Genomic DNA, 56,316 nt, shown 5'->3' with positions numbered 1-56,316 from the left:
CGGCGGTGGGTTCGCGCAGCAGCACTGGCTGATTCAGAAATTCCTGTAATGTTTTTCCCACTGAATACTTCCTTTAAAAAAGTGGCTGGTTTTAAAACCCATCACCCGTTGAGTTACGGGAGCCGCGGTTTTGACGTTTCGCGGGAACCTGCTGAACTTTCCCGGGGGATAAAACATCACCCGTTTGAGAACCTTCGCCGCAGGTGCGTAAACGACACCGGCCGAGGCAGATGTCCGGGGCGGACGCAAAAAGTTTTTGCCTGCAAAAAGTTTTGGTGGCCGTGCGTCAGCATTCACCCTGGACAGCCACGAGGACTGTGGCGGTCTCAGCACCCGGAGGAGGGACTCAAAGGGGTGTAAAAGGACCGGATGGAATGGGCAGGGACACGCCGCAATGACGGGAAGCCGCGCGCGGCGAAACGACATTGCCCCCTACATCACGACGGGGTATTTACGGCGTGATGCAGGGAGCGCAGGAAACGGCGCGACTGAGCGGCGCAGCCGGAACGGCTGCTGCAAGCGATGGGGGTTGCGTCATGGGATGGACACCCGCTGCCCCGCAGGGGCCGGGCAGAGACAGCTTTGCTGGCTCTGTGCGAAGCATGACAGCCCGCCCGGACGCCCACTGCAACAAAGGCAATGAGTTTGATTTACAGCATATCTTACTGAAAAAATTACTTTTTATTTGCCTCGGCCATTTCGGAATATTGTGGATCGCTGGCTTTCGGCAACTGCTGGCTAAGCTGGCGGTAATGGCGCAACCTTTCCAGAAAATATTCGCGAAGCTCTTCGGGCACCTCTCGTGCCACAATTTCCGGCACCACTGGCTGATTTAGCCGCTCTTTAAATGCCACACCTGACGCGGCCAGGTCTACGGCGATCCTGTCCTGATCCTCTTTTGAACGTACCGAAAGATTAAATTCGCTCATGTTTTTCCTCTCTTTCACGCGCCTGCAACGAGATCGTTGCTGACTTTTTCTGCCGGGGCGGTTTGTAACTGCGCCGCAGGCGCGGTAACAACCGCCGGCAGGCAAAGCCTGCCAGGGTTTTTCGCGCGGGCTAACAGGCGGATGATACCGCCTGCCAGGTTATCAGTTACCTTTTCCACCCTGCAAAATGAAATGACCGCCGATATACACCGCACGCTGGCAGGTCATGTAATAGCATATTTCGTCGATCACCTGCTCCGTTCTTAATTCCCGTTGACCATTTTCACGTCGACGGGCGTTAATAATATTTTTGTACTGACGCAGGATGTCACGGGTCTGTGGATCAAGTTTCATTTTTATTCTCCTTTGTGGCGGGGCCCTGCCCCGCCTCTGACATCAACCGTTGAACACGTAGCCATCCAGAAATACCAGACCATCCAGGAACAAATCCCGCGCCCAGGCTCCCATATCGAAATAGCAACGCAGCGATTCCGGAATGTCATTGAGAAGGCCGCACTCTTCTGCCATAGTCCAGGCGTAGTCCTCTTCGCTCTCAGCTTCTCCGCAATAAGCATCCTCGAAGGCGTCATAATCACACTCTCCGGAGTATTCCACCCAGGCAATAAATGCAGCATCCATACCGTCTTCTACTGCGCGCTTGTAGGCTTCAATGAAATTCCAGTCAACGGAAGATTCGGATGCAAATGCTGACGGGATCCCTTCCCAGTCCTGGAACATGAGTTCCGGGTCGGATTCATTGGCGTGCAGCTCGTTGCAGGCTTCCAGAAACTCTGCTTTATCATCAAAGTCGGTGAGGTCAAACCATTTACCGTAGAGGCTACCGCAGTTGTATTTGTGGTATGTACCTACATAAATCGCCGGGGTGGTAGTGTTCATAAAACTCCTCCAGTGTCTGTGTCGTCTGAGTTCCGGCTTACGCCGTGCCGACACGACAGCCCGACTTCGAGCGGAAGATGCAGGGGCGACACCGGAGGCCGCAGCGCAGATAAACAGCGATGACGGTCTGGACGGTTCTCCCGCGAATATTGAGCGGGAGAACGACGGGAAGAACGGCATCAGGCGTAAAAATCTGCGACCGGGCGAGGATGGCGGCGGAGCGAACCCTTGCATCTGAAGCGATCGGGCTAAAGTGAAGGCACGGCGTTAGCCGCAGACCGCACGGACGTTTTCACCTGCGTCCCCGTAACATCGTGGAGGGGGCGCCGGTAAAGCGGAGCGTGCGACATCCTTTTCGCAATAAGGCGGGGCGCATTGCCCCGCCCAAAATCAGGCGGCAATCCGGATGCCGGAGAAGGATTTCATCATCGCGTCAATCTCGGTTCGTGCGCTGCTGACCACATCCCGCAGCCAGTGTCTGTCAAACCAGTCGCGGGATGGGCTGTCAGGGTGACGAAGGGCATAAGGCACGTGGGTCTGCCCGACTGTACGGCCATTGCATTCCAGACGGATTTGCAGACGGCGAAAGGTTTCCTTCCCGTCGAGTACCGCTTTAAGACGCGCGTCGAGCGTCTCATTATCCCACTGCGCATCATCCTGCACCTGCTCCACTTCCGTTACTGTCAGGAGGAAATTACGGGTTCGGCGGGTAAATACCAGCGGTTCAGCGGCGGGGCGCAAGGCTTCCATCAGGCGGTATCCGGCGGATGCCACGCAGCTACAGACGTGGTTAATCTCGTCACGCAGGGCTTTCAGCAGACAGAGGATATGTTTCGTGGACATAGCCTCAGGGCAATTATCATATTCAAGCGAAATGGTTCCGGCATGAGCCTTACGATGCCCCAGCGAATTACGATAAAGGCGGACAATCAGTTCACTTCCTGCCAGTAATGACAGCAGCACCTTCATTGCCTGATCGGACATCAAACCACGCAGTGCAATCTCAGGTAACAGACGCTGCAACTGTAAAGCATCGAGCTGGCCATAGAACGCAACGCCTTCTCCTCTGGAGTAATTCAGGCTTGTATCGATATCCATGTTGGCTGGCCAGCCGCGGGCTACGAGCGTGTTTCGGGTATGACGGTGCATAAAGCGGTAAGCAATGGTCATGATATTCTCCTCTTCTGAATGCGGCGACGTCTTCGCCGTGCCGACACGACAGCCCGACATCGAGCGGAAAATGCAGGGGCGACACCGGAGGCCGCAGCGCAGATAAACAGCGATGACGGTCTGGACGGTTCTCCCGCGAATATTGAGCGGGAGAACGACGGGAAGAACGGCATGAAGCATTAAATCACTGCGACCGGGCGAGGATGGCGGCGGAGCGAACCCTTGCATTTGCAGCGTTCGGGCTAAAGTGAAGGCACGGCGCTCACATCCGCCGCGCCAGCGCGGCATAAAAAGCGGAGTTAACGACATCCTCTTTCGCTGTGAATTGTCACCGGTTGCCGGGGACGCTCCCCCGGCCGTTCTCAGGCTACCAGCGCGTCTTTCAGTGCGTAGACGTCATTCCTTGCTTCCTTTACGGAATCGGATTCAGGCCGCCCGGCCTCCCAGGCCATTCCGGCGCGATGCTCCAGCTCACACTCATAGTCGCGCAGGACGCGTGCAAGTAAAGCTGCGGGTACACTCACCTGACGGTTTGCCGCTTCCCGCTGATGGGTCAGGAGATCGCTGACAGTCAGATTATTTACCCCCTCCTGGCGGTATTGCGTCATTTTCATTTCACCAAGCGCCTTCATCACCGCCCGGATTTCAGCCTCGTCCGGTTCTGGCTGGGTTTCACGGCAGGCCACGCTAATCCCCTCTTCCGTCCAGACCAGCAGGACCAGGGGTTCGTCAGACGTGAACATGGTTTCAAGCTGTACACAAAGTTCTTTGCGGGTTCCGTACATTTTTTTATCTCTTTCGTAAGTGGTTACAGGCCGGGCATCAGCCCGGCAGGGTCAGTCAGCCCTGAAAGGTTTCGTCCAGCACCAGGGCTTCGCGGTAGGCTTCCAGAAGCAGGGTGTTGATCCGGCGCAGGGTCTGGGCGGCCATACGTTCAGCCAGCGTTGCCGCGTCGTGCCGGTGCTGAGATTCGAGGCGGTTCAGCAGCATCCGCACGTCACACATGGCATTGCTGAGCTCGGCCACGTCCGCGCGCAGGGATTCAAGGCCCGGGTAGTTCATGCCGCCTCCGGATAATCAGGGTAAAACGTACCGTCATTGGCCGCCGGCATCCTTCTCGCCCGTTCAACCTGTGCCAGACGGCGAACGCCGGCGGCGTGGTACTGCTCAAGCATCTCGATCCCGATATAGCGGCGGCTGGCTTCGGCGGCGGCCACGCAGGTGGAGCCGCTACCGGCGAACGGGTCAAGGACAATGGCCCCCGGACGCGTGAGCGATTCAATCAGTGGCCGCAGGCTCTGCACCGGCTTCTCCGTCGGATGGTGTCTGTTGCCCGTGTATTTCCAGGGGATCACGTCCGGGATGGGGCGGTCCGGGGTTTGCGGTCGCCCCTTCGCGAGCAGGTAAGCGTTCTCATGGGTGTAGCCCACGAACGTTGATTTGGAGGCATAACTCTTCGCAAAAACGATATGGCCAACAACGCGGAACCCGGCCGATTTCCACGCATTGAGAAACAGATCTGCGCGGTTCCATGCGTAAAAGCTCACCATCAGACTGTCGTTTTTGAGTACGCGGTACATTTCGTGGCACGCTGGCTGAAGCCATTCCGACGAATTGTCCCCGGCCAGAGTGCGACCGGTACGGTCCTTAAAGCCAACCAGATACGGGGGATCGGTAAGAATAAAATCAACGGCACGTGCCGGAAAACGGGACATCACCTGCACGCAGTCACCCAGGATATAACGGGACATAGACACACTCCTCTCTGATATGCGGCACCCTGTTGCGCCGTGCCGCCACAAAAACCCGGCTCTGAGCGGAGGGCGCAGGGGCGACGCCGCAAGCCGCAGCGCAAGCCTTTCACGGGCTGAATGCACCGTGAAAGGTGCGAACGGGTGAGGACGGAGACAACGTGAACCCTTGCGACCGCAGCGGCCGGGTTAGCGTGAAGGCACGGCGTTGAACACGCCGCCGGCTGGCGGCAGAAAGGCGGAGGGCACCGACATCCTTTGGTACTGATTCTGGTAGCTGAAGTAGCCTCCCGTGTATGACAGAATGACCATAAGTGCGTGTCAGTACACCACTTTGTAGGATCATAAGCCTGGTATGTTTTGGGACGCCTCCGGTCGGTGGCGTCCTTTTTTCCGTTAGCCCCCCTTTACGTGGTCGATAGCGAACTGCAATGTGTCCCAGTTAAAACCGATGCAGGCATCATGGCTGTGGTAACAGACACGCATGGCTTCAGCAATCTCCCCCTCTGTCAGGCTGTCATTGAGGGACATAAAGTCATCAGCCAGCCAGAACGTTCCCATACACAGCGCATCCTGCGGATACTGCTGTAGCCGTGCGATGTGATCTGCCACGGTTACTCCCTCGCGGCAGGCAGATAGCGACGGCAGCACACGATCGGCAATGTCATTCCAGTTCCACTCTTCGTCCTCCGGAACTGCCTCTTGAATAGTGCCGGTTTCCACACCCGGCATCAGGGAAAGCTGCTCCAGCACCTCCCCCAGGTAAAGTCGTTCTCCGCAGGCATCCTCACTCCACAGATAATGGTTGTTGATATACACGGCAAACTCGCCGTTGTTGAGTTCAATACAGGTCAGTCTGAACATGGCTGTGTCCTAAGCATCCGGCACCCAGTTGCACCGTGCCGACACGACAGCCCGACTTCGAGCGGAAGATGCAGGGGCGACACCGGAGGCCGCAGCGCAGATAAACAGCGATGACGTTCTGGACGGTTCTCCCGCGAATATTGAGCGGGAGAACGACGGGAAGAATGGCATCAGGCGTAAAAATCTGCGACCGGGCGAGGATGGCGGCGGAGCGAACCCTTGCATCTGAAGCGATCGGGCTAAAGTAAAGGCACGGCGGGGAACTTCTTTAGGCAACATAGAGTTAAAAAATGGGCAAAGCAAAAACTTGAAAGTACACTCAATAAAGTAATAATACTGTATATAAATACAGTTCGGAGGTGCCTATGTTTGAATTATTGCGTGTCGATTGCGAGCCGGAAATTATCCCAATCCCTCTTTATAGCGAGGGATGCCCGGCGGGGTTCCCGTCCCCGGCGCAGGACTATGTCGAAGCCGAACTTGACCTCAACGATTACTGTATATCCCGACCCAGTTCGACATATTTTGTGCGAGCTATTGGTAATTCCATGACTGATATTGGGCTACATTCTGGCGATCTGATGATTGTTGATAAAGCCGAAAATGCACACCACGGCGATATCGTTATAGCTGAGATTGAAGGTGAATTTACTGTTAAGAGATTATTGTTGAAACCGAGACCAGGGTTACAGGCAATGAATCCAGCCTACCCTACTCTATGGCCAGAACCTGAGCAGCTACAAATTTTCGGTGTCGTAACTGCCTTTGTACATAAAACCCGGGGACATGACTGATGTTCGCCCTGGCAGATGTGAACAGCTTCTATGCGAGTTGTGAGAAGGTCTTTCGTCCTGACTTACGTGATAAACCGGTGGTCGTTCTTAGCAATAATGATGGTTGTGTAATAGCCAGATCGAAGGAAGCGAAACAGCTTGGGATCAAAATGGGGATTCCCTGGTTCCAGCTGAAGACAATGCAGTTCCCGGAGAAAGTGCTTACGTTTTCCAGCAATTATGAGCTTTACGCGAGTCTGAGCAACCGGGTCATGGCACATCTGGAAGAACTGGCGCCCCGCGTAGAGCAGTACAGCATCGACGAGATGTTCCTGGACATTCGCGGCATCGATGGCTGTACCGACTTTGAAGATTTCGGCCGGCAGCTGCGCGAGCACGTCCTAAGAGGAACCGGACTGACAATTGGCGTTGGGATGGGGCCAACAAAAACTTTAGCAAAATCAGCGCAATGGGCTTCAAAAGAGTGGCCGCAATTTGGGGGCGTGCTGGCCCTGACTACTGACAATCTTCGTAGGACGGAGAAACTGCTCTCACTGCAGCCAGTAGAGGAAATCTGGGGGGTTGGTCGCCGCATAGGCAAAAAGCTGAATACATACGGCGTGACGACTGCGCTACAGCTGGCGCGCATGAATCCTGCCTTTGTACGCAAAAACTTTACCGTAGTGCTGGAGCGAACCGTACGCGAGCTGAACGGTGAGGCCTGTATATCTCTTGAAGATGTACCGCCCGCGAAGCAGCAGATTGTCTGCAGCCGATCATTCGGGGAGCGCATCACCACTTACGAAGCGTTGCGGCAGGCTATCTGCCAGTATGCCGAACGCGCGGCTGAAAAACTGCGGGGAGAGCATCAGTTCTGCCGGCACATATCGGTCTTTATCAAAACCTCCCCTTTCGCAGTCAACGAAGCGTATTACAGCAACGTGGCCAGTGAAAAACTTCTTGTGCCTACCCGTGACACCCGGGACATCATTAACGCCTCAGTAAAGGCCCTGGATCGTATCTGGATCGACGGGCATAGATATGCAAAGGCTGGCGTAATGCTGAATGACTTCACCCCTACGGGAGTAGCACAGTTAAATCTTTTCGATGACGTTAAGCCGCAGGAACGAAGCGAGGAGCTTATGAAAGCCCTGGATGGCATAAACCATTCAGGGCTCGGGAGGGTATGGTTTGCTGGCCGCGGAATTGCACCAGAATGGCAAATGAAAAGAGAGATGCTTTCTCCGGCATACACGACCAGGTGGTCCGATATCCCCAAAGCCTCAATTTGAGTATCAGAAGAGGCCTTTCATTTTGACCCGGGCCTCTTCCAGTCGACGCTGCTCATCATCTTCAGCAATTTCAGGCTTGATTGCAGAATCAAAATTTCCTGCGCCCAGTTCTGCAAGCACATCACGGATATTGGCCTGGGATGGCTTCCATCCCGTTGTCTGACTGATTAAACCTACCAGGCTATCCGCCGTGAAACTCTTATCCAACAACAGCGCAAGTAAGCCAGGAAGCCGCGGGTCGAGGTGGTGAAGTGCTAAGCCGGAAATAAGCGCTCTCCTATATAAATCTCCTCTATCGTTCCGTGGGACAGAATCAATAATGTCTAAAGACACATTGTCCGCCACCTGGTCCGGATGAAGATAAACAGTAAACTTCTTCCGTTCCTCGCTCACAGTCCTATTCCCCTTTAAATGCAGCGATGGCTTCTACGAGTGATGTTTGCGGTGAATCCATCATGACAACCTTCGAGCCCAGATGTTGCCATGCTGCTTTAACAGCATCCTCGATCAGTGGCGCACCGCCACCAACAATATAAACGCGGTTAACGTCCCTAAACCCAGCCAAGTCATCGACAACCTGGGCACCCAGTGTAGCGATCGCGCTATCGATGGTATCCAACACCAGTGCCGTCTTGCTTTCGTCGTTGATAACCTGCCGGACGAAGTCAGCGTTTGTACGCTGTTTGATAAGTTCATCGGCGACCATAGCACTCGTGTTGCTGGAAGCCATTTTTAACGCCGTGAGTGCAGCGTTCGTTACCAGCGATACGCCGATATCAGAATTTCCGTGTATCGCGCTGACAGAGTCGAACTGGCCAACGATAACGCCAACGTCGAGAGTTGTACCTCCGAGGTCAATCACCAGAGACTTTTCGAACTGCCCTACATTGTCTTTCACCAGACGTTCAAATACGGCAGGCAAGGATTCTGGCATGACTTCGACGTGCTCGATGGTAAACACCTCGCCTTTGTTCAACTTGACTGGACGCATCAGGTTGTCGATTTTCCTCTGAATATTCAGCTCATTCTTCTGACAATCCCTTGTGTAGAACTCACTGATAGGCAAAGTAACAGTCAGTGAGACAGGCTGAGGTTTCAGCCCGCTGTTCAGAAGTGCATGGTGAACCGCCAGAACGTTTACATCGGTATATTGATACTCAATATGAGTAGTAAGAATGGATTCATTGCTGACTTCGTCATAGGTGTATTTTTTACCTTCAAGCTCATAGTTGAAGGTCTGACGTACGCCCATACCTTCCACCTTCCAACCCTGACGAAAAGAGTTAGATGACAATGACTTATAAAGTTTCTTATTGTGGAGCCATGCAAGTTTTACAGTTGTAGAACCATCATCACAATACACTTTCATCCTGAACCCCTTAATACTCAAATTGAGAAAAATGATTGAACTTAAGTGCCTAAGCACTCAGATTGAGTATTAAATCATAAGTATGAAATATTAAAACACAAGTAATATTTATGATTTATTAAAAAATAAATCATATCTCACACTTCATACTTCATATTTTTGATTACAGTTGTTGACTATAACTACGTATGTGACAAAATAAATCATACTTCACACATCATATTTATGAGGCAGAAATGATTACTGTCGTAGGTGGAAACAAAGGCGGTTCAGGTAAAACTACAACGGCATCAAACTTAGCAATAGCTCTAGCCCATGAGGGCCAAGACGTATGCCTGTTAAATGGAGACTTACAACGGACGGCCGCTAAGCACCATGCTGAGCGTGAAGCATCGGGGATAGAGCCAACTTTCACGCTCATCGAAAAATTCGATAATCTGACACAAACCCTTCGAGCATTAGACGAAAAGTATGATCATGTAATCGTGGATGTGGCAGGCAGAAACTCAAGAGAGTTCATTACTAGTGGAGTAGTCGCACATCAGATCATTGCACCATTACAATGCTCACAGCCCGACCTTGATACATTGACGGAACTTGCTCAGCAGATTGAAGCTATGCGTGATCTCAACCCTGAACTGAAGGTCTATTGCTTACAAAGCATGGCCACAACAAACCCAGTGCTAAGAGGAAATGAGCGGAAGGAGTTTCTGGAATACCTTGAAGAGTTTCCAACTATTGAAACGCTGCAAACAGTAATCTGTTTCCGCAAGGTCTATCGAGATTGCATGAGCAATGGAACGGGTGTCGTAGAAACGAATAATGAAGCGGCTAAAGCAGAAATTATGCAGCTAATGAAAGAGGTATTCGCATAATGGTTAAAAAGCCGAGCCAGCAAGCGACAAGCAGAACAGGTGTCACAGCAGAACAAGCTGAAGCCCTCGCGCAGCGCCTTGCCGATAAACCCTACGGAGCACCAGAAAAACCGGAACCTGAAAAACAGTGCCGCACGACAATCTCATTAGGGGAGTCTATGTTAGTGAAGGTCGAAGATATAGCACTGCGGAACAAGCGTAACGGGAAAGATCCTAAAAACGTCAGTGCAATAGTCAGAGAAGCCCTTGAACTTTACTTTCAGAAAACTGGCGAGTAAGAACGATATTACATCATAAGTATGATGTGTGAAGTATGACTTAGGCCGCATTAGCGGCCTTTCCAATATCATGCAGGTCCTCATAGCTTACAGAGAAGTTAAATGGTTCCTTTAAGTAATGACACAGCTTCAGTCTCCGGCATCTGGAACTGCACGCGGTGACGCGCCGCCACATCCAGCGCAAACACTTTCGTGTACACCTCCGTCGAGCTGATGCTCTTATGCCCCATTAAACTCTGAAGCACCTTGAGAGGAATACCGGCATACAGCATGTGCATGGCATAGCTGTGGCGGAATGTGTGCGGTGTCACCGGCACGGAGAACGTCACCCCGTCAGCCGCTGCTGCTTCAACCGCTTCGCTGAGCCAGGTGCGGACCGTCCGGTCGGTAATTTCCCAGATGCGCGCCTTCTCGGTTCTGCCGCTTCGCTTGTTACGTCGTTCAAGAGGTATTTTCAGCGTGGCCACCATCATTTCCAGCTGGCTGACATAGCTCGCATCGGAAAGCGGTACCAGCCGGTGAGCCTGACTGCCGGCGGGTGCCCGGCCTGCCGTTCTGGCGGCTTTTTCAGTCCTTTGTTTGAGTGTGGCCAGCTGCACGAAAGGGTAGGGTGGCACCAGGGAAAAATCACTCCGGGTCAGCGCCAGCGCCTCGTTAATACGGGCGCCGGTGTTCCAGAGGGTGGCCAGCAGCATCTTGCGGTGCAGATCAGGCACATAGTGGAGCAGGGCGCTCACTTCCGGCGCCAGCAGATATTTCGGCAGTTCGTCCTGAACGAGGGCCATCTGGCGCAGGGCCAGTGCGGCAGGGTAGTCGATGGCCACCGGCAGCTGCGCGGCCGAAAATGAGACACCCTGGCCGGGTATTGCCGGCATCATTGCTTGTTGTCCCTGCCGGACAGGTATTGCTCTGTAAGTCGTGCCAGTGCTTTCTGCGCGTAATCTTCGCCCGGGAGCAGACTGATTTCACCCCGGCGTTCCATCCCGGCGCCGATGGCGCTCAGCGTCGTCATCACCGGCAGCAGCCGGCGCAGCTGCTGGGCATGTCCGCACGCTGTACGGATACGATCGGCAAACGCATCCTCATCGCGGGAATATGTCCCGGGCGCAGGACGTTCCCTGCCGTCCTTTTCAGACTGCAATTGCTGACACAGTTTCAGCAGGGAAATAATGTCATTGGCGGCTTCGTTTGCGCATGGTCCGTTCATATATCTTGGTATCACCCTAATTTCCTTACAAATCATAGTCAGGAACCTCACGAGCTTGTCGTGCTCTGGACTTTCGTTGTTTTCGCCACTCAGCCCATAAGACGTTCTGTACTGACCAGGGGCTGTTATTATCAAGGTGTGATGAAGGCATGGCATTAAGTCGCCTCAGTCGCCTGGCCAGTATCATGGCACGCAGACCCAGACGTGAATACTGATAACGGCGTTCTTTAAAGGTCATCTGCCAGTCGGGAGGATTATCATAGTCACTGACAATACTGATATAACGGCTGGCTTCTGGGATCAGCACTGACAGTTCACGAATACGGTAAAGAATCCTGCTGGGTAGTACCCGCCAGTCACCGTCAATATCCTCTGTTGAGAATGGCTCAGCGCTAATACCAGTACGTGTGTACCCTTTATCATCTTCAAACCCTTCATCATTAACCACCTCCGCGCATCCCTGGGCAAATCGTTCGAGGCGAAATACCAGCTGAGTGGAAATAAAATAAAGCTCAGATTCTCGCTTTGTCGCTGCTGCTTCCTTCTCCCGCTGGGTTATCAGCCGCTGCCCGTACCACACACCACCGAATGCAGCACCTGCAGATGAAACCGCCGTAATGATCTGCGGCCACAGGCTGGCGCTGTCCTTCACCACCTTCACGCCTTCGGTCGCGATAAACCAGTCAGCCATATTTGCTCCCTTACTGAAAAATCCCGCCGGTCATACTGACGCAGCGTCTTCACGGAACGGCTCAAAGGCCAGCAGGGCGTCAGCCCTGGAGGCCAGCTCGGTACAGTCCCCGCGCTGCGGGTCGATCTCTTCATCTATGGCCTCGTTATACCGCATGCGCAGCCGCCATCCCGTCACGGGAGGTGCGTTCTGTATGGCCAGCACCATCCCTTCCGGCGACAGCAGTTCGCGGAGGGTGTAGCAGGCGCCGATCCGGGTCGAGTCCCGCAGCCACATCACGGGGTACTCGCTGACCAGCTGGTCATACACGCATTCCGGCGTATGGAAGTAATTCCCGTCCGCCCTGCATAAATCACACATAATCCTTCCTTAACTGAGAATTCCGCCTGCAAGCCTTGTGAAGCCATCACCAGAACAGTAAACCATTCGTTTTAAAAATCTTATCGATGAGGCAGGCTTTCCACGGCGGACAGCTGTGTTCATACTGCGGCAGATGGTAATCACCGGTGAGCACCCAGAAATCAGGCTGGCCTGATTGTTCTGCCACCATTCTGCCGTTTCGTTTGAGAATTTTTGGAGATCGCCATTCCTGACGCCGGCGGGCTGTCTCGACTGGGCAGTCCTCATTAAGGCCAGAGTAAAGCCACAGCTCTTGATGGCCATATACATCCTCAAGCTCCCGGACCACATCGTAAAATGATCTAAATGTTGGTTTCCCCATACCTCGCCTCAAAAATAGTATCTGGTTCAATAGTCACTCAGAGTAATGATGACGCGAAGGATAATCACCTGTGCAGTCACTCACCTGAATATTCCCCTGCTTATTTTTCCTGTCGTGAATATCACCAGAATAATAATAAGCAGCCATATAACCACTCCATTAAATTACCGGATGGCCGTTCCGGTCAGATCCGATTTTCTGGCTATCCGCAACTTACCGGAAGTGTAACACGGTCAGAGAATAAGCGAAGCGCTCTTTTCGGCCCCTTCTTATCGGGTACAGGTGAGGGGAGATAACACAATATATAGAAGAAAAAGCAGCTGACGGAGTGGCATATCTTGTATTTTCGTGCCGCTGCGCGCCGGGGCGTTTCCGTAAGATCCGGAACAACCTTTTTTCGGATCTCAGGAGTGGAAGAGAACGATTATTGCAGAATAAGCACAAAAAACAGTGAATTGTTGTTATGAGTAGATTATTGCTATAAGTATCGCAATTTGAATTAATTATTAACAACAAAGCAATTTAACAGCGACCCCATCCGGGGTCACCTTAATTTTGCTCAGCGATGTTCAAACCGGGCCACCAGTGGACCAGTGATTTCCATCTCCATTTCCCAGAGCGTTGTCATCACGCCTTCAAGTGGATTGTCACTACTGCTGTAGAAGGTGTTAAAAAGGGTTCCATCCGGGTACCTGAACAGCCTGAGTTCACCGAAGGATTCCGCGCTGACCATAACCGAAAATTCCTGTTCGGAATTGAGGACAAGGTAAATAAGACAGTTATTGATCCTGAAGGGCAGAGTGCGGCTACCTCTGGCTGAAACATCAACCTGTATGCTAAACGCGTCATGCCTTTCCGGCTGATAAACCAGTTCCCTCAGTTCTTCGCTAAAGCGGGAACCATAGCTCACCAGTATGTAATACTGCTGATCGGCGGACCGTTGCGCGACTTTCATTAACAGTGTTTCGAGGTTTTTGACCTTCATCGTTAATTTAGCCTGTGATTGCCACAGTAAATTATGCAGTCTGTGGTAAATATTTGTCCTAACATCTGATACAGACGGAAAATCTCCGTAGAAATTACTATTAAGTTCTCTGGCAACATAATCTTTGGGAACACTCACAGGAATGTATCTCACCAGCCAGTTGCGATCGCATTCTGAATTTTGAGAAAAAGTGAAGTAGTTAAGCAGAGTATCTTCAGACAATACCCCAGGAAGTTCTTTTGTCAGACGAGTGTCGGTATTCCTGAGACGTTCAAGATCTACTTCGGCAGCAACGATATCTGCCACTTTGCTGCGACTGAAGACCTCAATGTATTTATCCAGAACGTCATTAAAGAAAACCACGTTCGTTGCATAATCCGCGTCTGAAATGATATAGCCTTCATAAGGGACTGAAGGATCACGTTTCAGCCGTTCAAGAACAGAAATTATTCTCACTTTACTGAAATAGGAAAACAACCCTCCCGCAAGGGCGTCATTAGCACGCTGCGTAACCTGCTCAGCAGGTCTGGCGAGCTTTATAGCCAGCAAGGAAAATGCTCCGTAGAGGCTCCCTAAATCCTCATGTACTCCTGTATACGTACGCCCCGGAATGTAAGGCCTTTCATTATATGAGTTCATAACCTCAATGGTTTCTGATAGCCCGCTGTACCAGTTTGTATTCGCATGAAGATTACAGTGCTCAATTCTCAGTATCATATCAATGATATCGACAGAACGTCTGAACGCAGGTGTCAGCGTATCATGAGTGTCTCTTTCTTCATATAATTCAGACGTAATGATATGGTTAACAAGATCAGCTAAATCTATCTTTTCTTGGGGTTCAAAATGCGCAATGAGATAACCTGCCATTAACAGGCGTAAATCAGACAAGGCATTTGCAAACATAATGGATAAGGCCGCATCTTTTTTATATGGACGCCCCCTGAGTAACATTGCCCACTGCGAGTCTGTTTCATCCAGAGACAGATAATCCGGAGTCAGGAAGAAACTGTGCCAGTGGTACTCTTCCTCCCAGTGCCGTGGAAACCGGCTCTGGTTAAACCAGAGACAGAGAACGTCGTGAGCATATCGTACGGAAGAAGCATTATCTGCAACCACTGACGGAATAAGCAGCCTGGCGGTGTTATGCAGATGATACATCAGGCGCCCAGTAGAATCTTCGCTCCCTGGTTTGCCAATGATCGAGCTCATACTCCAGCCCTCCCACAGGCCAATAAAATGGCGTACAAGTTCTTGATGAGTTTGCTCCTGGCTGGCCGAGAGGGTGACACCCTGTCCTGCTTTCCACTCGTTTAACACATGCCATACTCTGAAAAGCGAGAGTAAAAATTGTCTGAAATCGGTAAAATGAGTGCTCTGTGTTTTTCTGTACACATGCAATGGAATGGCCATCGATTCACGGAAATATTCGCCTGAATATTCCGTTGATTTTACGGATTCACGAAAAAACTTTCTCAATTCATAATGGAATGAATCGCTGAAAGTATGGCTAAAACCTGATTCTTTTACTTCATCCAGATAATTTTTATCAACCCCGTAGTTATAACTTCTTTTGATAGAGGTATAGGTATCTGTTAATCGTTCAATCCCTGTTCTGAAGACGCTAATATTTTTATCGTTAAGCGCATCGTAAGCCTCACCAAAGAAATCAAAAGTAATATCATCCAGATCCCTTTTGTTCTTAGGGCGCCCTGTTACAATACAACGGCTAAATAACCACCGCCACAATCCTGAAACAGGCTTGACATTTCTCGATGACAATAAAGTTAGTTCACCAGAACGAACACCAAAGGAGGGCAAAATGATAATTTCCGCATCCTGCCCATCTACCGCCTCTAGCCTTCTTAGCAGAAATAAAAGTGGCCTTATATAAATATCTATAACAACATCACCTTTACTGATATTAGATTTGACATGAAGCATGTCGTCTTTCTCTGAGATTGAGTAAGGCAGTATTTTAATATTACCGAGGTAATCCTCACCTATATTTACCCCCGGATATCGGAGCCAAGCAAGAATATATGCTTTTTGAATATAGTCATCCACTATCTGAGACAAAAAAAACTTATTCATTAGTCGATCGCGCTTGCTCTCATCCAGGACATTCAGACTCGAGACGAAGAACCAGATAGACAGAGTAATATTGAAAAGCATCCACACAAAAGCTGTTACGGCGAAAGAAGTATTAAGATATCCGTCACCTATAGATAACGTCATACCGCCCAACACGATAAATGCAGCCAGTAAAAGACCACTCAGGCCCGCAAACATATATCCGGAATGAAGTTGATACGCGGACTGAATATGGATCCTTGCTGATTTCTTTTGAAACAAAACACTTATAAGCCCCACAACCAGCGGAAAAACAATACCGATTATAGTCAACTGGCTACCCAGTAAATTAGACATCCAGTCTGAAAGCTTGGTAATGCCCTTAAAATGCTGCACAGCGAAAGGTTGCAATACAGGGCGAAAATATTCGACCACGCCAACAGCCCCGAAGGCTGCGGACCATAGAATTAGCATAGCCCGGACGTAATGGGTGGAGCAGGAAACAAGTATTCTCTCCACCGGGTTCCAGCGTAGTTTTTTGTAATCCCGGTTCGACTTCAGGCTCCGTCGGAGTTCAGCTCTCACCTGCCATGAGAGACTTTTTAGAAGTTTTCCAAACATAGATATTCTGCGTGTTCCATAAGAAATTTTATGAATAATAAGCGGTAGTGACCTTTTTTTCTCTGGAAAATGTCACCCGATGCCCTTCGTGCAAAGTTCGTCTCCCTGTTATCCGATTTAGCCAGAAACCGGATCTGCGCGGCGGGAAACACGCAAAGGATATGATAATTGAATCACTCACATAAAATCATACTAAGTGTGATATTTATCATTATTCATGAAATCACTTCTGATATGATATTAACTTAATATCAAATGAATCATACGTGATATGATTTTATCGCAATCTGTTACTCATTATTCCAGGAGCGCAGCATGTCCAGTACCGGGCCGACACTGAATCTCACCTATGACGAATTGCTTGACGAAATCAAAAGCATCCTTCGCGTGCTCAGCCGGCACAGCAGTTCTTCCCGGGATGACTCTTCCACCACGGCTGCCTTTGACAGGGGGAGTTGCAGCGGCGCCATTGCGCTCTGGTATTCACTGGCATTATCAATGAGGGCGCCGGGGCGCGACTGTGAGGAGGATCGCAGACAGCTTCGGCTTCTGGCCGGACTGATCCTCGAAAACCAGGAGCCGCCTGCCGATGGCCGCTGAGAAACACCGCCGCCCATCGCCGCTACAGCGGCGGGTGCTGATTGTGCTGGCCGCCCTCGGTGCGAAACGTCCGGGACCGGTGGCCACGCGGGATATTGAGCGGGTGCTGGAGCAGGGCGGGGACGCCCCGGTGTACGGGCCGAATCTCCGCGCCTCCTGCCGGCGCATGGAAGCTGCGGGCTGGCTGCGCACCCTGCGAGCCCCGAACCTGCAGCTGGCCGTCGAGCTGACGGACGCCGGCCGTGCGCTGGCCGCCCCGCTTCTCGCTGACGAACAGGCGCGCGTCCTGGCGGAGCAGCGCGCGACAACGGTCCGGGTTCTGCCCCTGATCCCGCCCGGCCAGGCAGACGAGGCTCACGACCGGCCGGTGGAGCTGGACGGCATCTGGCACCTGGCGTGCCGGGGCGACTACGTCATCCGCCTCGACGGGACCACCTGTCTCCAGCTGTGGAACACGGCCGGGCAGGTGACGCGTATGACGGGCGATCCCCTTCAGGTGGCGCAGTGGCTCCAGGCCTGCCACGGGGCGGGTATTGCGGTCCGGATGCAGATCAATGAGAGCACCACGCCGGAGGCGGGCACGCTGATCGGTACCGAGCCGGAAGACCTGACCGGCACCTGGTACCGCCAGCTGGACGTCGCGCTTCAGGCACAGGGGATCACCGGTCTGACTGAGGATATTCGCCTTGCCGTGGTGAGCCCTGAGGAAGCCCTCCGGTCGCTGCCGGCACCGGCGCGGCTGCTGCACGTTCTGCGCGAAAGCCCGGAGGCGTTCCCGCTCACGGCTGCCGGGTATGAAGAAGATTCCGGCGCCGCTCTGGACACCCTGCTGGCCAGGGCCGGATTCACGTCGGGACAGGCACAGGAGCTGCGGCTGCACCGCATCCGCTGGGCTCAGATGAGTCAGGAAGACGCTGACCGGCGCGAACTGAACAGCCTGCTGGATGAGCTGGAACGGCGACAGCTGTACTGCAACCGCGAACAACTGACGGAGATTGTGTTTTCGCCGGTCCGTAAACCCGGCGAGCGCTGGACTGACCGTCTGCAGTGGCTCCTGATGACGGACGGATTCGGGTTCCGGAGTCCGCTCTCCCGTGACGCAGGCTCCAGGGCGCTGACGATCCTGGCCGGTTACACGGGGCAGGAGGTGGCGGACCATCTGGCCACGGTTATCGTCTGGAACGATGACAGCGCGGGGATGCCGTCATGAGCACAGGCAACGTCAATCTCATCGTCACCTGCACGCGCCGCAAAACCATAACAGCCGGTCAAACCGTCTTTCCATATGAACACGACGCCGGAAATGCTTATGAAGTCTGGCTGGAAAGGCTGGCCAGGGCGCGGAACGACGGCGCTGCCATAACAGCAGGTGAACTGTATACGGGCCAGCACTGGAGCAGGGCTGCTGCGGCTGCAAAACGTACCGGCGCAGAGCTGTGGGTGATTTCAGCGGGTCTGGGGCTGCTGCACGTATCAGACCCGGTGGTCCCTTATGAGGCAACGTTCTCCTCGATGCCGTTTAGTCACAGCAGACTATGGGAAAGCCTGACAGCTTGCCCGCCTGCTGAACGACGGTATGCTTCCCTGAGGACGCTGATGCAGTCGAGGCCTGACGATCGGTTTGTGGTGGCCGCCTCTCCGGTGTACCTGCGTGCCGTCGATTCAGATCTGTATGCAGGAAGGGAGGCGCTCTGTACCCCGGAACAGCTTGTTGTGGTGACGTCAAAAGGTTACCAGGGAATCCTGAAGGGCAGCGTCATTTATATCAGTGCAGACATGATAAATGCGCTCAACACGAATATGACTGGCCTCAATATCAGCTATGCCACTCAGTTACTTGTTAACGACGTATGTAAATAAGCATCCAGGCAAGACGTAAGACAAACACTCACGACTTATTTTTGGTATACGTAGCTGAGAAACGATATCATAAGATATCAGGGAAATATTGCGTGCTCTGCTTCCCGATAGACTGACCACAATCTTAATAACCATAAATATGTAAATGTAAGGTGCCATTATAAAATGGATTTAGTTTTAGATAATCATACTAAAAGCTATGCAGTACAAAATTACCGGCAAGACATAGACGGTCTCCGCGCTGCCGCTGTCCTGCTTGTTATATTATTCCATGCAGGATTATCGTACTTCCCTTCGGGCTTTATTGGTGTTGATATATTTTTCACCATATCAGGATTCCTGATTACCGGAAAAGTCATCAGTGAAATTGAAAGAGGAACATTCTCACTAACTAATTTTATAAAAGGCAGATTATGGCGATTGCAGCCTGCACTGCTGGTGACAATTCTCGGCGCCATCATTGTAGCGACATACTGCTACATTCCTGACGATTACACCGCATTCGCAAAAAGTGCCAAATACACCACTCTTTTCTTATCAAACCAGTATTTTGATAAGCTTAGTGCAGCATACGCATCTCCTGACTCTGATTACTTCCTGCTTTTGCATACATGGTCTTTAGCAATTGAATGGCAGTGGTATTTTTTCTTTGCGCTTTTCGCGACCATTTTGACACTGCTTGTCAGTAAATTTAAAAGAAAATTTGCGTATAAACCGTTCCTTTATGGCTGGTTGTTACTTACCTTAACTGCAACAATAATTGTTATTCTTATCAGCCTGTACTCGTCCAGTCAGCATTACTACTCATTAAATATGCGCGCTTTTGAGTTTCTGATTGGTGGAAGCGTAGCTTTATTAAAGGACAGAATTCAGATAACCAACAGATGGATAACTAATCCTCTGGCAGTAGTAGCTATCGCTGTACTTATCTGTACTTCAGGTTTAAGCATACCAGTTGAGGCATATCCAAATAGCTGGACACTGCTTGTTTGCCTTGCCTCAGCAATATTACTGATAAACCAGAACACATTCGTAAATCGAACTTTACAATTAGCACCGATAAACTACACAGGTAAAATTTCTTATTCTCTGTACCTCTGGCACTGGCCCATATTTGCAGCGTTCAATTATCTTGAGATCACTCTGTCCGGCAAGACACTGTGCATTGCGCTGGTGATAACTGCAGGACTGGCAGTGCTTACCTATCACGGTATTGAAGAGCGCTTCCGCCGGGTTAAGCTGTCATTTGCAAAGAGTATGATCCTGCTTGTATTGCTCCCCCTTACGGTCTGCACGGGCCTTTACACATTAACCGTGAAAACGAATGGTTTGCCACAGCGCTTCAGCGATGAATACAATCACTCGTTACAGCTGTTGAATTCCGCTTCCGAGAATGCCGCATCGAGGGATGGCTGCCTTAGTGGAAGCCAGGACCTTACGGACTGTCAGTTCGGCGACCATGAAGGTTCGAAGAAAGCCTTTCTGATTGGCGATTCAAATGCTAACCATTTCTGGGGTTTTTATGATGTCTTGGCTAAGAATGCTGGCATAAAAATGTACTCCCTCACCACGTCTTCGTGCCTGGCATTACCGGGAATTTATCAGTATGACTGGTGGAAATATAAAGGCGTCAAATATGAAGAATGTCATGATAACGCTGAGAAATATTATGATAATATAAAATCAAATCACTATGACTATGTTATTTTAGGGCATGTGTGGTCAAATTATTTTTCTGCCCAGTTAATCACTAAAGATGAGGATGAGCGAAGTGAGGCACTCTCAGCCAGTCGATACGAAATGGCGTTACGTACAGCCATACGTACTATCATAGATTCTGGTTCAAAGCCAATAATCATGTTCACCATTGCGAACATGCCACGCAACTATCAAAACTGTATAAATCAGCATGTTATTCATCGACGCCCATTTGACATCAATGAATGTGATATGCAAAACCCGGCAAATACCAACGGGGAAAAAGTCACGCAACTGATGAGTAAAATGAAGGCTGAGTTCCCAACGCTGACCTTTATTGATCCTAAATCAATACAGTGCATTAGTGGTAAATGCATTACAAATATTGATGGCGTAACTGTCTATCGTGACGTGGGACATCTTACCGACTATGCTTCCTATAAATTCGGTCAGCTGTACCTAAATGAATTTGGTAATCCATTAAAGTGAATATGGTGTACTTATAATATCTGATGGTAACTTAAAGGGCACATTGTGCCCTTTTTAACGCACCAGTCCTTCTCTATAAGACACATCCACTATTCACGTCATCGAGATATACTTTGCCGTCTCAAAATGAGACACTCAATATATAAAAAAACCAGAGATATAGACATGTTTCGGACACTGTACATAATTAGTTTGCTCATCGTGACTTATCCGGTAAGTGCGGATATTAACGGCAGGATTGTTCGTGTGCTCGACGGGGATACCGTTGAGATTCTTGGTGAGGGGAACCAGCTGAAGCGTGTTCGTCTTGCCGGTATCGATGCGCCTGAAAAGAACCAACCCTTTGGCCAGCGTTCCAGACAGGAACTCTCATCGATGGTGACACAGCGCATCGTTACCGTCACTGGCGAGGATGAGGATCGTTACGGCCGGCTGCTTGGCACGGTGTGGCTTGGCGCGAAGGATGTGAATGCCGAACAGATCCGTAAGGGACTGGCCTGGGCATATCGGTATCACGGAAAACCTGTCCGGAGCGACTACGCAACACTGGAAGACGAAGCCCGTCGTCAGGCTACAGGTCTCTGGTCAGTCCCTGGACAGACAGAACCCTGGCGCTGGCGAAGCAAGCATCACGAGAGAGGTTCAATTAGCGACGCCCCCTGATTCCGCACGTTGCCGACCGCAGGGGAAACTGGATGCCAGGTGAATGCCTCAGCAGGCACCGCCCCCTGTTTGGCCGTCCTGCCCGCCTCGTCACCACTGAGACTTTCGCGTAGCCATTCGCGCGCGGCATCCGGCGTCAGCACCAGAGGACGACGATCGTGGATATCGATAAGCCCCTTGTCCGCTGCTGCCGTGACAATAACAAAGCCTTCCCCGTCATCCCTCAGACCAAACGGTCGTGCGCCAATGGCAGCCATGAATACGGGCTGACCGTCCCTGCGGTAAATGAAATACGGCTGTTTTTTGTTCCTCTGACGTACCCATTCATACCACCCGTCAGCAAACACAACGGCGCGGCAGCGTTCCCACAGCGGACGAAACATACGTCCCTCAGCTGCGGTTTCAACACGGGCATTAATCAGGGGCGCTTTGTGCCACCACTCTGGGGAATACCCCCACAGAACAGGTTCGAGCTGCAGCTGATCATTGCTTTCACTGAGCAACAGTACCCGGGTCCCCGGCGCCACGTTGTAGCGTCCGATAGGCTCCGGTACTGCAGAAAACCCGGCATCAACCTCACCGGCCAGATAAGCCAGGTATTCAGCGCGGGTCTGTGACTGAGAAAAACGTCCACACATAAGCGTTTCCTGCCGTTAAAGGGTAAGTATAGGAAAAATGGGAAGCATGGATTGTTTAACGGCAACGGCACAACGATCCGGACAGGGAAGGCAAAAGCAGGAAGGAACGGGACGTCTAAATAGTGTATTCTTTTTATCAGGTTAAAGGAGACGTGAATGACAGAGAACAACCAGGAACTTATCGCGGCAGGATTTACCAGTAAGGAAATAGCGAGAATCAAACGTCACCAGGCGACGGGGGACTCGCTGGAAAAGGTGCTGAAGGATCTGGCCGGCTATTTCCTGTCGGTAGCCTGGATCTCCGGCGGGATGGTCATCATCACCCTGCTCACCGCGATTTTTGGCAGCGCCAGCCATGTTATCTCCTGCGTGGTTGCCGTCGTCTTTCTGCTGATTGTGTTGCTTCTGGTGATGCCGGTCAGACTTGGCTATAAATCATGGAAGCTGATGAGATCACATATCAGCGACTCCGGTCATCACGGGTAAGGAGTTCCAGTACCACCTTTGCACTGACCCCCCATCCCAGAACCTTCATCGTCAGTTTGCCCGGAGACATGGTTTCCACCTTGCGGTAATAGTCTCCGGGAAGATAACGGAAAAGACGCCAGGCCTCAGCTTTCCCGGTCAGACCAAACACACCATAAACGCTGGCTGCAAGCGTGGTTGCATTAAAAATCCCCAGCCCGACATCGCGGCTGAAACCCATAAACTCCGCTACGGACATGGCGCCGTCCGCCAGGATCCCCTCTGAAGCAGGTTCATTCAGGAGCTGACGGGCTGCTTCCCGTGATACCGTATTAAGGGCATCACCGACCAGAACGGCACCGGCAAGCATTCCAGCTGGTGTCATGGTGGCGATCATAACACCGCCAAACACAGCCTGTACGCCGGCCAGAACGACCTTAATGCCGGATATGAAGTATCCGACAATTTTATTCTGCTCTGTTACGTACTGTATTTCAGCGTAGATCCGGGCATAACCGGTTTTCAGCATACGCGACTGTTCAAGTAGAAACTCATTTTCAGCCCTGAGGTTCTTCAGGCAGGAAATGCACTCTTCATCATTTCTTGCTCTCCTTGCCGCGTCAAACTGTTGCATGACAACCTGTCTGATTTCATCCACAAATTTCAGACGGGTCAGTGAATCACTGAGGTGCATGGCCGCGACGGTATTTGCGGTATTAACAAGCTTTCGGGCTTCCAGATTGATCATTGTATCAGCCCACTGGCGCCGGCTCTGACCGGGAAAAAGCGCGATATCCATTACATATTCCTTATCTGTCGTCAGGACGAGAAGTCATTAGCCTGCCTGCCTCAAATATTGCAGCTGCACGCCAGGACTTCACGTCTTCAGTTTTCTTACCGTCAACATACCAGTAGAGCCCGTCGGTACTTATTCGCTCAAAAAGAAAAGACATATCCCACACGTGTTCAGGGATTAACGTTCCTTCACCCGCCAGAATACCGGCCGTGATGGAGTGATTACCTCCCCGAACAAAACCAATGCGCCAGGGCAGCCAGAGTTCAACATAATGGTTAGTACGATCCTGCTGCCATACTCTTCCTTTTGCCGTACCAATCCGGGACACATTATCGATATAACGGGAAAGACTCCACGGCCAGGGAAGAACCATATCGGAGGCCAGAGAAAGCGGGTAATCTTCTGGATTAACTTCTCCCGCCTTCATACTGCTATAGTCCTGAACCTCTGTGATGGCATTAAAGAAAAATTCCCCGGGTGTCAAATCCGGACGGGCATCGGTTCCTTCTTCTGCCACCGCGAGCAGGAAATCACTCTGCAAAGGGCGGACCATAGCGCGAATTAAATCCGGCAAAGCCTGGACCGGCAGAGAAGACGCAACCGACAGCAGATGTTCAAAATTATTCTTAGCCGTGGTGAGCCTGCTGTACTTTCTGTTCCCTTTCCAGAACACAATTCTTCTCCCGGTATTCACTCAGCCAGCTATGCCAGTCGTCAGATCCGTACTCGATTTTGTCAATAATAGCCACTGCACTGGTATCAAATATCACGGTAGTTGTACCGTGAAGATAGCTGTCCGTAAATATACCTTCCCAGTCATAAACGCCCTGGATACCACAATTCAGGTAAAGGCGGATCATTTCATCTGAATCTACATGCCTGTCACCCACATAAAGCATACTCCCTTTGTAAGTGCTGTATTGAGGCTCGCGCAGGGCATGCCAGTCCCAGCCTTTACTGAGTTGGCTACTGATGCTGACTGGAAGTCCATCTCTCAGACGTGCCGCGATATCGGGCTGCTCTGCGAGCGGCAACCGGTGATTAGCGATAATCGCCCCGGTGTTCAGTTCACACCGGCAAACCAGTGGCAGTCCGGGATTTCTGTTTTTGAATAACGCATGATTGCTGGCTCCTTTAAAATTATCCGTAAACCAGCAGGCAGCGATGTTTCCGGACTCACCAGTTCCTTTGTATGCCACATCAAACTTATCAAAACGCTGTCTGGTTCCGTGAAAAAGCTGCATTGCCGGCACCTTCAGTCAGACCTTATTGAGTAGGAGGATCACATTGTTCTTAAATGTAGGAGCAGTATGCCGCCTGGCTACATGGAGGCGCCAGCGAATGTTAACTATTAAAATGAAGGCCAGTGGCGCCGTCGCCCGGCAAAGCCGGTAACGCAGCTACCAGATTCTGGTGTGAAAATGCCGAGCAGCGCGCAGGCATTCAATAAGGAGAGCATGAAAAACCTCGGGGCAGCCATCGAATGATGCCATCTACAGGGGTTAAAATAACCACCATCATTTCATAACAATACCTGCTGACTATGAAGATCTACGTCATCAAAATAGCAGTTCATGGAGTCAGTCCGATGGTCTGGCGTCGGCTGAGAATTGCTGCCGACACGTCACTGGCCGCGCTTCACTTCATTTTCCAGATAGTGCAGGGCTGGGGGGACGACCATCTCCATCAATTTCACATTTATGGCAAAGATTACGGTATCTCCTACGAAGGAGGCATCGGTTTTGTCGATAATCCGTTCCGGGTCGTGATTGATGATTTTGCTTTTGATGCTGGCGATCGCTTTACCTATGAATACAATTTCTTTGAGCACTGGCTTCATGACATTCGTGTTGAGGCCATTTATGAAAACTCTACGCTGAAAGCGCCGTTTTGTATAAGCGGCCATGGTATGCCCGGAGCCACAGCTGCGGATGAGTTCGATAAAACCCTGGCGTTTCTTGAAGCTATCGTTAATGCGGATGATGAAACAACGGTCGGCGAGATCCGCCCTTTTGCTGACGACCTGGATGCTGTCAGGTTCAACCGCCACAAAATCAACCGGCAACTGAGCAGGCTCGACCTTGCATCTCCGGTACTGGAGCCTGAAGTTATCTGGCTGGGCCGTCGTCGCTGACTGATGTCTATAAAGGTATACGTTTTCAGCATGCCTCTCAGATCCCCGAAAAAATGTCTATAAACCTCCCTAAATCAGTGTTTATGGATTATTCTTTAAATCTCTATGATGTTTAAAGACCTTCCGGAGGTTTTGCGTGCAATATGCCTACATCAGGGTAAGCTCGGCCGATCAGAATACGGCCCGTCAGGAAGAGGCATTGTCAAAGGCGGGTTTTCAGCCTGATAAAATTTGTGTTGAGCATGCCAGCGCGAAGGACACAAACCGCCCGGGGTTACAGGAACTCCTGGGGCAATTACGCCCTGGTGATACGCTTCTGGTTCATTCCATCGATCGCCTTTGCCGGAATATGTCGGATATGTGCGCTGTCACCACCCGGCTTCGTGACCAGGGCGTTACCCTTATTTTTCTGAAAGAGCAGCTGACGTTCAGCGCCGGCACAAACAATCCGATGCAGGAACTGCAGCTGCACATGATGTCGGCATTCAGCCAGTTTGAACGAGCCTTACTGAAGGAAAGGCAGGCCGACGGCATCGCCGCGAAAAAAGCACGGGGTGAAAAAACAGGGCGCCCCGGCGCCGATATCAAAAAGATCCAGGAAATTGACGCACTCAGAAGCAGAGGGGTCAGGCTCAGGATCGCCTGCGACCATGCGGGCCTTGGCGTTTCCACATATTATAAGCTTCGTCACCAGATGAACAACCAGTAGCCGGGAGATAGTCATCCACCACAGCAGGAGGCAATGATGCAACTGACGCTCCAGATAGTCATCACCGATGAATCAGGCTCCAGTCGAACGGAGGAACTGATGACAATCCAGAAATCAGGGGAGACCCGGAACGACATCGGATTATCGGTGTCAGAATCCAAGCTGTTGCTGAATACGGTCCAGCAGTCGGTGGTCCAGCTGCAGGCAGACGAATATACTCAACACCATATCCGGTGCCCTCACTGCCTTGCTGCGCGCAGAATCAAAGGCAAACAGAAAATACGGTACCGGACGCTGTTTGGCGTTATTCCGGTATCCGGGCTTCGGGTGTACCGGTGCCGTTGTGAAGAGAGTGATACAAAGACAGTCAGTTTGCTCAGCGACTGGGCCGGCGATTATTCTCACCCGGCACTGAAATATATTGAAACCCGCTGGGCCTCGATGATCTCCTATGAAATGACGACTCGTCTGCTGAAAGATATTCTGCCGGTGGGCCACAGCCTGAATGCCTCAACGGTGAGGAATCATTTATGCCAGGTGGCGCAGCGTCTTGACGCTGAGGCTGAAGCTCATTCAGGTTTTCTTTCCGGCTGCCCCCGCGACTGGGGGAACCTGCCCAGGCCAGGAAAACCGCTTGTGGTGGGTATAGATGGTGGTTATGTTCGCGATCGGGATGACAAAAAGCGTAATTTTGAAATTATTGCCGGGAAGTCTTTTTCCGTTGGTGCGCCTGCTGACACCCGCCGCTTCGGTTTTGTTCAGAAGGATGACTGTCATCCGGAACGCAGGCTCATGACCCACCTTTCAGCGCAGGGAATGCAGGCCAACCAGCAGATATTTTTTCTGTCCGACGGCGCGGATAATCTCAGGGACCTCCAGTTCGGTATGTACCCTGAGTCAACGCATGTGCTGGACTGGTTTCATATCACCATGAGGCTGAAGGTGCTCATGCAATATGCCCGGGGACTGCTGGTATCAGATCCAGAGGCGGGGAGTAAAGTTCTGGCACTGCTGGAAAGCATTAAACGATATCTCTGGCATGGCAATGTTGTCGCTGCGCTGGAACATATTGATAATTGCGTTATGTATTGCGATGACCCTGAACTCAGCTATCCTAGCCTGAAATCCCTGCAAAAACATCTGGATGAAATGTATACCTACATCCGGAATAATAAGATGATGATCCCAAACTACGGCGAAATGCGTCGGTACGGAGAGCCGGTATCAACCGCGTTTGTGGAATCCACGATCAATGAAGTGATCGCCAGACGAATGGCCAAAAAGCAGCAGATGCAGTGGAGCAGAAAAGGGGCTCATTATTTGTTACAGACCCGGACCGCCGTTTTGAATAACGAACTGCAGGATAAATTTGTCTGCTGGTATCCGGGTTTTCAAAGTGACGGGAAGGGACCAGCGATGGCAGCATAGCTCACGCTGCCCCAATATTTTTTATGCTCTCGGTCGTATGGAAGCTGGACCGCCTCGGTCGTGATCTTCGTCATCTCATTAATACAGTGCACGACCTGACCGCGAGGGGGACCGGTCTGAAAGTGCTGACCGGTCACGGGGCGACTATCGACACAACAACGGCCGCTGGCAAGCTTGTCTTCGGTATCTTTGCCGCACTGGCGGAGTTTGAGCGCGAACTGATTGCTGAAAGAACGACTGCAGGTCTGGCATCAGCAAGAGCCCGTGGGCGGAACGGCGGCCGACCTTATAAAATGACGCCAGTCAAACTGCGACTGGCAATGGCATCAATGGGACAATCAGAAACAAAGGTCAGTACGCTATGCCAGGAACTTGGGATAACCCGGCAAACTTTGTACAGGCATATTTCCCCTGTTGGTCAACTGCGGGCGGACGGGATCAAGCTGCTCAACCGTGGATAATTTGAACGGACGGAAAAATCTGGGGTTCCGGCGTAGTACCCCTATCACCTCCACATTTTTGCAACAGTGCCTTATAAATGGCAGCCTTATGTTTACTTGCCAAGATGGGCTACCATATGATGTTTTATACTGAGCAATATTAATATTATCTTTAATGGAAAAATTAAGCCCACTAAGTGACCCACTGCTATATGGCTCTATTGTGAAGACGCCTGAGGGTAAAAATTTATACATGGTTGTCCCTATGTCTATTATTGCAAGGTTGACAATATTATTCGTTTTATAAATTTGAGCGTTTAAAATCACACATCAAAGCAATTAGTCAGGATAAACAACAATACCCAGTGCTTCGAGAATCAGTTCTTGCTGCCAGGCTGCAATTTTGATACCTGATGTATCGACTTTGCGGGGATCTAAACCGTCGAGTTCGGCGTGGCATAAATTGGCACCCTGTAGGCTAAATTGCCCCCAGACATCTTCGGAAAAAACACCTCGACTTAAGTCTGACTCTTTCAGTGATGCACCCGCTAGGTTCGTTCCTATCCAGCGATTTTCAAACAACTCACATTTTTCTAAACAAACCCTCTCCATATTGGCATAGGAAAGATTACATCCAGAAATAAATGCTGAGCAAAAGTACATACGATTACTCACTTGATGGGCAAAGTTTGTTCGGGAAAAGTTGGCACCTTTTAAATCACACGCACGGAACTCTATACCGTAGCAATTGGCATTACTGAAGTTTGCCATCGCAAGTTGGCATTGTTGGAAACTTGCATCACGAAGATCTGCGACATCAAAGTGGCAGCCTTCGATATCACCCTGTTCAATGAACTTGCAGTTGACGAATGTCGTATCACGCAAGTTAGCACGTCGAAAGTCGCTGCGAATGAATGTGCAAGCGGTGAAGGTGAGATCACTTAAGTCTTTATGTGAAAAGTTGTGGTGCCGATATGTATGATTGTAGGTTTCCATGAGTACTCCTTGTTGAAAGGAGGGCTAGACTACCATTATACATATGCCAAGACATTAAAATAAAAGCCTGTTACATCAACACATTACAACCCCTCAATTTACCTGTTTTAAGTGGTCAAATTGGCGCGTAGAGCGCCTATCGCTCTTGCATTGGCACGCGGCCCTGTTGAAAAAAGTTATTCGCTTTAGATAGGGTTAGGAGAGCCGTGCTTCGCCGGTAAAAAATCGGACTATCCGACGCAGGGCGGACTCATCGGCGGAGAAGCAAACTTTGACTATATCTCCCTACACTTGGAAGAGGGCTAGACTGGCCCCATAGATCACCAGACACTTCGACTCTCTTAAAATAAGAGGTAGTCTTGGAACTATGTTTAATACCAGTCAGAACGATAAGATGGTTGAAGTGTTATCAGGACCTGAGCGGCGTCGGCGTCGTACACCGCAGGAAAAAATTGCCATTATTCAGCAGACTATGGAGCCCGGTATGACCGTGTCTCATGTCGCGCGCCTGCATGGCATCAATGCAAACCAGATATTCAAATGGCGCAAGCAATATTAAGACGGTTCACTGACGGCTGTTGCATCGGGCGAGGAAGTGGTGCCGGCCTCCGAACTCGCTGCCGCCAATAAGCAAATTCGCGAACTCCAGCGCCTTCTGGGCAAAAAGACGATGGAAGCCGAGATACTCAAAGAGGCCGTGGAGTTCGGCCGGGCAAAAAAATGGATTGCGCATGCGCCCTCGTTGCCTGGGAACGACGAATAAGCGACGTTTGCAGAAGTCTTGGCGTGTCGCGTGCGCAGTTGAGCATTCGGGTTCACCGGCCATCTGACTGACAGGATCGCAGACGGCAGCCCCGTTCTGACGATACCACCGTATTGTCCCGGATAAACATGGCGGTGGCTGACCTGCCGACGTATGGTTATCGCCGTGTGTGGGCGCTGCTGCGACGGGAGTCGGAGCGGGACGGCCTGCCTGTGGTTAATGCAAAGCGGGTGTATCGCATTATGAGAACGCATAATCTGCTTCTTGAACGTAAACCCGCTGATCCTTGCCGTAAGCGGGCCCATAAGGGGCGCGTAGCAGTAGCGGAAAGTAACCGGCGCTGGTGCTCAGATGGCTTTGAGTTCCGCTGTGATAATGGCGAAAAGCTGCGGGTGACCTTCGCGCAGGACTGCTGCGACAGGGAGATCATTGACTGGGCAGCGAGCACCGGAGGCTATGACAAAGAAACGGTGCAGGATGTCATGCTGGGTGCGGTGGAAAAACGCTTCGGAAGGCAGTTGCCAACAGTGCCGGCGTTCGCCCGGTTGCTGGGACTGGAGCCTTGTACGACAGCAGTGCGAAGCCCGGAAAGCAATGGCATAGCAGAAAGCTTCGTGATGACGATAAAACGGGACTACATCAGCATCATGCCGAAACCGGACAGCGAGGCAGCGGTGATGAATCTGGCGGTGGCGTTCAGTCATTACAACGAACATCATCCGCATAGTGCACTGGGATATCGCTCACCACGGGAATATATACGCAGGAAGTTATCGCAACCGTAAGAGAGCAAAAACGTCTGGATATATAGGGTCAAATCCACTGTAAATATATTACCAGTTCTTAATTACTGAATCTCCGATCCCTGCAATATGCTCGTTGAGTTCATTCATAGATGAATGAGTATTTGTAATATACAGGACTACTATACGAGATGGCTTGCCTCCGGGGCCCAACAGTGCAACGATGCCCCGAGATCCGTGATCACCTGCTCCTGTTTTATCCGCTATCATCCAGCCAGCTGGCAGTACAGAGCGGAACAGAGGCCCGCCGACTTTATCTTCCTGCATCCAGCTTATTAATTTTTTTCGAGATTTTTCTGTAAGTACACTTTCGTTTAACAATTTTTGTAGCGTTTGAGCCATCGCTGCCGGAGTGGTGGTATCACGCTCATCGCCAGGCTTCGCCTCATTAAGGCTGGGTTCGTGTCGATCAAGCCTTGTATAACTATCACCAGTGCTACGCAGAAAATGAGTTAATCCCTCCGGCCCGCCAATAGTTGATAGCAATAAATTTGCAGCAGTGTTATCACTGGTGGTAATGGCAGCATTGCATAACTCAGAAACCGTCATTCCATCTGCAATGTGCTGACTGGTTAGTGGAGAATAGTCGTCCAGGTCATGCTTATTATAGGTAATTCGGCGTTCAAGTTGTTCAAGCCCTTTATCAACACGTACTAATATTGCTCCACATAACAAAACTTTGAATGTGCTCATCATAGGAAAACGTTCTTCACGGCGATGACTACTCAGAACCTTCCCGGATAAAAAGTCTATTTCAGTAAAACCAACCCGACCTTTGATATGGTCTTCTGTGCTTTGTATTGTATCAGTAACATTGACTGGTGTAGATAATGCTGGAGTACACATTCCAGCCAGTAAAGAGATTATAATAAGGCGGATCTTTTTCATATTAATATCCTTTTTAAAATTAAGTTAAGTAATAATAGATAAATAATGAGTAAACAGGCTCTGTTCAGCCGGACTGTCGGTGTACCACCGGAGCACGTAAAGCATCCGGTGCAATCTTCAGCCGGGTAAGCACCGGACCGATAATCTGGCCGAAGACAGGCGCCGCCACTGAGCCACCAAAATGCTGTCCCGCTTTGGGATTGTTAATAACCACAACCAGTGCCACTTCAGGACGGCTCGCCGGCGCGACGCCTGCCGTATAGGTAATATGCCCCCCGTCATATTTTCCACCGGCACCTAACTTCTCTGCGGTTCCGGTTTTTATTGCCAGACGGTAGCCCGGTACAGCTGCCCTTACGCCACTTCCGCCGGGTAACACATCACTTTCCATCATTCTGATTACAGCATCGGCAAGCTTCGGGTCCGCCACCTGCTCACCGTACACCGGCGCGGATAACCGTGTAACGGATAACGGATGATAAACGCCACAGGCCCCGAGAGTGGCATAGGCTCTGGCTAACTGGAGCGGGGTTACCCGGAGGCCGTAGCCAAAAGCGAAGGTGGCGCGCTCAATATCAGCCCATCGATGGCGACTGAACGGAAAGTAACCAGTACTTTCACCGGGAAGGCCCAGCCCTGTCGGTTTTCCCAGCCCGAAGGATGAATACGTTTTTACCAGCGCATCCGAAGGCATCGCCAGGGCAATATGTGAAACTCCGGTATCACTGGATTTCTGAAGTATGCCGGTCGGCGTCAGCGCCGGCCAGTATCCCACGTCCCGGATAAGATGGCCGTCAACCCTGAACGGCCTTGTGTCAAGAAGCGTGCTGCTGCTGATAATATGGCGGCGCAGGCCTTCAAGAATGACGAAGGGTTTAACCGTTGAACCCGGCTCAAAGCTGTCATTAATCGCCACGTTACGCATTTCAGCGGAAGTGGCACCGGAAAAACGGTTGGGATTAAACGACGGATAGGATGCCATAGCCAGAATTTCGCCGGTGTTTACGCTGACAAGCACCGCAGCGCCTGACTGGGCGTGATGTTGCTCGACCCCCTCCCTTAACCGGCTGTAAACAATATACTGAAGCACACTGTCAATACTCAGCCTGATCGCCGGTGCAGTTTCCGGAGCGTCATACTGGATCACGCTGATGACGCCCCCCCTGGCGTTTTTGCGTATTTTTTTCACCCCGAAGTCCTTTCTCAGAACGGTGTTAAAGCTCTGCTCAATACCACTCAGCCCTCTATTTTCGGCACCGGTCACACCAATGAGCGAGGCTGATGCCTCACCCAGCGGATAGTAGCGATTTTCATTGTATTTCTGACTTATGCCCGGCAGATGCAGCTGTGACACGGCCCTGGACAATGACAGGGGCGACTTTTTCTTCAGAAACAGGAATTCCTTGTCCGAATTATCTTGAATAGTTCTGCGAAGTTCCTCAGGCGTGATATCCAGCAAGTCGGCCAGAAAAGCCCATCTGGCTTCCGCGAAGTCCGGATGAGCGGCAGCGATGCGTTTTGGATCAGCAATGATGTCACGTGCCGGCACGCTCATGGCGAGAACAACGCCGTAACGATCGGTCAGGGTTCCGCGCTGTGCTGGCAGTGCAAGTGTCCGTACGGATCGACGGTCAGCCGCATTTTCCAGGACAGCGTGGTCAAAAAGCTGAAGTCCGGTGAGCCTGGCAACCAGCACGATAAAGATTAATGCGATACCGGCAAGAAGAATATTATATCTGACGTTGCTGAATCCCTTCTCAGGTGATGACGGGCGAATACTTTGTTTATTTTTCATCGCGGAGTTTTTTATCATTTTCGCTGGAGTCTGCTCCCCTTGCAGCAGGCTGCCTTACAGAGCCTCATGCTGCAGGGGAGCAGAAAAAATCGACGCCAGAAGCGGTATATTCAGTGCAGGTGTAATTCTGCGTGGAACCGGGTTCTGGCGAAAACCGGCCATATTTCCGCTCACAGCGCCCGGTCTTTTGCTGAGTCAGATGCTGCCAGCCGACCCGTTATGAAGCCGGACTGACGCGTTCCCCGTGAGCTGCTTTTAACAGGAGCGGGATAAGGCTGTTCGTTTCACGCGTTAAGGTTGAGAACATATCCAGATCCACTTTTGTCACAGAGACAAAGATCCCCGTTTTCTCGCCGGGCACCAGAACCATATAACTCATAAAACCGCCGCCGCCGCCGGTTTTTTGGATCATTACCGGGGAGTCAACCGAAGGCCGGATAAAGACCCAGCCCATTCCCAGCCCCTGCGCTTTCCCGGCTAAATCCAGACCCGTAATGGATTTAAGTTGCTGTCTCTGTACATACATGGCCTGCTGAACGGCCCTGAGCGCTGGCTTATCAGAATGACGGATATTCAACAGATGCTGCATCCAGCTCGCCATGTCCCTTGCGGTGGAATACATCCCGCCGTTGCCGGCGGCTGCCGTCGTGTCCGTGCAGGGACCGGCAGGATCGATGCCAGAGCCTTCCATGAGCCGCTGACACTGAGCCCCGTCAGGCTGGGTGGTGGTGTCTTTCATACCCAGCGGGCCCGTCACATTTTCCCGCATAAGCTGCAGGTAGGGTTTTTTACCGGCAGCTTCCATAGCATCGGCCAGCAGATCGTATCCGACATTAGAGTACTGCGCCTGTTCCCACGGCGCGGTCAGGGTCGGCTTCTGATTCAGCCAGCGCCAGCGGGCAGGCCTGTCCGGCCAAGTGAACGGAGCTGCGCCGGCAGGAGCCTGGCCCGGGATAAGCCGCGGCAGCCCGCTGGTATGTGTGGCAAGCGAAAGCAGGGTAACGGGATTTCCATGGCTCACCTCAGGGACCGTCATCCCCGGGGGAGCATATTTCTGAAGCGGGTCGGTCAGCCCGAGCGCTCCCTTATCGGCAAGCTTAACCAGCAGCTCTGAGGCCAGAATTTTTGACATAGAGCCGACCCTAAGCAGCGAGTCGGGCGTAGGGCTGGTATGGTTGCCTTTAGCCGTTTCACCATAGGCGTGATACGTCACCTGACCATTCTGAATAATGGCCATGACCATAGCCGGAGGATTAGTGTCATGAAATATCTGTGCAGACTTCTCAGCAATTTGCTGCTCGGTGGTCAGCTGGCCAGCATTGACATAACTGGCGGCCAGCAGAGTGGCCACGGCCAGAAACAGTGATTTTCTCTTCATCCGGAATTACCTTAAAGATGTTTTTTAGCGAGCTGAGTACCGAAAGACTATTGAATGCTTTTGGATGTATTCAAAATGTTGTTTCGCAGGCAAACGCGAATGATACTCAGACAGAAATAAAAAGTTAAAATACGGTTTAATTAATATTCAGTGGCGCAATAAATTAATAACAAATATGGCTCACCGGTCAGGTGAGCGGGATTATGTTGATAATCCGGAATGCTGGCAAACAATAAGAATTTGTATTAATTTAAAGAAAATCTAAAGGATGTGCTATGCGAAAAAACCCTCCCCTGAAAGCCCTCAAATCTTTTGAAGCTGCCGCCAGGCACCTCAGCTTTACCCGGGCCGCGAAAGAGCTGTTCGTTACCCCAGCCGCCGTCAGCCAGCAAATAAGAATTCTTGAGGAGCGTCTGGGTATCACGCTTTTCAGACGACAGTCCCGCAGCCTGGAGCTCACAGAGGAAGCCGCGATCCTCTATGACGGACTGCACGAAGCGTTCCGGACTATAGAAAATATTTATCATCAGTTTGAAGGCGGGGAATATAAGGAAGTCCTGACGCTGGGCTGTGTAGGCACGTTTGCCCTTGGCTGGCTTGAGGCCAGGCTGGGGCGTTTCCAGACGCTTCACCCCCATGTGGATGTCCGTCTGCGTATTAACAATAATATCGTCAATATTGCTGCAGAGGGGCTCGATCTGGCTATCAGGTTTGGTACCGGGATATGGCCCTCAACCAATAATGAAAAAATATTCGACGCGCCGTTTGGCGTGCTGTGCGACCCAGAAATGGCCGGACGGCTTCGTGCACCCCGGGATTTGCTGAACGAAAGGCTGCTTCGTTCTTACCGGATGAATGAATGGGAAGACTGGTTTCGTGAGGCCGGGGAGGACGTCGCCGGCATCAGCGGTACGGTCTATGACTCGTCAGGACTGATGATCCAGACCGTCATACATACCGGCGGCGCGGCGCTGGTTCCCCTGAATATGTTTACACGGGAGCTCACATCCGGGCAGGTTGTGCAGCCCTTCGAAACGGTTGTCAATGCCGGCAGCTACTGGCTGACATATTCAAAATCCAGAATCATACGCCCCGTAGTCAGAACCTTCAGGGCCTGGCTTCTCAACGAAGCTCATAGTGATTAAACTATCGGTCAGACAAGTCTTTTATTGTACCACGGGAGAAAAATCCTTAACGTGCCTCCCCAGAATACACCATCAAACAGTCCGGTGAGCCCACCCATCAGCATGCAAAAACTCGCTGACGCCGCAAGACCGGGCTGCAGGAAGATGGCTGAAGTAAGAATGAATTTTGTACAAAAAGTAATAACAATCATTCCCAGCGTCAGCGGCGTCCCGGCCCTGATAACCCTGCCCGGGTTGCCTGAATCCTGCAGGGGAGGTTGTGATCCCCACATCCAGTAGCCGAGTGCTCCTCCCGCGAGTAATCCTGCGATCATCATGGTGAGACTTACCCCTGCCCTTTCTGTTTCAGTCATAATTCCGTAGCCTCCCCAGACAAGAAACACTACCGGGAGCAAAAAAAGCCGTCCGGTTTTCATTTCCCTGTCATAAAGGGCGGTAAAACCACGACGAAGTAAAAAAGCCAGCAGGAGCCAGACCCAGATCGGTACATGACTGAAAAATTCAGACAGGTTCATGGTTTTTCCTTTCCGTTTATTGATGATTACATTTAGCCGTAGAGAATTGCTCCAGCGTTTTACTTGATTGACCCCAGGTTATTTTCCTTTTTTTGTGCCCGGACGGAGGAGATTATTCAACCTGCGCTGTTGCCATGACTTAAGCCGATCGTGAATAACAAACACCCTCAGCCCCCTGAACATAACAAGGCTGCCCCATATGGCGGTCACAACGAGGGACCAGTAGCTTTCCGGAGTCAGCAGATAGTTGATAACCATCATTGCGGTACATGTCAGAAGAGCCGTTGCGAGTATCCGCCAGAACGTCATTTCCCGGGCAACCTGGGCTCTGGCATCACTGATACGTTCATCCAGCGCGTTGACGGCATCCCCGTCCTCTTCCGAGAGCTCAGATACGCTGACGTCAAGGCACTGTTGCAAATAGTCGGTGGTGATAAACTTATCATCCCCTTTTGCTGATGGAGCTGCACATGAACCCATTCAAAGGCCGGCATTTTCAGCGTGACATCATTCTGTGGGCCGTACGCTGGTACTGCAAATACGGCATCAGTTACCGTGAGCTGCAGGAGATGCTGGCTGAACGCGGAGTGAATGTCGATCACTCCACGATTTACCGCTGGGTTCAGCGTTATGCGCCTGAAATGGAAAAACGGCTGCGCTGGTACTGGCGTAACCCTTCCGATCTTTGCCCGTGGCACATGGATGAAACCTACGTGAAGGTCAATGGCCGCTGGGCGTATCTGTACCGGGCCGTCGACAGCCGGGGCCGCACTGTCGATTTTTATATCTCCTCCCGTCGTAACAGCAAAGCTGCATACCGGTTTCTGGGTAAAATCCTCAACAACGTGAAGAAGTGGCAGATCCCGCGATTCATCAACACGGATAAAGCGCCCGCCTATGGTCGCGCGCTTGCTCTGCTCAAACGCGAAGGCCGGTGCCCGTCTGACGTTGAACACCGACAGATTAAGTACCGGAACAACGTGATTGAATGCGATCATGGCAAACTGAAACGGATAATCGGCGCCACGCTGGGATTTAAATCCATGAAGACGGCTTACGCCACCATCAAAGGTATTGAGGTGATGCGTGCACTACGCAAAGGCCAGGCCTCAGCATTTTATTATGGTGATCCCCTGGGCGAAATGCGCCTGGTAAGCAGAGTTTTTGAAATGTAAGGCCTTTGAATAAGACAAAAGGCTGCCTCATCGCTAACTTTGCAACAGTGCCCTCGGCCCCTTCCGGCGTGAAGGCGGCATCGAGCGGGATTTCCTTGCAGCACACGCAGCAACTGGTGCTCGGTTCATTGGCGTTCATGGTGGTGTTCCTCCATTGGTTGACGAAGCCGACGAAGGCCGCCGCCGGCATCGGCCTGGCGAACAGGAAACCCTGCACCGTGTCGCAACCCGCCTGCCGCAACCACGCAAGGCAGTCGGGTGTTTCCACACCCTCGGCTACCACCTCCATTGTCGTTTTCAGAAGACGGCTGCACTGAACGTCAGAAGCCGACTGCACTATAGCAGCGGAGGGGTTGGATCCATCAGGCAACGACGGGCTGCTGCCGGCCATCAGCGGACGCAGGGAGGACTTTCCGCAACCGGCCGTTCGATGCGGCACCGATGGCCTTCGCGCAGGGGTAGTGAATCCGCCAGGATTGACTTGCGCTGCCCTACCTCTCACTAGTGAGGGGCGGCAGCGCATCAAGCGGTGAGCGCACTCCGGCACCGCCAACTTTCAGCACATGCGTGTAAATCATCGTCGTAGAGACGTCGGAATGGCCGAGCAGATCCTGCACGGTTCGAATGTCGTAACCGCTGCGGAGCAAGGCCGTCGCGAACGAGTGGCGGAGGGTGTGCGGTGTGGCGGGCTTCGTGATGCCTGCTTGTTCTACGGCACGTTTGAAGGCGCGCTGAAAGGTCTGGTCATACATGTGATGGCGACGCACGACACCGCTCCGTGGATCGGTCGAATGCGTGTGCTGCGCAAAAACCCAGAACCACGGCCAGGAATGCCCGGCGCGCGGATACTTCCGCTCAAGGGCGTCGGGAAGCGCAACGCCGCTGCGGCCCTCGGCCTGGTCCTTCAGCCACCATGCCCGTGCACGCGACAGCTGCTCGCGCAGGCTGGGTGCCAAGCTCTCGGGTAACATCAAGGCCCGATCCTTGGAGCCCTTGCCCTCCCGCACGATGATCGTGCCGTGATCGAAATCCAGATCCTTGACCCGCAGTTGCAAACCCTCACTGATCCGCATGCCCGTTCCATACAGAAGCTGGGCGAACAAACGATGCTCGCCTTCCAGAAAACCGAGGATGCGAACCACTTCATCCGGGGTCAGCACCACCGGCAAGCGCCGCGACGGCCGAGGTCTTCCGATCTCCTGAAGCCAGGGCAGATCCGTGCACAGCACCTTGCCGTAGAAGAACAGCAAGGCCGCCAATGCCTGACGATGCGTGGAGACCGAAACCTTGCGCTCGTTCGCCAGCCAGGACAGAAATGCCTCGACTTCGCTGCTGCCCAAGGTTGCCGGGTGACGCACACCGTGGAAACGGATGAAGGCACGAACCCAGTGGACATAAGCCTGTTCGGTTCGTAAGCTGTAATGCAAGTAGCGTATGCGCTCACGCAACTGGTCCAGAACCTTGACCGAACGCAGCGGTGGTAACGGCGCAGTGGCGGTTTTCATGGCTTGTTATGACTGTTTTTTTGGGGTACAGTCTATGCCTCGGGCATCCAAGCAGCAAGCGCGTTACGCCGTGGGTCGATGTTTGATGTTATGGAGCAGCAACGATGTTACGCAGCAGGGCAGTCGCCCTAAAACAAAGTTAGCCATATGAACTCGGAATCAGTACGCATTTATCTCGTTGCTGCGATGGGAGCCAATCGGGTTATTGGCAATGGTCCTAATATCCCCTGGAAAATTCCGGGTGAGCAGAAGATTTTTCGCAGACTCACTGAGGGAAAAGTCGTTGTCATGGGGCGAAAGACCTTTGAGTCTATCGGCAAGCCTCTACCGAACCGTCACACATTGGTAATCTCACGCCAAGCTAACTACCGCGCCACTGGCTGCGTAGTTGTTTCAACGCTGTCGCACGCTATCGCTTTGGCATCCGAACTCGGCAATGAACTCTACGTCGCGGGCGGAGCTGAGATATACACTCTGGCACTACCTCACGCCCACGGCGTGTTTCTATCTGAGGTACATCAAACCTTCGAGGGTGACGCCTTCTTCCCAATGCTCAACGAAACAGAATTCGAGCTTGTCTCAACCGAAACCATTCAAGCTGTAATTCCGTACACCCACTCCGTTTATGCGCGTCGAAACGGCTAACCATTCCGTCAACGGGACGCCAAAATGCTGCGCATTTTGGTTCCCTCCGCTGCGCTCCGGCTCTCGTTACGTCCAACGTTAGCACCACTGAAACCCAGCTTTATTTAGCTCATGTTTATTCAAACGGCATTTAGCTTTTCAGGCGTTATTCAGTGCCTGTTTTGCCTTTTTTCCGGGCTTCGCCTGCATGGGCTGCGCAGGTTTTCAGTCTTTTTGGCCTCTAGCCCTTGCGTAGCAAGCGCAAGCAGCTATCGTTTTTGCAGTGCTGTGCCGCCTCGGTGGCGCAGCGTTTTTTCACGGTTAGCGCCCGTCGCCAAATTCAAGTTATCCGTTTTGGCTTCTGGTTCTAACATTTCGGTCAAGCCGACCCGCATTCTGCGGTCGGCTTACCTCGCCCGTTAGACATCATGAGGGAAGCGGTGACCATCGAAATTTCGAACCAACTATCAGAGGTGCTAAGCGTCATTGAGCGCCATCTGGAATCAACGTTGCTGGCCGTGCATTTGTACGGCTCCGCAGTGGATGGCGGCCTGAAGCCATACAGCGATATTGATTTGTTGGTTACTGTGGCCGTAAAGCTTGATGAAACGACGCGGCGAGCATTGCTCAATGACCTTATGGAGGCTTCGGCTTTCCCTGGCGAGAGCGAGACGCTCCGCGCTATAGAAGTCACCCTTGTCGTGCATGACGACATCATCCCGTGGCGTTATCCGGCTAAGCGCGAGCTGCAATTTGGAGAATGGCAGCGCAATGACATTCTTGCGGGTATCTTCGAGCCAGCCATGATCGACATTGATCTAGCTATCCTGCTTACAAAAGCAAGAGAACATAGCGTTGCCTTGGTAGGTCCGGCAGCGGAGGAATTCTTTGACCCGGTTCCTGAACAGGATCTATTCGAGGCGCTGAGGGAAACCTTGAAGCTATGGAACTCGCAGCCCGACTGGGCCGGCGATGAGCGAAATGTAGTGCTTACGTTGTCCCGCATTTGGTACAGCGCAATAACCGGCAAAATCGCGCCGAAGGATGTCGCTGCCGACTGGGCAATAAAACGCCTACCTGCCCAGTATCAGCCCGTCTTACTTGAAGCTAAGCAAGCTTATCTGGGACAAAAAGAAGATCACTTGGCCTCACGCGCAGATCACTTGGAAGAATTTATTCGCTTTGTGAAAGGCGAGATCATCAAGTCAGTTGGTAAATGATGTCTAACAATTCGTTCAAGCCGACCGCGCTACGCGCGGCGGCTTAACTCCGGCGTTGGGCGCACAATAAGGCTCCTTGCAGAGTTGCTTGAAAGTTGTTACGATTCAAATTCAATCATGAGATAGTCAGCAGATGAGCACTTCCAAGAACGCAGACAAGTAAGCCGCAGCAACCTTCATTTTTCGGTTGTTGCGGCGTTCTCATGAATCCTTTTGCTCTACGGGAGCGCCGCCAAATCCTTTGTTCAAGGAGATGGTTTCGTGAGCTCAAAAAACTTTAGTTGGCGGTACTCCCTTGCCGCCACGGTGTTGTTGTTATCACCGTTCGATTTATTGGCATCACTCGGCATGGACATGTACTTGCCAGCAGTGCCGTTTATGCCAAACGCGCTTGGTACGACAGCGAGCACAATTCAGCTTACGCTGACAACGTACTTGGTCATGATTGGTGCCGGTCAGCTCTTGTTTGGACCGCTATCGGACCGACTGGGGCGCCGCCCCGTTCTACTGGGAGGTGGCCTCGCCTACGTTGTGGCGTCAATGGGCCTCGCTCTTACGTCATCGGCTGAAGTCTTTCTGGGGCTTCGGATTCTTCAGGCTTGTGGTGCCTCGGCGTGCCTTGTTTCCACATTTGCAACAGTACGTGACATTTACGCAGGTCGCGAGGAAAGTAATGTCATTTACGGCATACTCGGATCCATGCTGGCCATGGTCCCGGCGGTAGGCCCATTGCTCGGAGCGCTCGTCGACATGTGGCTTGGGTGGCGGGCTATCTTTGCGTTTCTAGGTTTGGGCATGATCGCTGCATCTGCAGCAGCGTGGCGATTCTGGCCTGAAACCCGGGTGCAACGAGTTGCGGGCTTGCAATGGTCGCAGCTGCTACTCCCCGTTAAGTGCCTGAACTTCTGGTTGTACACGTTGTGTTACGCCGCTGGAATGGGTAGCTTCTTCGTCTTTTTCTCCATTGCGCCCGGACTAATGATGGGCAGGCAAGGTGTGTCTCAGCTTGGCTTCAGCCTGCTGTTCGCCACAGTGGCAATTGCCATGGTGTTTACGGCTCGTTTTATGGGGCGTGTGATACCCAAGTGGGGCAGCCCAAGTGTCTTGCGAATGGGAATGGGATGCCTGATAGCTGGAGCAGTATTGCTTGCCATCACCGAAATATGGGCTTTGCAGTCCGTGTTAGGCTTTATTGCTCCAATGTGGCTAGTGGGTATTGGTGTCGCCACAGCGGTATCTGTGGCGCCCAATGGCGCTCTTCGAGGATTCGACCATGTTGCTGGAACGGTCACGGCAGTCTACTTCTGCTTGGGCGGTGTACTGCTAGGAAGCATCGGAACGTTGATCATTTCGCTGTTGCCGCGCAACACGGCTTGGCCGGTTGTCGTGTACTGTTTGACCCTTGCAACAGTCGTGCTCGGTCTGTCTTGTGTTTCCCGAGTGAAGGGCTCTCGCGGCCAGGGGGAGCATGATGTGGTCGCGCTACAAAGTGCGGAAAGTACATCAAATCCCAATCGTTGAGAGAATGTGGCAAGCTATCGCCCAACAAATCGCTGCAGCCGACCCAAAACCGCTACGCGGTTTCGGTCGGCTGAGCTCAGGCGTTAAACATCATGAGGGAAGCGGTGATCGCCGAAGTATCGACTCAACTATCAGAGGTAGTTGGCGTCATCGAGCGCCATCTCGAACCGACGTTGCTGGCCGTACATTTGTACGGCTCCGCAGTGGATGGCGGCCTGAAGCCACACAGTGATATTGATTTGCTGGTTACGGTGACCGTAAGGCTTGATGAAACAACGCGGCGAGCTTTGATCAACGACCTTTTGGAAACTTCGGCTTCCCCTGGAGAGAGCGAGATTCTCCGCGCTGTAGAAGTCACCATTGTTGTGCACGACGACATCATTCCGTGGCGTTATCCAGCTAAGCGCGAACTGCAATTTGGAGAATGGCAGCGCAATGACATTCTTGCAGGTATCTTCGAGCCAGCCACGATCGACATTGATCTGGCTATCTTGCTGACAAAAGCAAGAGAACATAGCGTTGCCTTGGTAGGTCCAGCGGCGGAGGAACTCTTTGATCCGGTTCCTGAACAGGATCTATTTGAGGCGCTAAATGAAACCTTAACGCTATGGAACTCGCCGCCCGACTGGGCTGGCGATGAGCGAAATGTAGTGCTTACGTTGTCCCGCATTTGGTACAGCGCAGTAACCGGCAAAATCGCGCCGAAGGATGTCGCTGCCGACTGGGCAATGGAGCGCCTGCCGGCCCAGTATCAGCCCGTCATACTTGAAGCTAGACAGGCTTATCTTGGACAAGAAGAAGATCGCTTGGCCTCCCGCGCAGATCAGTTGGAAGAATTTGTTCACTACGTGAAAGGCGAGATCACCAAGGTAGTCGGCAAATAATGTCTAACAATTCGTTCAAGCCGACGCCGCTTCGCGGCGCGGCTTAACTCAAGCGTTAGTCGGACGCCTACGGCGCCGAGGAAAAAAGAAACCAAACCATTCTTGCTGCCAAAGAGAAAAACCCCTTACGGTGGCGTACTGGGAAAGTGCGTATCTACGACGCCTTGCCGGTCTCAATGTCATGCCGTCCTCTTTCGAAGGCTGCTTGATGCAAACCTCTCAAAAATCTGGCATAAACTATCTTGACATATTCCGATTGAACACCTTCCGAATATCAGCGGCTATCAGCGGGATCTCATCTTTTTTCGTGACGTAGGAGTGGGCATTCTGCTGCAGATGAAACTGGCAGCGTTGCCACAGAATTCCAGGGAAGACAGCATCGATTGCCGCGCGCAGTCCTGAGTGGTCATCACTGGTGATCATTCGCAGGCCGTGCATCCCTCGTCGTACGAGACCCTCGAGAAAGGAACGCCAGTTTACCTCTGCCTCACTGTTCGCGACTTCGGCGTCAAGAATATGCCGATTCCCGCTGTAATCAACGCCAATAGCCACTAGAAGCGCCTGCTTGACCACATGGGAACCGACGCGAACCGATTCATAGGTCGCATCAAGTACCAAGTATTGAATCTGTCCGACAGGCTGCGCCTTCCAAGACGTAATCTCTTCATCGAGCTCCTTTGCCAGCCTGCTGACCTGGGACGAGCTGACTTCGGTGCCACAAAGAATTTCGACGATATCCGAGACCCTGCGGGTACTTACTCCTTTGACATACATTTCGGCGATGGCGAGCTTGAGAGCACGCTCACTGCGCATGCCTTTCTCGATGCAGCTGGGATAAAACTCCATCCCGCGAACTTGTGGTACTTTCAAGAGGACTTTCCCGGTCGCAAGATTGAATATTGGATTATTTGGATTTACCAACAAACACTACTATTTAGCTACGAAAACTCAAGAGAAGTACACAAAACCTTTTGGAAGTGATGGAAGTTTAAGTCCTCTTGATTATAGTGTAGGTATTGGAACAGGTTTAGAATTAGGACATTTCCAGTTTATGTTTGGCTATGATTACCCTCTTAGTAACAGTTCGAAAGATCCAGACCTAAGTCAAGTACGCCAACACAACTTCAGAGCAAGTATAGCATATTCATTTAGAAAGCTAAAAAAATAAAACTAACCTAGGGCTTTGGATATTTTCAAGGCATCTGATAAAGACTTAACATCATGGGTGCGGAGATAATCTGCACCTTTTTTGTATGCATACATTTCTGCTGCAAGAGTTGGTGCTAAACGAGATTTCACATCGGTTCCAGTTATTTTACCTAAGAATGATTTCCGTGACACTGCAATCATTACTTGCAAATTAAAAGCTTCTTGAATTTCAGGGAAACGCTTCAAAACAAGAATAGATGTTTCTGGATTAGAGCCTAAAAAGAAGCCCATACCCGGATCAAGAATAATTCGTTCACGCTTTACACCAGCCTCAACTAAAGCAGCAATTCTTTCTTTAAAAAATTCCATCATGGAAGTAAAAACCTCTTCCGGATTCGTTTCAACTTTAGTAGCTGCACCAATTCGCTGAACGGAGTGCATCAACACAAGTTTGCAATCTGACTTTGCCAAGCCTGAATAAATCTCAGGATAAGGAAAACCTTGAATATCATTAATAAAATCAACCTTTTGTTCTATGCAAAAACTCTGAACCTCAGGTTTAAATGTATCAACAGAAATAGAAATGCCTTTTTCTTTTAAAGCCTTAATGACAGGTTTGAGTCTTTTGATTTCTTCCACAACGCCCACTTCAGTTGTATCAGGATTACTGGAAGCGGCTCCCAAATCAATCACATCTGCTCCATCTTCAACCAAATGCAGAGCATGCTCAATTGCCTTATCTGTATCTAAATAAAGTCCTCCATCGGAAAAACTATCGGTGGTTATATTTACGATTCCAAAAATCTTGCTCATATCATTTTGCTTTGATTACAAAAGTAGCATTTATCTTAATTGACTAATTATCACTTACGCAAATTGACACATTTTCCCTATCTTTGCAGCCTAATTTTTTTGTTTTAATTCATTATGAAAACTGATAGGAACTGTCATTTCGAGTTTTTCGCGGTTTTGGGTCAAAATTCGGTTTTTTCCCCGAACTACGACTGTTTTCGCACCCCGAACAACTAATCCAATCAGAATTTTCCGGCAACGCCGACTCCAAGAAGTGTAATTCCAGTCTATTTCTGCCGTCAACCCCTGATTCGCGTTAATGCGACAAAGCTCAAACACATAACTCCCCCACGAAGCCATATAAACTCCGATTTCGAGGTGTTATCCTGTTCCGCATAAACTTCGTTTTTGGGTATTATACCTACACCAAAGCAAGAAGATTATGGGTCCAAACTTCATTTGTATATTTTGCAAACAAATATCTGCCTGTCATATCTGTCGGAGTGTGGTGATACTCCTTTGCATTAAAAATGCGCTGATAAAAGGTAGTTCAGCAAAAGGCGAAACGCCAATAAATATATCTATAACCGGTTTCGCCCGTTGATTGGGTATCGCCGTGCTTCCGATATGTTCAATGGCTACGGCATGAGAACCGAAAAAATGGAGCAATTTTATTTTCTCTTCTTCAAAATTCTTTGTCCAATCCGGGTTATATTCCATAATTTCAATTTTCATGATAGTTTCGTCCTTGCCTCAAAAACCATGTTTGGTATTATACTCCATATCTCTCCGGTGCAGGAATAGCCTTTTCTGATGCACGGCTAACAGCTTCCCATTCTTCCCAGGTAGCCATCCGTGCTTTTAAGGTATCCATCGCCAAATCGTATACCATGCTGCCAAGGATAAGCCTCAAAGGCGGATTATTGCTGGCTACTAATTTCATAAGGGCTTCCGCTGCCAAGGAAGGATCACTATCGACCGAATCTTCGGAATACTGTTTCGCCAGCTCATCGCGCAGTGTACCGTATGAATCTAATGGATTGCTGTAACTCATCGAAGTGTATAAATCTGTCCAATATCCTCCTGGTTCCACCATAGTGAGTTTCACTCCGAAATGTTCCGCTTCTTTTGCTAAGGCTTCACTCATTCCTTCCAGCGCAAATTTACTTGCACTGTAAATACCAGACATCGGACCCGAGATAATAGCGCCAATGCTTGTAATCTGTATGATATGTCCAGAACGCTGCGACCTCAAATAGGGCATCACTGCCTGACAAACCCAAAGAGCTCCAAAAAAGTTTGTGTCCATTAGTTTCCGAGCATCGGATTCGTTTAGTTCTTCAATCATACCCATAGTCATGATACCCGCATTATTAACAACAATATCAAGCCTACCGAAATGTTTAACTGCTGTTTCAACCGTAGAAAAAACAGCCTCCCTATCTGTAACATCGAGGTTTAATGGCAGTAAGCTCTCTTGATATGTTTCTTCTAGCTTCGCCAAATTATCGATAGTCCTTGCAACTGCAACAACTTTATCCCCGGCTTTCAAGGCGGCGCATGTAAAAGCATAGCCAAGCCCCTTGCTTGCTCCGGTAATAAACCATACTCTTTTATTTTCGCTATTAGGTATCATAGATATTCTCCTTTAGGCTATTATAGAAAGATTATTATAAGCGAAATTAATACCGTTAAACGCCATGAGCCCGACAATTTTGAGCACTTTGTTTTGTACTCCCAGAAGCTCACCACTACAAATTATCATCAACCCGGTCCTTTTTTCAGTCCACTTGCGGTTTCATTGTTACTTTGTCATAGCGTCGTGTCAGAATGCGGCAGAGAACAGCGTTTACTATCAACGCAACACCAGACCAGAAAAACCATGTATTAACACCTATAACCTCAACAACCGGACCTGCAACAAGTAAGCCTATCGGCATAGAAAGAGTCATGGCGGTCATCAAAAGGGAAAACACCTTGCCCATCATTTCAGGGGCAATGCTTTCTTGAACATAAGCCATAACAGGAACATTCATAAATGGGCACTGTTGCAAAGTTAGCGATGAGGCAGCCTTTTGTCTTATTCAAAGGCCTTACATTTCAAAAACTCTGCTTACCAGGCGCATTTCGCCCAGGGGATCACCATAATAAAATGCTGAGGCCTGGCCTTTGCGTAGTGCACGCATCACCTCAATACCTTTGATGGTGGCGTAAGCCGTCTTCATGGATTTAAATCCCAGCGTGGCGCCGATTATCCGTTTCAGTTTGCCATGATCGCATTCAATCACGTTGTTCCGGTACTTAATCTGTCGGTGTTCAACGTCAGACGGGCACCGGCCTTCGCGTTTGAGCAGAGCAAGCGCGCGACCATAGGCGGGCGCTTTATCCGTGTTGATGAATCGCGGGATCTGCCACTTCTTCACGTTGTTGAGGATTTTACCCAGAAACCGGTATGCAGCTTTGCTGTTACGACGGGAGGAGATATAAAAATCGACAGTGCGGCCCCGGCTGTCGACGGCCCGGTACAGATACGCCCAGCGGCCATTGACCTTCACGTAGGTTTCATCCATGTGCCACGGGCAAAGATCGGAAGGGTTACGCCAGTACCAGCGCAGCCGTTTTTCCATTTCAGGCGCATAACGCTGAACCCAGCGGTAAATCGTGGAGTGATCGACATTCACTCCGCGTTCAGCCAGCATCTCCTGCAGCTCACGGTAACTGATGCCGTATTTGCAGTACCAGCGTACGGCCCACAGAATGATGTCACGCTGAAAATGCCGGCCTTTGAATGGGTTCATGTGCAGCTCCATCAGCAAAAGGGGATGATAAGTTTATCACCACCGACTATTTGCAACAGTGCCTGAAAAAGCCCGTAGCGGGCTGCTACGGGCGTCTGACGCGGTGGAAAGGGGGAGGGGATGTTGTCTACATGGCTCTGCTGTAGTGAGTGGGTTGCGCTCCGGCAGCGGTCCTGATCAATCGTCACCCTTTCTCGGTCCTTCAACGTTCCTGACAACGAGCCTCCTTTTCGCCAATCCATCGACAATCACCGCGAGTCCCTGCTCGAACGCTGCGTCCGGACCGGCTTCGTCGAAGGCGTCTATCGCGGCCCGCAACAGCGGCGAGAGCGGAGCCTGTTCAACGGTGCCGCCGCGCTCGCCGGCATCGCTGTCGCCGGCCTGCTCCTCAAGCACGGCCCCAACAGTGAAGTAGCTGATTGTCATCAGCGCATTGACGGCGTCCCCGGCCGAAAAACCCGCCTCGCAGAGGAAGCGAAGCTGCGCGTCGGCCGTTTCCATCTGCGGTGCGCCCGGTCGCGTGCCGGCATGGATGCGCGCGCCATCGCGGTAGGCGAGCAGCGCCTGCCTGAAGCTGCGGGCATTCCCGATCAGAAATGAGCGCCAGTCGTCGTCGGCTCTCGGCACCGAATGCGTATGATTCTCCGCCAGCATGGCTTCGGCCAGTGCGTCGAGCAGCGCCCGCTTGTTCCTGAAGTGCCAGTAAAGCGCCGGCTGCTGAACCCCCAACCGTTCCGCCAGTTTGCGTGTCGTCAGACCGTCTACGCCGACCTCGTTCAACAGGTCCAGGGCGGCACGGATCACTGTATTCGGCTGCAACTTTGTCATGCTTGACACTTTATCACTGATAAACATAATATGTCCACCAACTTATCAGTGATAAAGAATCCGCGCGTTCAATCGGACCAGCGGAGGCTGGTCCGGAGGCCAGACGTGAAACCCAACAGACCCCTGATCGTAATTCTGAGCACTGTCGCGCTCGACGCTGTCGGCATCGGCCTGATTATGCCGGTGCTGCCGGGCCTCCTGCGCGATCTGGTTCACTCGAACGACGTCACCGCCCACTATGGCATTCTGCTGGCGCTGTATGCGTTGATGCAATTTGCCTGCGCACCTGTGCTGGGCGCGCTGTCGGATCGTTTCGGGCGGCGGCCGGTCTTGCTCGTCTCGCTGGCCGGCGCTGCTGTCGACTACGCCATCATGGCGACGGCGCCTTTCCTTTGGGTTCTCTATATCGGGCGGATCGTGGCCGGCATCACCGGGGCGACTGGGGCGGTAGCCGGCGCTTATATTGCCGATATCACTGATGGCGATGAGCGCGCGCGGCACTTCGGCTTCATGAGCGCCTGTTTCGGGTTCGGGATGGTCGCGGGACCTGTGCTCGGTGGGCTGATGGGCGGTTTCTCCCCCCACGCTCCGTTCTTCGCCGCGGCAGCCTTGAACGGCCTCAATTTCCTGACGGGCTGTTTCCTTTTGCCGGAGTCGCACAAAGGCGAACGCCGGCCGTTACGCCGGGAGGCTCTCAACCCGCTCGCTTCGTTCCGGTGGGCCCGGGGCATGACCGTCGTCGCCGCCCTGATGGCGGTCTTCTTCATCATGCAACTTGTCGGACAGGTGCCGGCCGCGCTTTGGGTCATTTTCGGCGAGGATCGCTTTCACTGGGACGCGACCACGATCGGCATTTCGCTTGCCGCATTTGGCATTCTGCATTCACTCGCCCAGGCAATGATCACCGGCCCTGTAGCCGCCCGGCTCGGCGAAAGGCGGGCACTCATGCTCGGAATGATTGCCGACGGCACAGGCTACATCCTGCTTGCCTTCGCGACACGGGGATGGATGGCGTTCCCGATCATGGTCCTGCTTGCTTCGGGTGGCATCGGAATGCCGGCGCTGCAAGCAATGTTGTCCAGGCAGGTGGATGAGGAACGTCAGGGGCAGCTGCAAGGCTCACTGGCGGCGCTCACCAGCCTGACCTCGATCGTCGGCCCCCTCCTCTTCACGGCGATCTATGCGGCTTCTATAACAACGTGGAACGGGTGGGCATGGATTGCAGGCGCTGCCCTCTACTTGCTCTGCCTGCCGGCGCTGCGTCGCGGGCTTTGGAGCGGCGCAGGGCAACGAGCCGATCGCTGATCGTGGAAACGATAGGCCTATGCCATGCGGGTCAAGGCGACTTCCGGCAAGCTATACGCGCCCTAGGAGTGCGGTTGGAACGTTGGCCCAGCCAGATACTCCCGATCACGAGCAGGACGCCGATGATTTGAAGCGCACTCAGCGTCTGATCCAAGAACAACCATCCTAGCAACACGGCGGTCCCCGGGCTGAGAAAGCCCAGTAAGGAAACAACTGTAGGTTCGAGTCGCGAGATCCCCCGGAACCAAAGGAAGTAGGTTAAACCCGCTCCGATCAGGCCGAGCCACGCCAGGCCGAGAACATTGGTTCCTGTAGGCATCGGGATTGGCGGATCAAACACTAAAGCTACTGGAACGAGCAGAAGTCCTCCGGCCGCCAGTTGCCAGGCGGTAAAGGTGAGCAGAGGCACGGGAGGTTGCCACTTGCGGGTCAGCACGGTTCCGAACGCCATGGAAACCGCCCCCGCCAGGCCCGCTGCGACGCCGACAGGATCTAGCGCTGCGTTTGGTGTCAACACCAACAGCGCCACGCCCGCAGTTCCGCAAATAGCCCCCAGGACCGCCATCAATCGTATCGGGCTACCTAGCAGAGCGGCAGAGATGAACACGACCATCAGCGGCTGCACAGCGCCTACCGTCGCCGCGACCCCGCCCGGCAGGCGGTAGACCGAAATAAACAACAAGCTCCAGAATAGCGAAATATTAAGTGCGCCGAGGATGAAGATGCGCATCCACCAGATTCCCGTTGGAATCTGTCGGACGATCATCACGAGCAATAAACCCGCCGGCAACGCCCGCAGCATCGCGACCGTCATCGGTGAGAAGTTCGGCAGGTATTGGGTGGTGACAATGTAGGTGCTGCCCCAAATGGCAGGTGCTATCGCTGTGAACAATAAATCGGGCGTGCGTAATGACATGCGATTACAAGACCTCCGCTACGGCGATGGGTTTTTGAGAGTTGCAGGCGCCGCGATGACCGCACCCTGACTTGGACTGGCCCTGCCTCGCACCAATCCACCTGCGGCTATGGCCGCGATCATGCGAGGCCCGAAAATTACACGACCTGTACACGTCCGCCGAACCCGGAACGCAACAGAGCTTCGTGGGCATCCCGATCCGGGTCGTAGCAGCAGTCCTGGACCAAACGCACGTCGTAGTCCGCATCACTAGCCCAGGCGACGCTTGAAAGAACAACGCCGGTGGTGCTTATCCCGGCCATGACAAGCGTGCTTACGCCGCGCGTCCGAAGGTCGGCGTCGAGCGCCGTGCCATAAAAGACGCTGGCTCGCGGACATGCATAGAAAAGGTCGCCCCGTTCGATCGCAAGCCCTTCGACGGGCAGACCGGTGCGAAATCGTCCGCTCGGGAGATACGGTGAGATTTGGCGATTCGTCGCCGGCGGCGCATGTTCATACTCTTCGCCGAGCGAAAAGTTGGGGAACAGCACGGGCCGGCCGCGCAAGGCGTGCTGGCAGCCGTGCAGACCCTGCGTGAGATGAACGCCGACAACCTGCGCAAGGTGCCGGCCGATGCACCCACGGCCTTCATCAAGCCGCGCTGGAAGCCGCTGGTGATCACCCCGGAAGGCCTCGACCGGAAATTCTACGAAATCTGCGCCCTGTCCGAGCTGAAGAACGCCCTGCGCTCCGGCGACATCTGGGTCAAGGGCTCGCGGCAGTTCCGCGACTTCGACGACTACCTGCTGCCGGCCGAGAAGTTCGCCGCACTCAAGCGCGAGCAGGCCCTGCCCCTGGCGATCAACCCGAACAGCGACCAGTACCTGGAAGAGCGTTTGCAGCTGCTGGACGAGCAGTTGGCCACCGTCACCCGCCTGGCCAAGGACAACGAGCTGCCCGATGCCATCCTCACCGAGTCAGGGCTGAAAATCACCCCGCTGGATGCGGCGGTGCCGGATCGGGCGCAGGCGCTGATCGACCAAACCAGCCAGTTACTGCCGCGCATCAAGATCACCGAACTGCTGATGGACGTGGACGACTGGACGGGCTTCAGCCGCCACTTCACCCACTTGAAGGACGGGGCCGAGGCCAAAGACAGGACGTTGCTGCTGTCCGCAATCCTCGGTGATGCGATCAACCTCGGGCTGACCAAGATGGCCGAGTCGAGCCCCGGCCTGACCTACGCCAAGCTGTCCTGGCTGCAAGCCTGGCACATCCGCGACGAAACCTATTCGGCGGCCTTGGCCGAGCTGGTCAACCACCAGTATCGCCACGCCTTTGCCGCCCACTGGGGCGACGGCACGACCTCATCCTCCGATGGCCAGCGCTTCCGCGCGGGTGGCCGGGGCGAGAGCACCGGGCACGTCAACCCGAAGTACGGTAGCGAGCCGGGACGGCTGTTCTATACCCATATCTCCGACCAGTACGCGCCGTTCAGCACCCGCGTGGTGAATGTCGGCGTCCGCGATTCCACCTATGTGCTCGACGGCCTGCTGTACCACGAGTCCGACCTGCGGATCGAGGAGCACTACACCGACACGGCCGGCTTCACCGATCACGTCTTTGCCCTGATGCACCTGCTAGGCTTCCGCTTCGCGCCGCGCATCCGCGACCTCGGCGAAACCAAGCTGTACGTGCCGCAGGGCGTGCAAGCCTACCCGACGTTGCGCCCGCTGATCGGCGGCACCCTGAACATCAAGCACGTGCGTGCCCACTGGGACGACATCCTGCGCCTGGCCAGCTCGATCAAGCAGGGCACCGTCACCGCCTCGCTGATGCTGCGCAAGCTCGGCAGCTACCCGCGCCAGAACGGACTGGCCGTGGCCCTGCGCGAGCTGGGCCGGATCGAGCGCACGCTGTTCATCCTGGACTGGCTGCAAAGTGTTGAACTGCGCCGCCGCGTGCATGCCGGCCTGAACAAAGGTGAGGCGCGCAACTCGCTGGCCAGGGCGGTGTTCTTCAACCGCCTTGGGGAAATCAGGGATCGGAGCTTCGAGCAGCAGCGCTACCGGGCCAGCGGCCTCAACCTGGTGACGGCGGCTATCGTGCTGTGGAACACGGTGTACCTGGAACGCGCCACCCAGGGGTTGGTCGAGGCCGGCAAGCCGGTGGACGGCGAGCTGCTGCAATTCCTGTCGCCGCTGGGCTGGGAGCACATCAACCTAACCGGCGATTACGTCTGGCGGCAGAGCCGCAGACTGGAAGACGGGAAGTTTCGGCCCTTACGGATGCCCGGAAAACCTTAGCGTACGATTTTTTCCGAATTCTGCGGGCTCCCCCAATTGAACTTGAACAAACCCTGTGCCAGCTTCCCCCCCGCCGAGCAGCCTGGATCCCTGCAGGAACAATTCATCGCGCCATGATGCGTGGTGTGCTGGCCTATCGTTCCCTCTACTTTTCAACCACGCTTCCGTTATCTCTACTGCCACTGCAAATAGTCGAGGTTAATCCCCTGTTTTTTGAAGTCATAGAACGAATGGCATTCTGGCCATGGGGAATGCTGGCAGAGCAACAGGCCAGTCTCATTAACGTTTTCTGTGAAGAAATACAGACTGCACGCACAGAAAACTGGACATTACAGCTCCCCTCAGACGCTCGCCTGAACTTATGGCTGGATGGAGTACGTACGGGCGAATTACCCCCACGCCTTGGCCAGTTGTCCCAACAGATTGGTGCATCTGAGCGCACGATAAGCCGGGTCTTTATCAGAGATACCGGAATGAATTATCAGAACTGGCGGCAGCAGTGGAGGCTGCTAAAGGCAATGGAAATGCTGTGTGACGGATGGCAGTTAAGCTATGTGGCGCAACAGCTGGAATTTGTCAGCGACAGTGCATTCATCACGTTTTTTCGACAGCATACAGGTACGACTCCAGCACGTTATTCACTTAAGAATATTGCTGAAAAAAGTCCCCGCTGACGGTGATAAATCAATAAAAAAACAATATCCTAAGTTTTTGTATTTTCTATTAAGGTCGATTTTTGACCTCAACGTACAATAATTTTCGATATCCAAACTGGCCCCAATAAATGCGCCGAAGGCGCATGAAGGCGCCCTCTGTCGCTGAATACTGCACCTCCGTAAATGGCGCCGTAGCCCGGCGCAGCCGGTATCAGTTTTGATAGGTTCCACCAATCCATCACTTCGCCCTGCTAAGCCATAACCCGCAGACAGGCGGCACAGGAAATGATGTGCGCCGTCGGAGTGGTCACGACAAGGCTTCGCCGCAGTCGGGGCGTATCTCCGCGTTAGCGGGCCGTTAGGACCGCTTACGGGCGTGTTGCACAGGGTCTGCCGGAGGTGTGAATTAAAGCGGCTCGGGTTCTAGTTACAACATCCATCATTAAAAGCGATGTTGTTCCGGGCCTTCGGCCCGGGCGGCGGCGCTTTTCAGTGGTGGGTTTTTTGTGGGGAGCTGAGGATCCTAGGAGTAAGTGGTCGACTGTTGCTGTTGTAACGTTCTGAACCCTGCCCGCCATTTTTGGCGGGTGCTAACTCTAGGCGCAAAGCGCCTGAACCGAACCGGCGCGGACTTTGTCCGCTGCAAGGGCGGGCGTTATACACATGTCCACAGGACAGGTGGCGAATAGGTTTTATTTTTAAATGTAAGTAATGACTGAAGTTTAAAAGATAGGAGATCAGAAGTTTAAAAGGATCATCGCGGTTTGTAGAAATTCCTTATTGTGGTTTAAAAAGCATCCATCCAGTAGCTTATCACTTTAGCCTCTTGTGGTTTATGTGGATAACTGGATGAAAACCTAAAAGCGGTGAAATATTGGGCGTTCGGTCACAGAAATATGCGGGCAACAAAAGAAGAATTTTGGTTAAGTTTAGAAAACCCGGCATCAGCAGGACATGTTTGTCATTCAGGTCCCCGACGGGGGCCTGAAACAGGGGCTGAAGAAGGTTAACACGGCAATAAAAGCCGAAAAGTGGGCAGGCGTAAACCGATGCCAGGGCACCAGATTCAAAAAGGCAGCGTATTAGCTGGCGTTAGGTTGTGACCAGCAATGCATCACCAAGTCGTGCGTAATGGCCACGCGAAAGCTTCATTCGCTCCGAGACACGGCGTTCTATCTCTGCCCGAACCGCATCAAGATTACCGAAGAAGCGGCCTTTCCTGATTTCTTTTTGGATTTGCTGGCGAACCAGCAGCTCGATCTCTTTGCGCGTTCGCGGAGCGTCCTTACGCGCCCTGTGACGTTTCATGCCGTGTTCATAGCGTGACTTGTGGTACTGACGGAAGCGTTCACGAACGAATGACCAGGCCGCACTGATAAGTTCATCAGCACCGGCGCGAGGAAGCCCTTTCTTCTCACGCTGCTTATTTTCCCACTCAATACGGCTGCGGCGCGCAGCAGCAACGGCTTCTTCAGACACCCCAAGCACCTGCCACATCAACGGTGTGAAAGTGATGTCTGTGGGGATATTACAGCCAATTTCTTTATCGTATTCGGTGTTATAGGTAATGAGGTTCAGCTGAGCGAGAAACTTCAGGGCACCCGTCAGACGGGTGATCGACAGACGTTTTTTTTCTGTGGCCAGTCCGCAGCGAATGCTCATGGTAGTGAGCGATGAACCAACGCGATTAGCAAGGGGATTAAAATAGTGACACATTGCCTGTACGGATGCTTCCAGTGCCCGTATGCGTAACACTGGCGGGCGCTTTTTGCGCTCACCACGGGCGATCAGCATAGCAACCAGTGCCTGGAACTCTGCACGCTCAGTGAAGCCAACAGCTTTCTCGCGAATTTTTTCACAGAACGGAAGGGTTTTCTTTCCCTTTTCAGGAATGAAAACTGGATTCGGATTTTTTACCTGACGGTAAAGTGTAGTGGTTTCGGAATTCTGCTTACTCAC

Annotated in this window: 58 protein-coding genes and 8 pseudogenes; 27 read left to right on the top strand and 39 right to left on the bottom strand. The window is 52.1% G+C overall.

The window, feature by feature from the left end; genetic code table 11:
- Positions 1 to 674: 674 nt before the first annotated feature.
- From V1587_RS21930 to V1587_RS21915, 4 genes are read right to left on the bottom strand one after another with little or no spacing between them, the layout of a single operon-like run.
- Positions 675 to 929 (bottom strand): DNA polymerase III subunit theta, encoded by a 255-nt coding sequence (locus V1587_RS21930; RefSeq protein ID WP_022650024.1) that lies wholly within the window; start codon positions 927 to 929, stop codon positions 675 to 677.
- Positions 930 to 943: 14 nt separating this feature from the next.
- Complete coding sequence (locus V1587_RS21925) at positions 944 to 1,108, bottom strand: hypothetical protein (protein ID WP_154590114.1); 165 nt, start codon at positions 1,106 to 1,108, stop codon at positions 944 to 946.
- Positions 1,092 to 1,283: a hypothetical protein gene (locus V1587_RS21920; RefSeq protein ID WP_022650025.1), complete on the bottom strand. Its 192-nt coding sequence runs from the start codon at positions 1,281 to 1,283 to the stop codon at positions 1,092 to 1,094. Before V1587_RS21920 ends, V1587_RS21925 begins: the two co-directional genes overlap by 17 nt.
- Before the next feature lie 42 nt (positions 1,284 to 1,325).
- Positions 1,326 to 1,826 (bottom strand): antirestriction protein ArdA, encoded by a 501-nt coding sequence (locus V1587_RS21915; RefSeq protein ID WP_022650026.1) that lies wholly within the window; start codon positions 1,824 to 1,826, stop codon positions 1,326 to 1,328.
- Here V1587_RS21915 and V1587_RS21910 point away from each other — a divergent pair.
- A complete protein-coding gene (locus V1587_RS21910) occupies positions 1,819 to 2,064 on the top strand; it encodes a hypothetical protein (protein WP_032623563.1) in 246 nt (81 codons plus the stop codon). The two genes, V1587_RS21915 and V1587_RS21910, sit on opposite strands and share 8 nt — an antisense overlap.
- A gap of 152 nt (positions 2,065 to 2,216) precedes the next feature.
- Here V1587_RS21910 and V1587_RS21905 read toward each other — a convergent pair whose 3' ends face one another.
- The 5 genes from V1587_RS21905 to V1587_RS21885 all read right to left on the bottom strand — a co-directional run bounded on the left by V1587_RS21905 (position 2,217) and on the right by V1587_RS21885 (position 5,611).
- On the bottom strand, positions 2,217 to 2,996 hold the full coding sequence (locus tag V1587_RS21905; RefSeq protein ID WP_022650027.1) for a hypothetical protein: 780 nt from the start codon (positions 2,994 to 2,996) through the stop codon (positions 2,217 to 2,219).
- Positions 2,997 to 3,358: 362 nt separating this feature from the next.
- Positions 3,359 to 3,781 carry a DUF1380 family protein gene (locus V1587_RS21900; protein ID WP_395263695.1) on the bottom strand — a complete coding sequence of 141 codons (423 nt, stop codon included), beginning with the start codon at positions 3,779 to 3,781 and terminating at the stop codon, positions 3,359 to 3,361.
- Between the two features lie 55 nt (positions 3,782 to 3,836).
- On the bottom strand, positions 3,837 to 4,058 hold the full coding sequence (locus tag V1587_RS21895; RefSeq protein WP_022650029.1) for a hypothetical protein: 222 nt from the start codon (positions 4,056 to 4,058) through the stop codon (positions 3,837 to 3,839).
- Positions 4,055 to 4,747, bottom strand: a complete 693-nt coding sequence (locus V1587_RS21890) for a DNA methylase (protein WP_022650030.1) — start codon at positions 4,745 to 4,747, stop codon at positions 4,055 to 4,057. Before V1587_RS21890 ends, V1587_RS21895 begins: the two co-directional genes overlap by 4 nt.
- A 396-nt stretch (positions 4,748 to 5,143) precedes the next feature.
- Positions 5,144 to 5,611, bottom strand: a complete 468-nt coding sequence (locus V1587_RS21885) for a hypothetical protein (protein WP_022650031.1) — start codon at positions 5,609 to 5,611, stop codon at positions 5,144 to 5,146.
- A 365-nt stretch (positions 5,612 to 5,976) separates the two neighbouring features.
- Between V1587_RS21885 and umuD the strand changes: the two genes are divergently transcribed.
- Both umuD and V1587_RS21875 read left to right on the top strand, forming a co-directional pair.
- Positions 5,977 to 6,405 (top strand): translesion error-prone DNA polymerase V autoproteolytic subunit, encoded by a 429-nt coding sequence (gene umuD, locus V1587_RS21880; RefSeq protein ID WP_022650032.1) that lies wholly within the window; start codon positions 5,977 to 5,979, stop codon positions 6,403 to 6,405.
- On the top strand, positions 6,405 to 7,676 hold the full coding sequence (locus V1587_RS21875; protein ID WP_022650033.1) for a Y-family DNA polymerase: 1,272 nt from the start codon (positions 6,405 to 6,407) through the stop codon (positions 7,674 to 7,676). Before umuD ends, V1587_RS21875 begins: the two co-directional genes overlap by 1 nt.
- Before the next feature lie 3 nt (positions 7,677 to 7,679).
- Here V1587_RS21875 and V1587_RS21870 read toward each other — a convergent pair whose 3' ends face one another.
- Together V1587_RS21870 and parM are read right to left on the bottom strand one after the other, a co-directional pair.
- Positions 7,680 to 8,069: a plasmid partitioning/stability family protein gene (locus tag V1587_RS21870; protein ID WP_022650034.1), complete on the bottom strand. Its 390-nt coding sequence runs from the start codon at positions 8,067 to 8,069 to the stop codon at positions 7,680 to 7,682.
- Between the two features lie 4 nt (positions 8,070 to 8,073).
- Complete coding sequence (parM, locus tag V1587_RS21865; protein WP_022650035.1) at positions 8,074 to 9,045, bottom strand: plasmid segregation protein ParM domain-containing protein; 972 nt, start codon at positions 9,043 to 9,045, stop codon at positions 8,074 to 8,076.
- A gap of 236 nt (positions 9,046 to 9,281) precedes the next feature.
- On the opposite strand from parM, the gene V1587_RS21860 reads away from it, so the two are divergent.
- On the top strand, positions 9,282 to 9,920 hold the full coding sequence (locus tag V1587_RS21860) for an AAA family ATPase (protein WP_022650036.1): 639 nt from the start codon (positions 9,282 to 9,284) through the stop codon (positions 9,918 to 9,920).
- A complete protein-coding gene (locus V1587_RS21855; RefSeq protein ID WP_022650037.1) occupies positions 9,920 to 10,198 on the top strand; it encodes a hypothetical protein in 279 nt (92 codons plus the stop codon). The genes V1587_RS21860 and V1587_RS21855 overlap by 1 nt, the downstream gene beginning before the upstream one ends.
- Positions 10,199 to 10,296: 98 nt before the next feature.
- Here V1587_RS21855 and V1587_RS21850 read toward each other — a convergent pair whose 3' ends face one another.
- From V1587_RS21850 to V1587_RS21825, 6 genes are all read right to left on the bottom strand, one after another.
- Entirely contained in the window at positions 10,297 to 11,076 is a 780-nt protein-coding gene (locus tag V1587_RS21850) for a site-specific integrase (RefSeq protein WP_022650038.1), read from the bottom strand.
- Positions 11,073 to 11,405 (bottom strand): hypothetical protein, encoded by a 333-nt coding sequence (locus tag V1587_RS21845; protein ID WP_032623564.1) that lies wholly within the window; start codon positions 11,403 to 11,405, stop codon positions 11,073 to 11,075. Before V1587_RS21845 ends, V1587_RS21850 begins: the two co-directional genes overlap by 4 nt.
- 25 nt (positions 11,406 to 11,430) lie before the next feature.
- Positions 11,431 to 12,096, bottom strand: a complete 666-nt coding sequence (locus tag V1587_RS21840; RefSeq protein ID WP_022650040.1) for a hypothetical protein — start codon at positions 12,094 to 12,096, stop codon at positions 11,431 to 11,433.
- Positions 12,097 to 12,126: 30 nt separating this feature from the next.
- Complete coding sequence (locus V1587_RS21835; protein ID WP_022650041.1) at positions 12,127 to 12,456, bottom strand: hypothetical protein; 330 nt, start codon at positions 12,454 to 12,456, stop codon at positions 12,127 to 12,129.
- 46 nt (positions 12,457 to 12,502) lie between these two features.
- Entirely contained in the window at positions 12,503 to 12,817 is a 315-nt protein-coding gene (locus V1587_RS21830) for a hypothetical protein (RefSeq protein ID WP_022650042.1), read from the bottom strand.
- Positions 12,818 to 13,376: 559 nt separating this feature from the next.
- Complete coding sequence (locus tag V1587_RS21825; RefSeq protein WP_012477567.1) at positions 13,377 to 16,496, bottom strand: hypothetical protein; 3,120 nt, start codon at positions 16,494 to 16,496, stop codon at positions 13,377 to 13,379.
- 315 nt (positions 16,497 to 16,811) lie between these two features.
- Between V1587_RS21825 and V1587_RS21820 the strand changes: the two genes are divergently transcribed.
- From V1587_RS21820 to V1587_RS21800, 5 genes are all read left to right on the top strand, one after another.
- A complete protein-coding gene (locus V1587_RS21820; RefSeq protein ID WP_022650043.1) occupies positions 16,812 to 17,096 on the top strand; it encodes a hypothetical protein in 285 nt (94 codons plus the stop codon).
- A gap of 475 nt (positions 17,097 to 17,571) precedes the next feature.
- The gene (locus V1587_RS21815; protein WP_229233309.1) at positions 17,572 to 18,306 is read left to right on the top strand and encodes a hypothetical protein; all 735 of its coding nucleotides are present in this window, start codon (positions 17,572 to 17,574) and stop codon (positions 18,304 to 18,306) included.
- Positions 18,303 to 18,956 (top strand): DUF6884 domain-containing protein, encoded by a 654-nt coding sequence (locus tag V1587_RS21810; RefSeq protein ID WP_395314597.1) that lies wholly within the window; start codon positions 18,303 to 18,305, stop codon positions 18,954 to 18,956. The genes V1587_RS21815 and V1587_RS21810 overlap by 4 nt, the downstream gene beginning before the upstream one ends.
- Positions 18,957 to 19,121: 165 nt before the next feature.
- Entirely contained in the window at positions 19,122 to 21,143 is a 2,022-nt protein-coding gene (locus V1587_RS21805; protein WP_012477570.1) for an acyltransferase family protein, read from the top strand.
- A 165-nt stretch (positions 21,144 to 21,308) separates the two neighbouring features.
- The gene (locus V1587_RS21800; protein WP_022650044.1) at positions 21,309 to 21,806 is read left to right on the top strand and encodes a thermonuclease family protein; all 498 of its coding nucleotides are present in this window, start codon (positions 21,309 to 21,311) and stop codon (positions 21,804 to 21,806) included.
- Here the strand turns inward: V1587_RS21800 and V1587_RS21795 are convergent.
- Positions 21,773 to 22,444, bottom strand: coding sequence for an SOS response-associated peptidase (locus tag V1587_RS21795; protein ID WP_012477572.1), 672 nt, complete (start codon positions 22,442 to 22,444; stop codon positions 21,773 to 21,775). The genes V1587_RS21800 and V1587_RS21795 overlap by 34 nt on opposite strands.
- Positions 22,445 to 22,600: 156 nt before the next feature.
- On the opposite strand from V1587_RS21795, the gene V1587_RS21790 reads away from it, so the two are divergent.
- Positions 22,601 to 22,930 (top strand): hypothetical protein, encoded by a 330-nt coding sequence (locus V1587_RS21790; protein WP_012477573.1) that lies wholly within the window; start codon positions 22,601 to 22,603, stop codon positions 22,928 to 22,930.
- Here the strand turns inward: V1587_RS21790 and V1587_RS21785 are convergent.
- The 3 genes from V1587_RS21785 to V1587_RS21775 are packed head-to-tail and all read right to left on the bottom strand — an operon-like array spanning position 22,905 to position 24,949.
- Entirely contained in the window at positions 22,905 to 23,708 is an 804-nt protein-coding gene (locus tag V1587_RS21785) for a DUF4225 domain-containing protein (protein WP_022650045.1), read from the bottom strand. The genes V1587_RS21790 and V1587_RS21785 overlap by 26 nt on opposite strands.
- Before the next feature lie 10 nt (positions 23,709 to 23,718).
- Positions 23,719 to 24,381: a DUF6710 family protein gene (locus V1587_RS21780; RefSeq protein WP_032623594.1), complete on the bottom strand. Its 663-nt coding sequence runs from the start codon at positions 24,379 to 24,381 to the stop codon at positions 23,719 to 23,721.
- Positions 24,332 to 24,949 (bottom strand): hypothetical protein, encoded by a 618-nt coding sequence (locus tag V1587_RS21775; protein WP_022650047.1) that lies wholly within the window; start codon positions 24,947 to 24,949, stop codon positions 24,332 to 24,334. The genes V1587_RS21780 and V1587_RS21775 overlap by 50 nt, the downstream gene beginning before the upstream one ends.
- 344 nt (positions 24,950 to 25,293) lie before the next feature.
- Between V1587_RS21775 and V1587_RS21770 the strand changes: the two genes are divergently transcribed.
- The 4 genes and pseudogenes from V1587_RS21770 to V1587_RS21755 form a co-directional block, all read left to right on the top strand.
- A complete protein-coding gene (locus V1587_RS21770) occupies positions 25,294 to 25,839 on the top strand; it encodes a plasmid pRiA4b ORF-3 family protein (RefSeq protein WP_001493763.1) in 546 nt (181 codons plus the stop codon).
- A gap of 136 nt (positions 25,840 to 25,975) precedes the next feature.
- Positions 25,976 to 26,548: a recombinase family protein gene (locus V1587_RS21765; protein WP_001493762.1), complete on the top strand. Its 573-nt coding sequence runs from the start codon at positions 25,976 to 25,978 to the stop codon at positions 26,546 to 26,548.
- A 36-nt stretch (positions 26,549 to 26,584) separates the two neighbouring features.
- Positions 26,585 to 27,976 carry an ISKra4-like element ISKpn19 family transposase gene (locus tag V1587_RS21760; protein ID WP_001493761.1) on the top strand — a complete coding sequence of 464 codons (1,392 nt, stop codon included), beginning with the start codon at positions 26,585 to 26,587 and terminating at the stop codon, positions 27,974 to 27,976.
- 32 nt (positions 27,977 to 28,008) lie between these two features.
- Positions 28,009 to 28,437 (top strand): annotated as a pseudogene (locus tag V1587_RS21755) (recombinase family protein); the annotation flags it as partial.
- 318 nt (positions 28,438 to 28,755) lie between these two features.
- On the opposite strand, the gene V1587_RS21750 reads toward V1587_RS21755, so the two are convergent.
- Entirely contained in the window at positions 28,756 to 29,412 is a 657-nt protein-coding gene (locus tag V1587_RS21750) for a quinolone resistance pentapeptide repeat protein QnrS1 (protein ID WP_001516695.1), read from the bottom strand.
- A 394-nt stretch (positions 29,413 to 29,806) separates the two neighbouring features.
- Between V1587_RS21750 and V1587_RS21745 the strand changes: the two are divergent.
- A pseudogene (locus V1587_RS21745) lies at positions 29,807 to 30,960 on the top strand (IS3 family transposase).
- Positions 30,961 to 31,008: 48 nt separating this feature from the next.
- Here the strand turns inward: V1587_RS21745 and V1587_RS21740 are convergent.
- The 3 genes from V1587_RS21740 to ampH form a co-directional block, all read right to left on the bottom strand.
- Positions 31,009 to 31,866 carry a class A beta-lactamase LAP-2 gene (locus V1587_RS21740; RefSeq protein ID WP_012477595.1) on the bottom strand — a complete coding sequence of 286 codons (858 nt, stop codon included), beginning with the start codon at positions 31,864 to 31,866 and terminating at the stop codon, positions 31,009 to 31,011.
- 64 nt (positions 31,867 to 31,930) lie between these two features.
- Positions 31,931 to 33,661 (bottom strand): penicillin-binding transpeptidase domain-containing protein, encoded by a 1,731-nt coding sequence (locus V1587_RS21735; protein WP_032623598.1) that lies wholly within the window; start codon positions 33,659 to 33,661, stop codon positions 31,931 to 31,933.
- A 217-nt stretch (positions 33,662 to 33,878) separates the two neighbouring features.
- Positions 33,879 to 35,039, bottom strand: a complete 1,161-nt coding sequence (gene ampH / locus V1587_RS21730; RefSeq protein ID WP_032635084.1) for a D-alanyl-D-alanine-carboxypeptidase/endopeptidase AmpH — start codon at positions 35,037 to 35,039, stop codon at positions 33,879 to 33,881.
- A gap of 275 nt (positions 35,040 to 35,314) precedes the next feature.
- On the opposite strand from ampH, the gene V1587_RS21725 reads away from it, so the two are divergent.
- The gene (locus V1587_RS21725) at positions 35,315 to 36,184 is read left to right on the top strand and encodes a LysR family transcriptional regulator (RefSeq protein ID WP_022650051.1); all 870 of its coding nucleotides are present in this window, start codon (positions 35,315 to 35,317) and stop codon (positions 36,182 to 36,184) included.
- An 8-nt stretch (positions 36,185 to 36,192) separates the two neighbouring features.
- Here the strand turns inward: V1587_RS21725 and V1587_RS21720 are convergent, their stop codons facing one another.
- Positions 36,193 to 36,699: a DUF6622 family protein gene (locus tag V1587_RS21720; protein WP_022650052.1), complete on the bottom strand. Its 507-nt coding sequence runs from the start codon at positions 36,697 to 36,699 to the stop codon at positions 36,193 to 36,195.
- A 78-nt stretch (positions 36,700 to 36,777) separates the two neighbouring features.
- Entirely contained in the window at positions 36,778 to 37,179 is a 402-nt protein-coding gene (locus V1587_RS21715; RefSeq protein ID WP_395263699.1) for a 2TM domain-containing protein, read from the bottom strand.
- Here V1587_RS21715 and V1587_RS21710 point away from each other — a divergent pair.
- On the top strand, positions 37,170 to 37,874 hold the full coding sequence (locus V1587_RS21710; protein ID WP_001067834.1) for an IS6-like element IS26 family transposase: 705 nt from the start codon (positions 37,170 to 37,172) through the stop codon (positions 37,872 to 37,874). The genes V1587_RS21715 and V1587_RS21710 overlap by 10 nt on opposite strands.
- Positions 37,875 to 37,926: 52 nt before the next feature.
- Here V1587_RS21710 and V1587_RS21705 read toward each other — a convergent pair.
- Positions 37,927 to 38,163: pseudogene (locus V1587_RS21705) on the bottom strand (DUF3330 domain-containing protein); the annotation flags it as partial.
- 202 nt (positions 38,164 to 38,365) lie between these two features.
- Positions 38,366 to 39,379 (bottom strand): class 1 integron integrase IntI1, encoded by a 1,014-nt coding sequence (gene intI1, locus V1587_RS21700; RefSeq protein WP_000845048.1) that lies wholly within the window; start codon positions 39,377 to 39,379, stop codon positions 38,366 to 38,368.
- 147 nt (positions 39,380 to 39,526) lie between these two features.
- Here intI1 and dfrA12 point away from each other — a divergent pair, with 147 nt between their 5' ends.
- From dfrA12 to aadA1, 5 genes and pseudogenes are all read left to right on the top strand, one after another.
- Positions 39,527 to 40,024: a trimethoprim-resistant dihydrofolate reductase DfrA12 gene (gene dfrA12, locus V1587_RS21695; protein WP_001083725.1), complete on the top strand. Its 498-nt coding sequence runs from the start codon at positions 39,527 to 39,529 to the stop codon at positions 40,022 to 40,024.
- Positions 40,025 to 40,135: 111 nt separating this feature from the next.
- Complete coding sequence (locus V1587_RS21690; protein WP_001336345.1) at positions 40,136 to 40,426, top strand: DUF1010 domain-containing protein; 291 nt, start codon at positions 40,136 to 40,138, stop codon at positions 40,424 to 40,426.
- Between the two features lie 5 nt (positions 40,427 to 40,431).
- Positions 40,432 to 41,270, top strand: a pseudogene (locus tag V1587_RS21685) (AadA family aminoglycoside 3''-O-nucleotidyltransferase).
- 214 nt (positions 41,271 to 41,484) lie between these two features.
- Positions 41,485 to 42,744, top strand: a complete 1,260-nt coding sequence (locus V1587_RS21680) for a chloramphenicol efflux MFS transporter CmlA1 (protein WP_000095725.1) — start codon at positions 41,485 to 41,487, stop codon at positions 42,742 to 42,744.
- A 92-nt stretch (positions 42,745 to 42,836) separates the two neighbouring features.
- Positions 42,837 to 43,675: pseudogene (gene aadA1, locus V1587_RS21675) on the top strand (ANT(3'')-Ia family aminoglycoside nucleotidyltransferase AadA1).
- A 190-nt stretch (positions 43,676 to 43,865) separates the two neighbouring features.
- On the opposite strand, the gene V1587_RS21670 reads toward aadA1, so the two are convergent.
- Positions 43,866 to 44,498 carry an IS256 family transposase gene (locus V1587_RS21670; protein ID WP_020802982.1) on the bottom strand — a complete coding sequence of 211 codons (633 nt, stop codon included), beginning with the start codon at positions 44,496 to 44,498 and terminating at the stop codon, positions 43,866 to 43,868.
- A 22-nt stretch (positions 44,499 to 44,520) separates the two neighbouring features.
- On the opposite strand from V1587_RS21670, the gene V1587_RS21665 reads away from it, so the two are divergent.
- Positions 44,521 to 44,796 carry a hypothetical protein gene (locus V1587_RS21665; RefSeq protein ID WP_109023896.1) on the top strand — a complete coding sequence of 92 codons (276 nt, stop codon included), beginning with the start codon at positions 44,521 to 44,523 and terminating at the stop codon, positions 44,794 to 44,796.
- Positions 44,797 to 44,798: 2 nt separating this feature from the next.
- On the opposite strand, the gene sul3 is transcribed toward V1587_RS21665, so the two are convergent.
- From sul3 to tetR(A), 6 genes and pseudogenes are all read right to left on the bottom strand, one after another.
- Entirely contained in the window at positions 44,799 to 45,590 is a 792-nt protein-coding gene (gene sul3, locus V1587_RS21660; protein WP_000034420.1) for a sulfonamide-resistant dihydropteroate synthase Sul3, read from the bottom strand.
- Between the two features lie 468 nt (positions 45,591 to 46,058).
- Positions 46,059 to 46,304, bottom strand: a complete 246-nt coding sequence (locus tag V1587_RS21655) for a GrpB family protein (RefSeq protein ID WP_001354008.1) — start codon at positions 46,302 to 46,304, stop codon at positions 46,059 to 46,061.
- Between the two features lie 37 nt (positions 46,305 to 46,341).
- The gene (locus V1587_RS21650) at positions 46,342 to 47,205 is read right to left on the bottom strand and encodes an SDR family oxidoreductase (protein WP_000612791.1); all 864 of its coding nucleotides are present in this window, start codon (positions 47,203 to 47,205) and stop codon (positions 46,342 to 46,344) included.
- Positions 47,206 to 47,350: 145 nt separating this feature from the next.
- A pseudogene (locus tag V1587_RS21645) lies at positions 47,351 to 47,608 on the bottom strand (hypothetical protein); the annotation flags it as partial.
- A gap of 54 nt (positions 47,609 to 47,662) precedes the next feature.
- A complete protein-coding gene (locus V1587_RS21640) occupies positions 47,663 to 48,367 on the bottom strand; it encodes an IS6-like element IS26 family transposase (protein WP_001067834.1) in 705 nt (234 codons plus the stop codon).
- A gap of 177 nt (positions 48,368 to 48,544) precedes the next feature.
- Entirely contained in the window at positions 48,545 to 49,195 is a 651-nt protein-coding gene (gene tetR(A), locus V1587_RS21635; RefSeq protein ID WP_000164043.1) for a tetracycline resistance transcriptional repressor TetR(A), read from the bottom strand.
- Between the two features lie 105 nt (positions 49,196 to 49,300).
- Here tetR(A) and tet(A) point away from each other — a divergent pair, with 105 nt between their 5' ends.
- Complete coding sequence (gene tet(A) / locus V1587_RS21630) at positions 49,301 to 50,500, top strand: tetracycline efflux MFS transporter Tet(A) (protein ID WP_000804064.1); 1,200 nt, start codon at positions 49,301 to 49,303, stop codon at positions 50,498 to 50,500.
- Positions 50,501 to 50,531: 31 nt separating this feature from the next.
- Here tet(A) and V1587_RS21625 read toward each other — a convergent pair whose 3' ends face one another.
- Positions 50,532 to 51,416 carry a DMT family transporter gene (locus V1587_RS21625; protein WP_000058717.1) on the bottom strand — a complete coding sequence of 295 codons (885 nt, stop codon included), beginning with the start codon at positions 51,414 to 51,416 and terminating at the stop codon, positions 50,532 to 50,534.
- A gap of 137 nt (positions 51,417 to 51,553) precedes the next feature.
- Positions 51,554 to 51,946, bottom strand: a complete 393-nt coding sequence (locus tag V1587_RS21620) for a cysteine hydrolase family protein (RefSeq protein ID WP_001351729.1) — start codon at positions 51,944 to 51,946, stop codon at positions 51,554 to 51,556.
- Positions 51,947 to 51,949: 3 nt separating this feature from the next.
- Between V1587_RS21620 and V1587_RS21615 the strand changes: the two are divergent.
- Together V1587_RS21615 and V1587_RS21610 are read left to right on the top strand one after the other, a co-directional pair.
- Positions 51,950 to 53,701, top strand: a pseudogene (locus V1587_RS21615) (Tn3-like element TnAs1 family transposase); the annotation flags it as partial.
- 35 nt (positions 53,702 to 53,736) lie between these two features.
- Positions 53,737 to 54,375 (top strand): annotated as a pseudogene (locus tag V1587_RS21610) (helix-turn-helix domain-containing protein); the annotation flags it as partial.
- 1,074 nt (positions 54,376 to 55,449) lie between these two features.
- Here V1587_RS21610 and repA read toward each other — a convergent pair.
- The gene (gene repA / locus V1587_RS21605) at positions 55,450 to 56,316 is read right to left on the bottom strand and encodes a plasmid replication initiator RepA (RefSeq protein ID WP_022650061.1); all 867 of its coding nucleotides are present in this window, start codon (positions 56,314 to 56,316) and stop codon (positions 55,450 to 55,452) included.

Origin of the sequence: Enterobacter sp. ECC-249 (assembly GCF_043965265.1) — a bacterium.
Taxonomy (GTDB): domain Bacteria; phylum Pseudomonadota; class Gammaproteobacteria; order Enterobacterales; family Enterobacteriaceae; genus Enterobacter; species Enterobacter quasiroggenkampii.
Note: the sequence above shows the minus strand (reverse complement) of the source record. Positions and strands in the feature narration are given on the sequence as shown.

Bases quoted from the DNA above. Each gene is read 5' to 3' on its own strand.
- V1587_RS21785 (WP_022650045.1), bottom strand. From the start codon at position 23,708: ATGGATATCGCGCTTTTTCCCGGTCAGAGCCGGCGCCAGTGGGCTGAT.
- V1587_RS21845 (WP_032623564.1), bottom strand. From the start codon at position 11,405: ATGAACGGACCATGCGCAAACGAAGCCGCCAATGACATTATTTCCCTG.
- V1587_RS21905 (WP_022650027.1), bottom strand. From the start codon at position 2,996: ATGACCATTGCTTACCGCTTTATGCACCGTCATACCCGAAACACGCTC.
- V1587_RS21815 (WP_229233309.1), top strand. From the start codon at position 17,572: ATGACGGGCGATCCCCTTCAGGTGGCGCAGTGGCTCCAGGCCTGCCAC.
- V1587_RS21820 (WP_022650043.1), top strand. From the start codon at position 16,812: ATGTCCAGTACCGGGCCGACACTGAATCTCACCTATGACGAATTGCTT.
- V1587_RS21855 (WP_022650037.1), top strand. From the start codon at position 9,920: ATGGTTAAAAAGCCGAGCCAGCAAGCGACAAGCAGAACAGGTGTCACA.
- V1587_RS21790 (WP_012477573.1), top strand. From the start codon at position 22,601: ATGACAGAGAACAACCAGGAACTTATCGCGGCAGGATTTACCAGTAAG.
- V1587_RS21915 (WP_022650026.1), bottom strand. From the start codon at position 1,826: ATGAACACTACCACCCCGGCGATTTATGTAGGTACATACCACAAATAC.
- V1587_RS21875 (WP_022650033.1), top strand. From the start codon at position 6,405: ATGTTCGCCCTGGCAGATGTGAACAGCTTCTATGCGAGTTGTGAGAAG.
- V1587_RS21835 (WP_022650041.1), bottom strand. From the start codon at position 12,456: ATGTGTGATTTATGCAGGGCGGACGGGAATTACTTCCATACGCCGGAA.
- V1587_RS21840 (WP_022650040.1), bottom strand. From the start codon at position 12,096: ATGGCTGACTGGTTTATCGCGACCGAAGGCGTGAAGGTGGTGAAGGAC.
- sul3 (WP_000034420.1), bottom strand. From the start codon at position 45,590: ATGAGCAAGATTTTTGGAATCGTAAATATAACCACCGATAGTTTTTCC.
- V1587_RS21860 (WP_022650036.1), top strand. From the start codon at position 9,282: ATGATTACTGTCGTAGGTGGAAACAAAGGCGGTTCAGGTAAAACTACA.
- V1587_RS21720 (WP_022650052.1), bottom strand. From the start codon at position 36,699: ATGAACCTGTCTGAATTTTTCAGTCATGTACCGATCTGGGTCTGGCTC.
- V1587_RS21825 (WP_012477567.1), bottom strand. From the start codon at position 16,496: ATGTTTGGAAAACTTCTAAAAAGTCTCTCATGGCAGGTGAGAGCTGAA.
- V1587_RS21770 (WP_001493763.1), top strand. From the start codon at position 25,294: ATGGTCTGGCGTCGGCTGAGAATTGCTGCCGACACGTCACTGGCCGCG.
- V1587_RS21795 (WP_012477572.1), bottom strand. From the start codon at position 22,444: ATGTGTGGACGTTTTTCTCAGTCACAGACCCGCGCTGAATACCTGGCT.
- V1587_RS21920 (WP_022650025.1), bottom strand. From the start codon at position 1,283: ATGAAACTTGATCCACAGACCCGTGACATCCTGCGTCAGTACAAAAAT.
- umuD (WP_022650032.1), top strand. From the start codon at position 5,977: ATGTTTGAATTATTGCGTGTCGATTGCGAGCCGGAAATTATCCCAATC.
- V1587_RS21690 (WP_001336345.1), top strand. From the start codon at position 40,136: ATGTTTATTCAAACGGCATTTAGCTTTTCAGGCGTTATTCAGTGCCTG.
- V1587_RS21900 (WP_395263695.1), bottom strand. From the start codon at position 3,781: ATGTACGGAACCCGCAAAGAACTTTGTGTACAGCTTGAAACCATGTTC.
- V1587_RS21655 (WP_001354008.1), bottom strand. From the start codon at position 46,304: ATGAAAATTGAAATTATGGAATATAACCCGGATTGGACAAAGAATTTT.
- dfrA12 (WP_001083725.1), top strand. From the start codon at position 39,527: ATGAACTCGGAATCAGTACGCATTTATCTCGTTGCTGCGATGGGAGCC.
- V1587_RS21640 (WP_001067834.1), bottom strand. From the start codon at position 48,367: ATGAACCCATTCAAAGGCCGGCATTTTCAGCGTGACATCATTCTGTGG.
- V1587_RS21710 (WP_001067834.1), top strand. From the start codon at position 37,170: ATGAACCCATTCAAAGGCCGGCATTTTCAGCGTGACATCATTCTGTGG.
- V1587_RS21895 (WP_022650029.1), bottom strand. From the start codon at position 4,058: ATGAACTACCCGGGCCTTGAATCCCTGCGCGCGGACGTGGCCGAGCTC.
- V1587_RS21740 (WP_012477595.1), bottom strand. From the start codon at position 31,866: ATGAAAAAGATCCGCCTTATTATAATCTCTTTACTGGCTGGAATGTGT.
- V1587_RS21930 (WP_022650024.1), bottom strand. From the start codon at position 929: ATGAGCGAATTTAATCTTTCGGTACGTTCAAAAGAGGATCAGGACAGG.
- V1587_RS21725 (WP_022650051.1), top strand. From the start codon at position 35,315: ATGCGAAAAAACCCTCCCCTGAAAGCCCTCAAATCTTTTGAAGCTGCC.
- V1587_RS21760 (WP_001493761.1), top strand. From the start codon at position 26,585: ATGCAACTGACGCTCCAGATAGTCATCACCGATGAATCAGGCTCCAGT.
- V1587_RS21890 (WP_022650030.1), bottom strand. From the start codon at position 4,747: ATGTCCCGTTATATCCTGGGTGACTGCGTGCAGGTGATGTCCCGTTTT.
- V1587_RS21800 (WP_022650044.1), top strand. From the start codon at position 21,309: ATGTTTCGGACACTGTACATAATTAGTTTGCTCATCGTGACTTATCCG.
- V1587_RS21830 (WP_022650042.1), bottom strand. From the start codon at position 12,817: ATGGGGAAACCAACATTTAGATCATTTTACGATGTGGTCCGGGAGCTT.
- V1587_RS21775 (WP_022650047.1), bottom strand. From the start codon at position 24,949: ATGCAGCTTTTTCACGGAACCAGACAGCGTTTTGATAAGTTTGATGTG.
- V1587_RS21805 (WP_012477570.1), top strand. From the start codon at position 19,122: ATGGATTTAGTTTTAGATAATCATACTAAAAGCTATGCAGTACAAAAT.
- parM (WP_022650035.1), bottom strand. From the start codon at position 9,045: ATGAAAGTGTATTGTGATGATGGTTCTACAACTGTAAAACTTGCATGG.
- V1587_RS21625 (WP_000058717.1), bottom strand. From the start codon at position 51,416: ATGTCATTACGCACGCCCGATTTATTGTTCACAGCGATAGCACCTGCC.
- V1587_RS21735 (WP_032623598.1), bottom strand. From the start codon at position 33,661: ATGAAAAATAAACAAAGTATTCGCCCGTCATCACCTGAGAAGGGATTC.
- V1587_RS21885 (WP_022650031.1), bottom strand. From the start codon at position 5,611: ATGTTCAGACTGACCTGTATTGAACTCAACAACGGCGAGTTTGCCGTG.
- V1587_RS21810 (WP_395314597.1), top strand. From the start codon at position 18,303: ATGAGCACAGGCAACGTCAATCTCATCGTCACCTGCACGCGCCGCAAA.
- V1587_RS21650 (WP_000612791.1), bottom strand. From the start codon at position 47,205: ATGATACCTAATAGCGAAAATAAAAGAGTATGGTTTATTACCGGAGCA.
- V1587_RS21750 (WP_001516695.1), bottom strand. From the start codon at position 29,412: ATGGAAACCTACAATCATACATATCGGCACCACAACTTTTCACATAAA.
- ampH (WP_032635084.1), bottom strand. From the start codon at position 35,039: ATGAAGAGAAAATCACTGTTTCTGGCCGTGGCCACTCTGCTGGCCGCC.
- V1587_RS21715 (WP_395263699.1), bottom strand. From the start codon at position 37,179: ATGGGTTCATGTGCAGCTCCATCAGCAAAAGGGGATGATAAGTTTATC.
- intI1 (WP_000845048.1), bottom strand. From the start codon at position 39,379: ATGAAAACCGCCACTGCGCCGTTACCACCGCTGCGTTCGGTCAAGGTT.
- V1587_RS21850 (WP_022650038.1), bottom strand. From the start codon at position 11,076: ATGATGCCGGCAATACCCGGCCAGGGTGTCTCATTTTCGGCCGCGCAG.